The sequence below is a fragment of the Ruegeria sp. HKCCD4884 genome, from assembly GCF_013110855.1.
In the GTDB taxonomy this organism is placed as follows: domain Bacteria; phylum Pseudomonadota; class Alphaproteobacteria; order Rhodobacterales; family Rhodobacteraceae; genus Ruegeria.
Map to the genome: position 1 here is coordinate 1 of NZ_WVRJ01000017.1, position 57671 is coordinate 57671.

A 57671-nucleotide genomic window follows, 5' to 3' on the forward strand; every position below is an offset into this window, starting at 1 on the left:
ATTTTCGAACCGTGAATCACGCACCCAAGCGGAAATCAATGGGTCCTGACCCTAGCCGTTCGGTCTCTGATGACAGTTTAGATATCTGCTGGGCAGAGGTCAGGGCATGAGCGATTTTCTGAGCGTTAGCTTCAATATCTCTTGTCATGTTCGCATTATACCTGCCGACGGCTGGATTGCGATGCAATCGAGGTTTTGAAGGGCCATAGTCGCAAATTCAAAGGGTTGCACTGAAAGTGTCGATACACTTTGAATCAAATGCGCAGTCCAAGACGTTCAAGCGAAAAAAACCACCGTCCGTTTCGGAGCCAAAGTATATTTTGCGCCACAAGTGGTACTTACAATAGAATTGGACCGGCCAGATGAGACTGTTAAAGAGGTTCAATAATGGCAATAGGCGACATCCAAACGTTCTATGACAAAACCGTCCAAGACGAGATCTCACGGCTAGATGAAAGTTGGTTGGAGCATGACGTAACCAAGGTTTGGATAGACCGGTTTATTTTGCCGGCTTCTGATGTTTTGGATATTGGTGGCGGCCCTGGAAGGTACGCTTTTGAGCTTGCTGCCATTGGCCATAGAGTTACGTTGTCTGATCTTTCCAAAGCAAATCTCGAGGCAGCGAGGAAGGAAGAATCCCGGCTTGGAGTTACGCTCACAGAAATCTCCCAAGCAGACGCAAGGGATTTATCCCAACTAAAAGAAAACTCTTTCGATTTTGTTCTATGTTTAGGTCCGATTTACCACCTTATTGAAGACGCAGATCGCGATAGAGCACTTGCAGAGGTGTTCCGGGTTCTGCGACCGAATGGCATTGCTTTTATCGGTTTTCTGTCTCGATACGCTGCCGTTCACTACTTTGCGAAGCGTCAACCGGGGCGGTTGGACGAAAGCATCTCGACACTTAACCAAATACTTGAGTCCGGAATAAACGAACCGAAACACAATGATGGTTTTTTCACCGATGCTCGCTTTGATCATCCTGAGGCAATAGCTGAAGTGGTGACCAGATCAGGTGGCGAAGTCATTAAAGTATTTGGTGCTGAAGGCGGGCTCGCTCAGTCTGAAGGGCGATTGAGACCTGTCTTGGAAGTATCGAAGTCCGACTGGAGAAAGCTGGCGGTAGAGCTCTCTGACCAGCCAGTCGGCATCTATGGAAGCGAACACTTGGTTGTAGTTTGCAAGCCGAACCAGAACCGTGAAAAACCAGAGCGGCGCTATTGATTTAAAGTACCCAAAAAGCTTGAGAGGGTGCGTTAAGAGTTTTCGCGATACTGGTCCAAAACATAAAACTTCGGGGTAGTAACTGCCAATTTCGGCTTGGGTAATATTGGAAAATGATGAGGTATGGCCGAGTGGTTGCATTAGGTCGTTGTCCGTTCCGACTATGAGAGTTGGAACATTGATCGAAGCCACTTCCTCGGCGCCCAAACTGGAGCCATCCCGTGAAAAGCTCAACAGCTCAGTTGTTCTGATAGGATCGTTCTCAGTACAGACCCAACAAAAAACCGACTCCAAAAACTGCGATGGAAAACAGCCACAATGGGAGCAGCGAGTACCGAATGTGCCGCCCCATGCTTGCACCCGCCAATCCAAGTGCGAGCCAAAGGGCGGGCGAAAATGGGCTGATGAAGGTGCCAATGATATTGCCTATGAGCATCGCATAGACAATGCTTTCGGTCGGTACGCCAGTTGGTTCCACAATTTCCAGCATCACCGGCATCAAACCAAAGTAAAATGCATCTGTGCTGAGCACCAACTCAAGCGGAGCGCCGATCAGCCCAACCCAAATATGTAATGTTGGTACAACGCTTTCAGGCAAGATCTCGACCAACTGCTCAGCCATAACCCGGAGCATTCCTGTACCGTCCATAAGGCCCAGGAACGCCCCAGCAGCAAAGATAATCGTAGCCATTGTCAGCGCGGAAGGCGCATGCGCTTTCATCCGGTTTATTTGGCTGTCCACGTCGCGGTAATTGATGAGTAGAAGCAACGAAAGAGAGATCATAAAGAGAAACGCGGGCGGCAGTAGACCCAGCACAAGCGCGACTACTGTCGCCAAAAACAAACCCCCATTTACGAAAATGAGTTGAGGGCGTTCCAATGCCAATTCTTCGTCAGTCACCTTCAAGGCGTATTGTGCCATGCTTCCTGTCGGGTTCTCATCACCTGTTGTCTTGGACATTATGCGTTTCTCGCGAAGTCCCATTAGGACTGCAAAGCCAGCCAACAGAACCAACCCGACAATCTGAATGGGTATCAGGGGGTGCCAAAGCACCGTCAGATCAATGCCCGACACAGCAGAGGCCCTGCCCAACGGCCCGGCCCAGGGAAGCATGTTCGCCAAACCGGCGCCCAAGCATAGCATCATTAGCATCAGGTAACGGTTCATTCCCAGCCCGACGTAAAGTGGTAGCAGGGCCGGAACAGTAAGAAGAAATGTCGTTGCACCAGCGCCATCCAGATGGGCCAGTGCGCCGACCATTGCCGTTGCAACGGTAATCGCCACCGCATTGCCCTTGGTCACCCCAATGATCCAATTGATAATCGGGCGAAAAAGCCCTGTATCTTGCAAGATGCCAAAGAAAAGGATCGCAAAGATGAACATCGTGGCGACCGGTGCCACACGAAGTAGGCCTGAGTTAAAGAACTCCGACAAATCTGTGGGACCGAAACCCGCCAATAATGCTCCTGCGAGGGGGAACAGAATTAGCGCTATTACGGGAGTTACTCGACCTGTAAGGAGCGAAACAACAACGAGCACAATCGTTGCCAATCCAATCAACGCCATATCACTAAGTGCCCCTTACAAGATTCCAAACAAATACCCATTCAATACTCGTGTCTCTTTTGGATCAAGAAGCCCGGGTCCCAGAAGCTTGGAAAAACCCACTCAAATAGCAACTTTCCTGGATTCCTGTTTTCGGGATCAATTTAGTGGCCGTGTTCGCAATAAAACTCACGCCCAGTAAGTTACTTGAAAGCAATGTAGACGGCAAAAGGTGCTGTTGAAGTTTCATCTTTCCACGGAAGTCCATCACCGGTTTCTCCCAGTGGCAAATGGCGAACAATGTGATTGAAACCTGCATGTTCCAACACACGAACATAGTCTTCATGCGTCCAAAAATAATCGGTCAATGAGAATTCAAGGTCAGTAAATTCGGCCTTCACCCGACCACCGGAAATCACCTGATCATTTTCAGGAAACTTGGTGTTCAGGGTGAGCCAGTCACCGGAGTAAAACTCTCTTGTAGTAACAACCATAATAAACACGCCATCTTTGGCCAACGAGTTTCGAATAGCCTGTGCAGCATCGACCATGGCCTCTTTGTTACCAAATTCCATAAATACAAACACTGAAACGACAATCGCGACATCCGTGAGTGGAAGCTTTTGGCTGCCTTCGTCAATCAAGCGGTAGTCACCGCTTGGATCTGCGGAAATGGCCAATGTGAGTTGTGATGCCGAAATATCGAGCCCCGTCACGGTAAGCCCAACTTCTTTCAACAGTCGCGTAGACTTCCCGCTTCCACACCCGAAGTCGATGGCTGTTTCGCCTTTTGAGAAAACTCTAATTAACTCTGGAAGGTCTCGATAGGCGAGCCAATCAGTCCCGCACAGTCCCACTTTCTCGTAGTCTTGTGCAGTGCGAGCATAGCAGTCTTTCGTTTTTTGAGACATCAAAGCCTCCGCCTGATCCACATAAATGGCTAACTCTTCATTTCTCGGATAAATTCCAAACACTATCCCATTCGGCGTGCTGAGGCGACGAACGCAAGCGTGAAACCCTTCGTAGAAACAGTTTTGAGGGTTGGTCATCTGCTTTGACATCTAGACAGGCTTTGAACGCCTCTTCCGCCAAATCCCAGTCTTGTCCGCGATAAGCCGCTAGGCCAGTTTCAAATGCAGCTCGAGCTTCGGCATCTGTCTTCGACAACCCGCCTGCTAAACCAAGCAGCTCAAAAACACGCAATGGTTCTGTCTTGCCTTTAACATTGATGGAGTCGATTTCTCGAACTTCTATTGCTTTTTCAGCCGATGCCTTTGTGTGCTCGCAGATAAGAATTTTTGTACCATATACCTTGTTTGCAGTTTCTAACCGGGCACCCAGATTCACCGTGTCACCCATGACGGTAAAATTCTTTGCGTATTCTGAACCAATTGAACCGACAACCGCCTCGCCGGTTGCTAAGCCAATACGGATATCGACTTCGGGAATTCCCTTGCGAAGGCCAGTGATGTCTTGCAGCTGTCCTCGCAAAACCTCAAGCTGGGCGAGCTGTTGAATTGCGGCTTCGCATGCGAGACGGGCTTGATTTCCTTCCGCTACAAATGGCGGCGACCAGAACGCCATGATCATATCGCCAATGTATTTGTCGATAACCCCGTCACGTTCAGCAATCGGCTTACTCGCTAAAGTGAAATATTCATTCATTAGCCTGACCAAACCGACCGGAGATAGTCGCTCGCCCATTTGCGTGAAGCCGGCGATGTCTGAGAAAAATACTGTTACAACTTTCCTGTCGCCCGTCACCAAAGAAGTTTCGGCTCCGCCTTCATCCAACATCGCTTTGACCACCCGTGGATCTACGTATTGACCAAACATCGACTGCATGCGTTCTTTGCTTCGCAGACCTTCTAGCATGTTGTTAAATGAGCGAGACAGATCAGCAATTTCATCGGTCGAGGTCACTGGAATGTCCTGACTTAAGTCGCCAACCTCTACGGCTTTTGTTCTGTCTCTTAACAAACGCACTGGGCGTACAAGGCTTTTTGTGAGTTGAAACGCAAACAGAAGTCCCAAGACAAGCGCTAATACGGTCAAAATGACACTGAAGCGCAAAACTATGTGCTCGGCTTCGTCTGCCTTCTGCGCTGCGACTGTGCTGAGCTCTAAGATCTCTGAGGCAACACTATCCACCTTTTCATCAAACCGGACCTGTGCATTCGTGAAGGACTCTACCAGCTCCGCAGCGGCTTCAAGCCTGCCTTCCTTGTATGCGCCAAGTGCCCTGAGTACTAAGTCCTGTATTTGATGATGCTCAAATGAAATCTCTTGGATGCGTGTCGTCAATTGCCCAAGTTCAATGGCTTGGTCCCTATCAAGATGATCCAGCGCAGCGTTCGCGATTTCAGTTGCTTCCTCGATATCAAGGTCCGCTGCAACTCCCAGATTGTTGAAAGCTGCAAGGTGTTCTTCAATTACACCCAATTCGGCGTTGTCTTCGATGTCATTTAATATGGATTGCAGAACAATTTCTTGTCGCAGCAAGTTCGCTTGAACATCTAACAGCTTTTTGTCTAAGGGCAGGAAATAATCTGCGACCGCGTCAACCTGGTCGGTTACGGTATGGATTTTCCAAGTCGTCCAGAATGCTGCCGTGGACATCACTAAAATTACTGCTCCGGCAACGGCAAAAATTTTGAAACCAATTGTGACGCGCATTACTTTTGCCTTTGGGAGCGAAACTCTGAATTTTTGAGTTTTCAATTTCGCAGCAGCACTATGCCTCGTTCAAGCCTTTTGGACTTGAAGCCAGAATTAGGAGCATCGCGTCACGCTAGAACAACAACCAACCGAGCATCATGCAAACTTTTAAGTCACTTTGCATGTCAGGCAGAAAGACAAAGCGAGTCGACTCTCGGCTATCTAGTCTTCAGGTAAAAACCTGTCAGACTAGATAGCCCTGTTTGTTCCACGGACCCTTGGCCTTAGAAGTTTTCAAGATGACGGCTAAGAGCTTCCAGCCCTCAAAAAGCGCATAAGTGTGGCTTCAGGGGAGTTTCTGCTAGCCTTGTTGATGCACGCGGTAGTAGTTGATCCGACGATTATCTGTGGGCACTTCGGCGTAAATCATCTCCTGGTCTCTATCTTGGAAATAGACAATGTCCGGAGAGGTAAGTATGGGTTCGGCTCCGGCACAATTTACCACTGTGTCCAGTCGAAGCATCTGGTCGTCCTCAATTACTCCGGTTCCGACTATTTTTGCTGTCCCTGAACAGAGGGAGTGCTGCGGCGTGTTTACAACGATATTATAAGGCCCTACCTGCTGCGGCTCGATCCTCAAAGAAATCGTAGCTCCGGTCAGTGGGTCGACACCCTCGTACTGGCCTGCCCAATTGTCTGCGGCAAGCGCTGGAACGGCGAGAATGCCAAGTGCAGTGGTTGCTGATACAAATGTTCTCGTTTTCATGGAAAAGTATCCTCCGATTAACTTTCTGTTTCACAAAAATTGGAAGACTAAACTTCCCTTTTCGCTGCAAACCGAAGCTGGTTATCTTGAGATTTGAATTCCACGAAGCAAAGGTTAAGCTTCCTTTAGGTTTTCACGAGAACGCCCTGAAGCACGAAATCAGCTGTTCGCGGGCTCTGTGCCAGCGGAAGATCATATACAATTGCAAGGCGGCTTAGTGCTTTGACATCAACGTCATGAGGCATCGGCGACAGCGGATCGACAAAGAAAAACAGAGCGTCCAGTTCGCCTTCACAAATCATGGCTCCCAGCTGTTGGTCGCCTCCCAGAGGGCCGCTTTTTAAAGGTGTGACGTCAAGTGACGGCAATGCATCAATTATTCTGCCGCCCGTAGTTCCGGTGGCGAAAATTTTATGGGATTGAAGCGCTTTCTCATGCAACTGTGCCCAACTCACCAAACTGTCTTTTTTGGCGTCATGAGCTACCAAGGCTAGCTTTAGAGGGACTTCTTTTGATGTTTCGGGCATAGGGTTCTCTCGCTTCTTTGGTCAGGCTTTCCGTGTCAACATCATGGCGACTGAGGCGTAGCGGAATGGGTATAACTCGGGGTTCTCACGGATCAGGTCTTGGGCCTTTGCGTAGATATTGTTTACAAGCGCTGATCTGCCTTCGCTTGCCGGAAGCGCATTGGTTAAAACAGCCTCGGTGAACGCTCTAAAGAAACCGACGAAGTCATGTGCGTAGGCTGCGGCGTCACCACTCTTGTTAAATACATCGCAAAATGGGACGCTCACCTCGTAAGCTTCCGCTTTTTCAATGGAGTAGTAGTCGCTTACTTCAAATGCGGGATTGATTACCGGCTCGGTCAACTCCTCTAAGCTTCGGAAGTAGACCGGCTGGTAGTACCCGGCGTATGTCTGTTGGGAAATCTCCCCGTTCTCAACGAAGTGAAGAACCGCGTCATTCAATGCGTCATAGATCCCATCGCACGTGCGCGCGTCTTCTGTGCAACCAAAAACCTCTACGATCACCTTTCCACCCGGGATCAACTCAGCCGCCCGCACTTTTAGAAATTCAGCAACATCCTGAGCGGCTTGACGTCTGAAAGCGCTTTCCTCTTCCATCGAAACCGAGCCGCGACTACGGATCGAACTGGGACCGTTTGGCAAAATGTAGTCGTTGAGCTCAGCTACAGGCCGGCGTGATAGGAACCCGATTGTGTTGAATGTCGTAGCCAAACTAATGCTGTTTGTGGGGAGCAGTTGGTCATACATCGAGCCACCAACAACAGATGAATACACGTTGTGCTGGTCACCTTTAGACGCCTCGCCGCGTTGCAAAGCCAAAAACAACTCAGAAAAATCATTTGTGGGCAGATCAGAGTAAATCGCTCTTACCTCCGATGGTGATCGGGTGTTTAGAACTTGCGCCACTTCTTGCATGACGGCGATTGAGTTGGACCCTTCGGAACATCCAAAATCGGCGATGCCCGTGGATCCATCGGACAGAGGAATGGAGCGAGCTGCCTCTTCGATCCAAGGTTTGATTGCGGCAATCGCATTCCACTGTGGTGCGGAATGCGAGTTGTAGTACCCGTGTCCCGTCATTCCTGACGTCGTTGAACCTGCAACAGGCGTATGAAATGTGGGATCTTGTTCTTGGTTACTGTTCACTGTGACCTCCGACTGTAGATGTGTTCTGAGACCAGCGCGCCCTAAGTGCGGGCAACTGCCAAATGACGAAGAGCGAGAGAAAAGCAGTTGCGATCAGATAGTAGACCGGAGCAAAGTCATCGCCTGTTCTGTTCACAAGGTAAGTTGCGATGAATGGGGTTGTGCCGCCAAACAGCGCCATACAGCTGTTGTATCCAATGGCAACAGTGCTGCACTTAAGTCCGGGGGGTGAGATGTTGGTCAGCGTAGTGACCGCAAGTGCCCAACCTACGCTGTTGACAAGAGACAGGCCCAGTTGTCCAAGAAAAATGAGTGTGATGGAGCTTTGATGCATCAAAGCCCACAGCGGCCAAGCGAACAGGATCGTTGCGACTGTAGCAGTCAATAAGACCGCGCGAACTCCAAAATGGCCTGCGAGGAGACCAAATAGAGGGGCAGCCAGGGCCATCAGAAGCAAATTGACCGTGGTGATATCGAGAGCACGTGCAGAGGAGACTTGCATATCGTCAGTCAGGTAGGATGCCGCATACACAAAAATCATGAAATAGATGACGGCTGTTGGAATAAGCAGGATCACCATCTTCAAGAGCAATCCAAAGTGTTTCCGGAAGGTTTTAACTACAGGTGACACGCCTGATGGCTCTGTCTGGTCCGTTACAAGCGTCTCCTGCAAGTCACGACGGAGGATGGCACTAAGCGCGGCAATGAGGGCACCAAACAAAAACGGCAGCCGCCACCCCCAATTTGCGACTTGTTCGTCGCTCATGACATTCGACATCAACGCTGGAACGGCTGCTCCCAGGACACAGCCCAACAGCATAGCGCATACAATCAGCGAACCGTTCAAAGCCTGACGCTCTGGTGCCGATTGTTCGATTGTCATTACTCCAGAGGCTGTGAACTCTCCGGCAACCGAGAGACCTTGCACGACCCGAATAGCGACAAGAAGAATGGCCGCTGAAATTCCAATCTGATCATAAGTGGGCAAAAGGGCTATTGCGAGCGATCCCAAACCCATGACTATTACAGAGATGAGCAAGGCGGGTTTGCGCCCCATCCTGTCTCCGATGTGGCCAAAGATGACGCTGCCTATTGGCCGTACAGCGTACCCTACGGCCAAAACTGCGAAGGCAGACAAGAGTGCTGCGAAATGGTCCCCTTCGGGGAAAAAGACGCGTCCGATGACCGGAGCGAGAAAACCGTAGACCGTGAAGTCATACCATTCGAGGACATTCCCGCTGGTCGTAGCAATGACCGATTTTCGAGAGAATCTTTGTGTCATTGGGTTGCCTCTGTTCGCATCTCGAACGCGACGGCGAGACTATGAACGCCGGCGCACAAGCCACGGGTTGGCTGCGCCAACCGCTCTTTACTTCTCCGCATCAGGACGGCGACGCAACGGTTTTCTCCTGCGGCAAGGCTCGCCCAGTTTTAAGTACTCTACTCATCCCTTTGTGGAATCTTTCACTATCGCAAACGACTTGGCCTCAAGGGATCTGGCTAACGAAAATCGGACGACATTATAGGTGATATCACGCTGTTTTTGCAATCGTTGCTCTGTTCAAAGCCTGCGCAAGAAGCTTGATAGAACACTTTGAAAATCCACTCGATACTGGTCTACATCATCAAACTTTGGGGTAATGACTGCTAGTTCCGCATTAGGAATCATTTTTGAAAGCGATGACGCGTAGTCAAGCGGGTGAATGATGTCATTGTCAGTTCCAACCACCAGGGTCGGCACATTTATCGAAGCAACATCGTCGACACTCAAACTTGGTCCGTCCAAGGAAACCCGCGTAAGCAGTTCCGCAGTGATATCGAGCGGTTGTCTGTCGAACAGCTCGAGAAGTGCACTCAAATTGTGAGGAAAATGCTCCGATAACATGCTGTAGAGTTCACTTCTCTGAAATTTGCTCAGTGCTTCTTGGGGATCGTGACGAAGAGACCGCCCGATAAGCAGTAGTGGAAGCAAGTTGGATGGTGATCGAGACATCAGCCAGGCTGGACGACCCACCACCAATGCTCTGACAAGCTCAGGTCGCTGAACGGCCAAACGCAGCGCAACAGCCGAGCCCATGGAAATACCACCGATTACGACAGGCCGAGATGCCTTTGCCTCAATGAGTTTAATCACGTCATCCGTGAATTCCTCGATGGAAAAGTGGTCAGAAGGTCCAGCTTCAGAGTCGCCATGTCCTCTAAATTCCATTGCGACAACACTTGTATCTGTATCTTGCGGAAAAGCCTCAATTGGATATTCAGCGGTGTCGCACAAGCCGTGTTGAAACACCATGGTGTCATCTGTGAACTCGCCGTGCACAGCTAGTTTTACACCATCGCAATCAAATTTCGATCTCACAACCATCTGACATTCCTTAATAAGCTCTCGGTCGATAGCCAAAGCTTAAAACACAATTTGTTCTTTTCGTAGAGCTGTATCGCTCCCTTGAAACAGGATTGCGCTGTTAGTTCAAAAAGCAAACGAACCCACTCTCAGTGGAATTTGTTCACACTTGCTTCAGGCAGATATCTTTCCTGTTGAAATCGCTGCGGCAAAAACAGCGATCCAAGCAAAAAGCCAGATTGCAAAAAGGATTTTCTTGGGCTGATTTTGTATTCGGACAGCAACGGAGGACGCAAGAACTGCGATCATCGGTATCAAGGCGACCCAAGGCACAATGACAAAAAACAGCGGCAAAAAGAGGGGTGCCGAAAGGACGAACATAAGGGCTGTGAATAACGCAAAAAGCAACCCTGAAGTCGAATAGTCTTCCAACTCAACCACAGTGGTGAAAGCGCCAAACAATGCAAGCAAGCCCATCGCAAACGGGAAAGCAAGCAAGGCTGAGGTCAAAACGATTTTCCAAAGGCCCATCGCTCTTTCTCGACTTCCGATTGATGCACTATCCAAAAAACATGCACGTTTTTTAATTTGGAACAAATAAATTTGGCATTTCAATGGACGTTTTAGCAACTCCAAAGGCAGTGTCTCTTTGAGCAGACGTTTGTTAGCGTAGGCGATGTGAGGCGAAGGTGTTGGGTTCCATGAAGCTTACTTTGCGAATAGCTGGACATGCCGCCCTGCTCATTGTTGTCGTCATTGCGCTTTTCTGGACGGCCTTAGCGTTGCCTGTTTTCTCCGGCTTTCGAACGCCGGTTCTGGAAAAGATGCTTTCAGAACAAGTCGGACAGACAGTGCATATTAGAGGGGATGTGAGCGTCGTTCTGGGAGCAACAACTCACGTCCGCGCAACCAAAGTGGAAGTGCCCAGCGAGACCATAGAAAACGTGAATTTGGCAGCTCTAGAAGTTCTGGAGCTTGAACTAAACCTGCCAGCGTTGATTTCAGGTCAGATCAACATCGACAACTTGATCATCGATGGACTGAAAGTTCGACTACTGACCGATTCAGACGGGATGCAAAGCTGGGTTGCGACCAATCGGCCTCAGGTTAGTACGACAGCATTGGGGATAGAGAATGATACGGGTGGTATTCTAGATTTCCTGAGCGACAAGACAGCAGCTTTCACGTCCGTTTCTCTGATCGCGGACAATGAGGCAACTGGTTTTGAATTCGATTTCGAATTGGAAAATCTGCATTTGGATCAACTCGGTGACAATTCCGGTGCAACAGTGACAAGCCATGGAACCGTGAACGGGCAGAGCTTTCAGATCAAAGGTGATTATCCACGAGGCCAGCCATTCACAACAAACGCGAACTTTGGAGCGATGCAGCTTGACTTCAACGGCAGCCCTATCTCGGAAGAGAATGGTGGCGGTTTCAAAGGCAAACTGACGTTGGATACTGGTGAAATCGGGGATCTTCTGGAACTTCTCCGACTGGATCGCGATATTGAAGGTCGGGCAAATCTAGCGGCCGACATAGAAAGCCAGAACCCAAAGCTGAAAGTTTCAGATCTCAGCACGGCCTTAAACCTTTCAAAAGGTCAATTGCTGAAAGTGGATGGCTCTATCGAAAATCTGATCGGCTTTGAAGGTATCGATCTTGCAGTTGACGGACGCCTCTATCCGCAGGGTGATCCACCTGAAACGGCCAGGGATCTAAAGGACTTAAAGCTCACCGACATTTCAACCCACGTTGTTGGCACTGAAAACGCGCTGGAGTTTCAGGATCTGACTCTGACGACCAATGCGTTTGACAATGAATTAAAACAGATAGGTCCGGTTCGTTTTGGCCGCCTGTTTCGCGCTGACAATGGTAATCTGATGCTGGAAAAAATTAGCTTGCAGGCGGGACCACAGGATCGCCCCTACTTTTTGGCCAAAGGGAACGTTAAAGACCTGTTGCGCCTGAAAGAGGTCGACTTTAGCGGTACGATGTCGATACCGTCATCGCTGTTTTTCCAAGGACTTAGCGCAAAATCGCTTGGCAGCGTCGAAGGCAGTTTTTCGGTGGACGATCTACAGGGGTTCCTAAGCCTCAACAAATTCGATGCCCAGACCGTTGATACGGAAATATGGATGCTCAGAACCCAGGCCAAACTAGGGAATGTAAACGAATTTGAAAACCTGTCCTTCGATTTCAATCTGGATGTCAAAGACAGCGCCCGTTTCCTAGCGGCCATTGGACAGAAAACAATCAAAGTCGGACAATTAAAAGTCAGCCTGTCCGCAAACGGAAAACAAGACAACTTCTCAAGCGTACTTGCGCTTAGATCCGGAAAGTCGCAACTGAATGCCAAACTTGAGACATCCACGTCTGGCGCGCGTCCACTGACGCAAGGCATGGTTTCCAGTCAGAGTATCGAACTTCAAGACGTTAGAAACGCATTTGCTTTTGTCTCACGCATTGCAACAAGCTTTCGCCAACCCGGAACCAGTGGCGTAAAGCACAAGGTGCCGAAAGGCAAAGTCAGTGATCTTGTCGAGGTAGAAGATTTTCTGCTCGATCAGGATGTCGATGTGTCCATTGACATCAAAAAAATCGAGGGCCAACAGGGAATAACCAGCCTGTCCAGCCATCTGAAGGCAAATAACGGCCTTGCCCAGCTTGGGCCCGTCGATGTTGCCTATGATGGAGGTCATTTCTCCGCTACGGCAAAAATGAATATGGTGAAGAGCCCGCAGTTGCTTTCACTTAAAGGCACAATAAAGGATTGGAACCTGGCGACCTTGTTCAACGAGTTTAATACCAAATACTCGGCAGTAGGACAGCTTCATGGAAATTTTGATTTTATTGGAAATAGGCGCTCGATAGAGGCCTATACTAACTCGATGAGAGGCTCTGCATCTATCCTGATGACAAATGGTGGAATATCAACCAGTCTTCTCGAACTATCCGGACTTGGCGTTTTTCCTTGGCTAATTTCTGAAGAACTGAGAAAAGGTTACAGCAAGATCACGTGCCTCGCCGCTCCCATTAAAATCGATGCTGGCGACGTTTCATTCAGCTCGTTTGTCGCGGAAACTAAAAAGGTACAGCTTGTTGCCCACGGCGATCTGGATTGGATAAAAAACACGATTTCAATTCAGGCCGAGGCCCGAAAACTCGGTAGGCCCTTGTCGCGGAGCGCATGGCCGTTCGAGGTCGTTGGGACGCTGACGCATCCGAAAATCAAGCTTCTTCACCACAACGTTTTCCAGAAACGCGCGGACGGAGCGACAGAGTTACCCGAAAACCGAAGATCCTGTGTTCCGGATATAGATCAACTGAGGCAATAGGATACGGTTGACGTTTCGACCCCCGCTGTATCCAAGCGATCTTTCGGAATCATGGGTGCCTTGAAAATTGCTCTTTCTGTGTTTGCCTTCAAATAAAGCGTGAGATGAATGAAGACGGCAGCTTTGTCCGCTTTGGGCAGTGAGAACCGCTGCAAATTGAAGTTGAGGTGTCCTTGAAGTGAAATAGACTGGGAGCTAACTGTTGAGGCAACCCGTTGTGAGGTCATCATGGCAGCCCCATTAGTCCAAAACTGGGAACTGACCGCCGCCGTTAAGGACATAGCCGATTGGCTGGTTCAACAGGGCTTGGAGAATGCGCCGGTGGAGCTTTGGCTTGAGGCATTCTGCAACCGACTTGTTTCAGCAGGAATTCCACTTCAAAGAGCAAACATCACTGTTCGCGCTCATCATCCCGAGATTGGAACGGTCGCTTTTCGCTGGCACAGGGATGGCGGCAATGAGCGAGAGAACTTTGTCCGAAGAACGGATGCGCCTGAGGAATACGTACTAAGCCCGATTTACTATCTTTTGGCAAACAACGTTGAAGAGATCAGACAAGATCTGACAGTCGAAGAACCCGCGCTCAACTTTCCGATCTTCGACGAACTTCGCGAGCGCGGTGCAACTGACTACTTCGCTGTTAAACGGTTCTTCCTTATTCAGGACAATACTACGCCAGTCGATCCAATGCAGGCTGAGGAAGGTGCCATAATCTCGTTGACAACCGATGCGAGCGGGGGCTTCACGAGCGAGCAACTTGATGGTTTGCGTCAACTGATATCCCCACTTTGCCTGACGCTAAAATGTGGGGCGAACCGATTGATGGCTGAAGACATTACAGCCGCGTATCTGGGTAAAGACGCCAGTAGGCGAGTTCTTTCCGGGGACATCACCCGAGGTTCATCGGAAACTATTTCAGCGGTGATTTGGTATTTTGACCTGCAAGGATTTACCAGATTGTCAGAGGCGCTTCCGGGGGACTCAATCATAGAATTGCTAAACGACTACTTCGCGGAAGCTGTTGACGTAGTCGAACGCAATGGCGGTAACGTTCTGAAATTCATGGGAGATGGAATGCTTGCCATCTTCGATATCAATCAAGTTCCGGACGCTCGCCGCGTCGCAATTCACGCGGCCGCGGAGTTGCGAAATACCTTTGAGGAACTCAACCAACGACGGCAAGCTGATGGTTTGCCAACGACCGGCTTCACTCTCTCGTTGCACGCAGGCGATGTTCTTTACGGCAATATTGGCGGTAGGTCTCGCTTGGATTTCACAGTGGTCGGCCCAGCGGTAAATACAACTTCGCGCATTTTAGGCATGTGCAGCGCGCTTGATCAGAACATTGTGGTTTCCGATAAGGTGGCGGGCGACTTAGTGGGCTCCATTCCAAGTCTTGTTTCCCTGGGGCAATACAGATTGCGCGGTGTTGCTGAAAGACAGGAGCTGTTCACGATAGATTAAACGCGAATTGAAAGGCGCCGCCTAACCCGTATGGCCGCCGGACAGTCTCCGATCTTTAGCTCGTACTGAGTGCTGGACTATTACGATGATTAGTCAGCCTTCGCCATAAACGCTTCGAAAGCTTCCTTATAGTCTGGATGCCATCGGCTTAGTGGGGGGCGATTTTCGATGACGTCTCCCACGCTCCAGGCAATGCGTTTCTCGTCGATATCACGTGAGACATCGTTGTCTGGGCAGAGGATGTAAAAGTCCCCGCGGTTCACGCTGTCGACAAAGAAGTCGACCGTCTGCTCTGCGGTCCAAGCTGAGGTAGGCTTTTCAGGCAGGGAGATCATACCAGTATAAACAAAGCCAGGCACAAGGAGATGCGCTGTGATCTGATGGCCGGGGCCGTTTCTCAGCTCATGTGATAGCGCCTCGGTGAATGCTTTCAGAGCCGCCTTTGAGACGTTGTAAGCAGGGTTGCCCGGCGGTGTGGTTATGCCTTGCTTGGACCCTGTATTGATTATTGCACCTGGTCTGTTTCGCGCGATCATATTAGGCGCGAATACCTGAGTGCCATGGATTGGACCCCAAAGGTTCACGCCCAGCATTTTATCCCAAGCCGCGGCGTCCCCAATGGTCGATGAATTGCCGCCCACACCAGCGTTGTTCATTAAGATGTCTGCCCCGCCGTAACGGTTTGCTACCATCCGTTCCAACGTTTCTAACTGTGCTCGATCACTGACATCTGTCTCAGACGTCATCACATCGGCCGCACCGGCGGCAGACACCGTGTTTGCCGCAGTAGCCAGTTTCTCGGTGTCTTGATCAACAATAACAATGCGCATGCCCATCTGAGCGAACTTCACTGCTGCGGCGAGGCCAATGCCGGAAGCACCCCCGGTGATCACGGCCACAGAGTCTGAGGTAAATGCGGGGTGTGTCATCGGCTAGGCTCCTCTTTTCCCGTGTTGGATAGACAGGCCCGGAAAACCCCAGACCTGCTATTATTGTTCGGCCACGTTGGTCTTGAGCTTCATCATACCTTCCATACCGTAGGCGGTGAAGAGCGCCTGGGTTGCATTTTCCGCTTGCCGGTTCATCGGAATGATAGGGTCTGCCATGCCGCTCTTGTGCACTTCATTTTGGATTTTTTGATGCCCAAGCATGGTTTGGGTTGAGTTTGCCAACTAGAATGCGCTTTTGATTGAGTTTTGGTGCGTTCACGTAGATCGAGCTACGCTAAGACAATCGACAATTGAGCGTGTATAGTGAACCGTGCAAACTTTTAGGCGAATCGTGCAAAATTATGCGCAATTGCTGTGCAAAATTATGGGCGAAGACACCCAGATTTTTTGAATAAAATCAATGATAGGAATGCAGTGTTATGTGCGTACCTACACCGGTTGAAGAAGATCACGTTATTCTGCATTGCCACCAAATCTGGCCTGATGGTCTCAAGTGCGCAAGGATAGATATTTTTCGCCTGGATGCGACGGGAAGGTCGTCGAGCACTGGGACGTTCTTCAGGAAGTTCCAGCAAACGGCGAGAATGATAATAGCATGTTTTGACTTTACCGCTCTGACGGCGGTGCGTGGAACTTCGATAGGTCTTGTCGGCTGAACCACGAAAGACAAACGGGGTAAGTCTGATCCAAGAAACCCGCCGAAGCGTATCCATCAAGAACCCATTAGGAAGGAGATAGATATGCTCCCGAAGAGTATTGTTGCGGCGACCCTTGGATTATTTTCAGCCACTTCGCTTCAAGCTGGTGTACAAATTCGCTTTATAGAAGGTGCGCCCAAGGACCGTTTTGTTCTGACGAATGTCGGAACGTGCGAAGTAGAAGCCTCAACCCTCAAAATTGACTTGTCGCAATCTGCTGGACGCTTGATTTTCGATGTCACAGAAAAAGGCGCGGGTGTGGAGGTGTTCCAACCTCTTGAATTCGTTGAGGGTGCTGATGCTCTGCGGCAAATTCCTGCGGTCGTGGATGGGCAAGATACAATTGAACTTGAGATTGCCTCCCTCGCAGCCGGGGACAAACTCGCCTTTACCATCGATGTAGATGACACTATCGGGCAACGCGAAATCACCGTAACGGGGTCGGAGATCGAAGGCGCCACGGTGGCTTATACTGATGCGGATAAGACCAGCACGGCGACCTTTTCTTCTGAAGCGCTTGTTAACGTGACGACCAAGGACTGCTGAAAGCTATCCTACAATGTCGAACTGGTTGATCCGCATAGCATTCCTTGCGCTTGTGGTGGGCGGCGGCATCCTGATCGGGACACTGACTGCACCTGGCGAATGGTACGCGCAGCTTTCTAAACCGGCTTTCAATCCACCAAATTGGATTTTTGGACCGGTTTGGACGGTGCTATATGTTTTGATCGCTATGGTTGGTTGGCGTCAGTTTGAAACAGACCGGAGCTCGACCGCCATGAAGCTGTGGTGGGCGCAGATGGGTCTGAACTTTTTGTGGTCCCCAACCTTTTTCGTACTGCAACTGCCATGGTTTGCCTTTGTCGTCATTGTCGCGTTGTTGGCTGTCATCGTCATGTTCATAGCTCAGGTCAGGACTTCAGATCGGGTTTCCGCACTGGCCTTCCTGCCGTATTTTGCATGGGTCGCATTTGCCACGGCACTGAACCTTTCCATTGCGATACTGAATTGAGAAGGATCGATATGCGTGCCAACTTCATTGGGCTTGTTTCAGGTTTTGTTATCATCGGATGCATGATGGCGCAGGCTGATGTAAAACTGACTGAAGACTTCTCCAAGTCTCCAGAGACGCGTTGGGACTACGTTGCCGACACCGTAATGGGAGGAGTTTCTTCAGGGCAGGTGCAGTTTCGTTCGGAAGGTAATGTTGCGTTCGCGCGGCTGACCGGAACTGTGAGTACAGTAAACAACGGCGGCTTCATCCAGTTCCGACGCAAGTTGCCTGATCGGCCCGGTACGGGTGTATCAGGCGTCAGGCTATTGGTCCGGGGGAACGGCGAGCAATACTTCGTCCACCTTAGAACACGTGGCACGGTGCTTCCGTGGCAATACTATCAGGCCGCGTTTGCAACTTCTAACGAATGGACAGAAATCTATTTGCCTCTGTCAGGCTTCAAGGCTTCAGGTGCCATGTTACGCGCTACTCCCGTTGCAGACGCAATCACCTCAGTTGGAGTTGTAGCCTACGGGCGCGATCACGAGGCCAGCGTAGACGTCAGCGAGATTGGATTCTACTGAAGTTCGCCCAAGCGAGGGGCTGCAATTTTCTGTTCAACCAATCAGATCAGGCGGCTCAAAAAATGTAAGCGACAATGCAATTCCAATAGTCTTTGCTCATCGTTTCCATGCGACTAACTTGGGTCCATGGAAGAAGTAACTCGACTAACCGAATGGATGATTACAGAAGGTCGTCGCTCCGGCGATCCCGTAAAGGTGGTGTCACAGTTTTGTTCCTCCTTGGTCGAAGCCGGAGTTCCGCTGTGGCGAGTAAACATTGGTCAACGCTTTGCCAATCCATTGCTTATTGCTTGGGGCGTGGTTTGGACGCCCAACGGCACCGACAGCTACGATGTCACCCATGAAACGACGTTGACGGATGGTTATGTTGGGAGCTCATTTGAGTATATTCTGGCGAATAGAAAGCCGCTTCACAAAAGTCTTCGGCAACTGGACTCAGAAACAGAGCATTCATCCTATTTGGAATTTGCAGAGCAAGGCGGCACCGACTACTACGCTACTTTGCTTTATTACGGAGATGGATCGCTGCATGGTTGTACGTTCATTACACAGGCGCCGGATGGGTTCTCGCCGGAGCATCTAAGGCTGATTGAAGCGGTGTTACCTGCCCTTTCTTCCGCTCTGGAACCTGTGACGATGCGAAAATCGTCTAAAGGTCTACTTCGAACCTATTTAGGAGATGGACCTTCCGAGGCAGTCTGGAGCGGAAACATCAAGCGCGGTGAGCGAACAACTCTAGATGCTGTGGTTATGTTCTCTGATCTGCGAGGCTTTACGGCACTTTCCGAAACCTTTGCGGAAGAAGAAGTCTTCGACACGCTCAGCGACTATTTTGATTTGGTAGTCAAAGCTGTAGAAGACAACGGTGGAGACGTCCTCAAGTTCATGGGTGATGGCATCCTGTCGATCTTCACTATTGAAGCTCAAAAAAACCATGCCGACCGTTGCAGAATGGCGGCTCTTGCAGCGCAGAGTGTGCTGAGTGGTTTGAACGCTCTCAACACTAGACGAGACGAGTTCCAAAAACCGCCCTTGGACATTGGAATTGGGATCAACGTTGGGCAGGTCAGCTACGGTAACATCGGCAGCCCCGGCAGGCTTGATTTTACGGTTTTGGGCGGTGCGGTGAACGTCGCAAGTCGAATTGAAAACTTAACAAAATCAATTGGTCAGAGAGTGTTGGCGACGTTAGCCGTTGCAAGTGCTGCACCGAACATGTTCGTTAGCTGTGGGGATCACGAAATACGTGGCCTTGCTCAGCCTATCGAGCTGTTCTTTCTCACAGAAGGGGCGCAATAATCAGGTATAGTTTTTCAAAACAACATACCTTTCCGGGAGCATCCTGAGTGTTTGCAAGAACCATAGCCTTACTGATCTGCGCTGGGGCTTCTCCGGCCACGGCACTGGAGCTTCGCGAAACTGGGCGCTACGAGCTCAACCAACCCGCGAGCCTAGATTACGATCCAACGTTTTGTGGGTTGTGGATCGCAAATGAGGGCCCCGAAGCAATTCTCGTTACATTGCAAGGGGATGAGTTGCGCCGAATATCCAGCGACCTCTTTCGGATCAAAGCAATTGCTGTTGAAGGGGATCACTTGTTGCTGGGTGATGGTCTCGGCAGTCTTCAACGTGTCACCAAGGATGGATCACGCCTAGGAGCGCCTTTCGAGTTGGAAGGTGGGTTCGCGGATACCGAAGGCATCGCGATCAATGCCCAGGGGCAGATCGTGACCGTAGAAGATGACCCGGAACGGTTGTCGTGGTTCACTTCAGAGGGTGCTTTGACGGCGAGGTTGGATACCATGAAGCTCTCTCCCCCCTTAAGTGAGGCGCAAGGCATCGCGATTGACCCACGCACCGGTCACATGTTGATTGTTGATGATTGGGAAGGGTCAAACAGCTTGTATGAGTTCACGGCAGATGGCCAACTTCTCGCCCAGCAAAGCTTGTTGGAATTCGGAACCGACCCAGAAGGCATCGCCATTAGGCCGGGATCCAACCAACTGTTCGTGGCATTTGATGGTGGCGCGAAGATTGTGACATTTGACTACACGCCCACCTTGCCAGAAGGATCACCGCCGCTGCCGCCGGGCGCGGACTGCATGATGTTCTGAGAGCTTTTCTGTTTGCTTGGGTCGACGCAGGTTTCGGCTAGTCGCGTTCACTGTCCAAAGTTTCGCGAATGAGCGCCAGATTAGGCAAAGACTCATGAAACGGTTTGGGCCCGAGTTCGGACAACATCGGACCAAGAGCTGTCGACATCCGATCCATACAAGTTTTCAGAAACTCTGCGCCATGCGGCGTCGACCGGGCAATTTTCGAACGCTTGTCCTTTGGGTTGGTCTCAAGAGTGATCAAGTTATGATTTTCAAGGCTGGCGAGCATATGCGTCATCGAAGTCTTGGGCACTTGAAACGCGTTTGAGAGTTGCAGGGGGGTTTCACCTTCGGGACGCCGTACCAGATGGCCCAAAATTCCAAATTGAGTCGCCGTCATTCGACCAGGTAAGAACGCTTCAAGCTTGGTCGAGATCAACTGATTGATGATCCCGACCTCGGTGAAGAACCGGTAGACTTCGTTGGTCTCATCTTCAGGCTTCATTCAGAATTCGCGTCTCCAGCGGCCAGCGGGGTGTGGCAATTGGCTCGGGTCCATACCCCAAACGCAGCAACATTTGCACCGTGTGGCCCGGCGACGCAAGAAGCTCATGCGCGAGAGCGTATTCATCGGCCATCTCAGGATACTCTTGAAGGGCCTGACTGACCGGATGTACGCCCAGGCCCATTTCAGTTGTCTTCAAGTAAAAACGCATCAATTGACGACCGGCATCAAGTTGATCGCTTCGCGTGTTTGTGGCTGTTGTGAGGACTGCGTATTGCGGCGTCGCGTCTAGCATGGCGAAGTAGCCTCGCATGTGTGACTGAGTGCCTGGGTGGTCAACGTTCATCAGGGTCTCATTGTCCAAAAGGCCAGTAAGTCGCAGCGTTTCCAGCATGGGATCGCGTAATTCAATCCCGTCCGGGTTGGCGTTGATTTCTGCTTTCCCGATCCGCATCAGGTCGACGGATTCTTTCAAGGTCTGCGGGGTTCGCATTTCGATTTCGAAAGCGCGTTTCGTGAGGTCTCGAATACGGGTCACCAAATCTTCATCGGTAATCAGGGTGGCGTAGTTTTCAAGGACCGACATTTCCGTCTCGGACAGCCGCTGTTCAGTGTACGGTTCCTTGTTTGAATGTCGGTTGAGGATTTGATCTGAGAGTGGATCGGGCGCTCCGCCGGGAACAAACACTGCTTCTGCGATAGGTCCGTCATCTCCATCGGGCAGTAACGTGACCTCGGTATCAAATCCCTGCGCACCTGCTGCCAGTACCATCGTCTCAACAAATGCACCGAGACCAATATAGAGCTGGCGGTGGTAAGGATCGGTTTCCGGAAGCTCGCGATCTGTATCGCGGAGGATGCGCACCTTGTCTTGCCCAACGAACTCAACCAGCCAAGGTTGCAAGTTGTGTGGATTGGGGGCGAGAATTGCGTAGGACAAAGCAGCCTTGCGTGGGTCGTCATACAGTTTTGGCGTCCACGGAGCCAACGCTTCATGCGGCGTGCGTGTAGCGAGGAACGCGACCGCGCCCGTTGCCGCCAGAATTGTGCCTCCGCCTAGAATCTTGAGAAAACGTCTTCGATTTGGCATCTTGAGTCTCCGCTAGTACGATATCGAACTAAATTAATTCGAAATCGTACTATTGCAACCCCAATTGATGCAGTGATTGGTTGAGTGACCATGAAGAAAGAATATTAGAGCCGCCGGACGCAACCGCCGATTACCGCGGTGGACAAGTACTCGGAGCGCCTTTGGTGCCGAAAAGAAGCAGTTATTTTAGTTGATTAACGACTGGATGCGAGAAGATCAGAGGCTGTTGAGTCGGTGCTTCTCGAGTATCCCGCAGAGCATAGCCTGCGCTTGCAGCCTGTGCTCTCGATGACGTTCACGGGCAACACCCGGTCGACCTTCACTAATCGCTTGAAAAACAACCCGGTGATCTTCATTGGATTTGACGGGTAGGGGCCTGATGAACAACGTCGTTGCGCGTGCGCGGCGCACCTGGTCGCTCATCATTGCAACAATCGCTTCGACCCGTTTGTTGCCGCCCAACCGAACGAGTTCCTGATGAAACAACTCGTCGGCCTCGGCCCAGGCTTCAAGGTCTTCGGCTTCGATGGCTTGATCCATCTTTGCAATTGATCCAGCAAGGACCGCCAGTTCATCTTCGGAATAGCCCGCTTCGGCAGCGCGCTGTGCTGCGAGACTCTCGAGTTCCGTCAGTATGTCGTAGATTTCACGCATATCATCTGATGAAACAGGCAGTATTCGCACGCCCTTTCGGGGCCGCATTTCAAGCAAGCCCTTACTTTCCAACATCAGCGCAGCTTCCCGTATCGGGGTGCGGGACATTCCAAGGGTTTCCGCGAGTTCCGATTCCAGATGGTCAGTTCCGGCTGCAAGTTCGCCGGACAGGATCATCTGTCGCAAATCCCTAACAGCGCGTTGCGTATTGGAAAGAGTTTTTGCGTCTTGAACCTTCACGGCGTCCCCAAGTTGATCTTTCGTCCCTCCGCAGCCGAGAGATAGATGCTCTCTTCGATTCGGATCACGTCCAAATAGTCGCGAGCCGTGTTTTCCAGCGGCGTGCCCTTTACAAGGCCTGAAACGACGTGACTTTGCAAGGCGTGTACGCAGTCTCCTCCAAACCCATCATGATCGCTCGGAGGTAAAATCTGCTGTCGCTCCTGTTTTCCAAAAGCGCGGAGGTCAACTGAACCGTCGCCGTTGAGAACCAGTGATCCTTCCGTTCCCTCTATGAGAGCTTCGCCCATGGTCTGACGCAAGTTTTCCGCACTGTGGTCAAGGCATCTGTTGCCATCGAACAGAGCTTTCAAACCGTTGGGGTGGTCAAACAGGATGAAACCTGCATCCTCCCCCGCGATAACGGGGTTAACTTGGCGCAAGTCCGCATAAACTGCGCTGGGCGCATCGAACAAAAAACGGAATGTGTCTACCCAGTGAACTGCTGTTTCATGAACGAGGAAACGCGGCATGTCCTGAAAGTATGGCTGCCGGTCAAGGTAGGCGCGTGGTCCCTGTCCGTCGCCGGGCCGAAGCCGGAAAGTCGCTTGTAGAGGTGATCCAATTCGACCCTCGGTCATCGCCACCTTGATCGCACGATACCAAGGCTGGAAGCGAAAGTTCTCGTGTACGACAATAGTTGCGCCTACCGCTTCAGCCTCGGACACGATCTTCTCTGCTTCATCCAAAGACGTGCAGAAAGGCTTCTGGCAGATCAGCCATTTGATGCCAGAGCGCAGTGCCGTTCGGATGGCGTGGGCCTGCGCCAACGGTGGAAGGATGATGTCCACGAGATCTGGTTTTTCCACCTCCAGCATTTTTGACAGATCATCGTATGCGGCCAGCCTTGTTTCCTTCGCCTTGTTGATATCACGGTTGCAGGATGCAATCGGAACCGCTCCGGGCATTCGGGACCAACTTTCGTAGTGGAACCTACTGAAATATCCCGCACCTACACACGCGACCCTGATGGCTTGTTGAGTATTCATGCCCGCAATGCTTCCAATACCGATGAGGCCGCGTCCTGCGTTCCGGCGGTGCCACCTAGGTCACGCGTTAGGTTCTGTCCGTTCGCGGTCACCTTTTCCACGGCTTCACGCAATCGTTCGCCGTCGTTGGACAGGCCTGGGTGATCATGGGTCAAACCCAACCATTCAAGCATCATTGCTGCGGACAGGATCATCGCAAAGGGGTTGGCAATACCCTGTCCTGCAATGTCTGGAGCGGAACCATGGCAGGGTTGGAATACAGCGTGATTCAACCCGATATCCGCTGACGGAGCCAGTCCAAGACCGCCCATAAGACCTGCACCAAGGTCGGAGAGGATGTCTCCGAACATGTTCTCGGTCACCAAGACATCAAACTCCCAAGGCTTCTGCACCATCCAAAGAGCTGTAGCATCGACATAGGCATGGTCTGCCTGCAAATCTGGATAGTTGGCAGCTTCGGCGTCAAACATTGATCTGAAGAACGCAAAGGCCCTGAATACATTGGCTTTATCGACACATGTAACCCGCCCTGGCCCGCGCCCAGATATTTTCCGGTTTTTCGCCAGGTCAAACGCAAACCGGAACAGTTTTTCGGACACCTCACGAGTGATCAGCAGGGTTTCACGTGCTTCGTGTTCGGAGACTTCGCCAGCGCCTTGGGTGAAGAACAGCCCTTCTGTGCTTTCGCGTATCAATACAAAGTCGATCTCTTTACCGGGAGGCAGTGCCAAGGGGGTCATTTGTCCACTGCTTACCTTTACTGGCCGCACCCCAGCGAAAAGTCCTAGCTGCTTTCGCAGATCAATCTGCGGTGAAATCTCAGTTCCGTCCGGGTAGCGAACATCCGGCAAACCCATTGCAGACAGCAGAATTGCGTCGGCGTTGCGAGCCGTTTCAAGTGATCCCGCTGGAAACGATTCTCCAGTTTCTGCGTAGTGGGAGGCGCCTGCCGGCGCGTCCGAAAACGCCAACTCGTAGCTGGGGTTTTCGCCTGAGAGCTGGCGCAGAATTTCAAGCGTAGGGGCCATAATTTCAGGGCCGATCCCGTCGCCGTGGAAAACTGCCACATCATAATTCTTTTTCATCTTAGCCCGCTTCCTTCCCGTTTCGCATTCATAGCGCGATAGCAGCTTTCACTACAGTCCGTTGACAATGCATTCTTTAATGTATACGCAAATAAATGCAATAATAAACGCGAAGCTGTTTGGGAGGACTTGGAAATGAAACTAAAGCTAGGGCGGTTGGCGGCCGCAGCCGTGATGGCGACCGGGATCGCAGGCGCAGCTGCTGCACAGGATTATCCATATCGCGATATCACAACAGCTGTGGTCTGGGGGGCCGGAGGTGGCACGGATACGATCAACCGAATGATCATGGCCGAGATGGAAAAACACCTTCCGGTCTCGATCAATGTGATCAATCAAACAGGTGGTGTCGCAGGCTCCAACGGGATGGTCTATGTCATGAACCAACCAGACGATGGTTATACATTGGTTGGTCTGTCAGAGTCGAACGTCACCGCTGCTGTGCAAGGTGGTTGGGATAAGAAATTTGATTTTTGGTATCCGTTCATCGTTGGCGGATCACCTGATCTGATCTCGGTTCCGGCGGAGAGTCCTTACAATACTCTAGAAGAACTGGTTGACGCTGCGAAAGCTGCTCCTGGGACTATTCCGGCTGCGGCTTCCGGCGCAGGTTCGATCCACCACTTGAACCTTCTGGCCATCGAAAAAGGATCCGGTGCAGAATTCAAGTTTGTTCCATACAAAGGCTCAGCGCCCGGGCAGGAAGCAGCGATAGCGGGTGAAGTTGCGTTGGTTGTGACTTCTCTAGCTGAACAGGCTCCGTTGATCGAAGGCGGTCAACTTAAACCGCTCGCGATGTTGACGCCCGAAGATGCGCAGATTGCAGGAGTTACGGTGCCATCTGCCTTTGGCATCTATGACGGTCTCGACCAATATTTGCCGCTCAAACAGGCCATCGGTTTTGCAGTTCACAGTTCAGCCGGGGACGACGTAAAGGCCGCGCTTGGTGATGCCTTCGAGCAGGCGATTGCGTCCGATACCGTCGCTGAATGGGCCTCTGCAAACAATTATGATGTCGGTGGTCAACACGGCGAAGAAGCTCAAGAGCTGTTTGCGAACCTCGAAGCTACCTTTGCCTATACCTTGCAAGATCTGGGCGCAGCGACCGTCGACCCGGCGTCGCTGGGTATCGAGAAGCCATAATCCGATCACTTTTGAAAGGGCGCGCCTGATCGCGCCCTTTCCGACAAGAGGCAGGCAATGGACAAACCTGACGATACACTGATCATGCGGGCGCGCGATTTTTGGGCATCGATTGGTCTGATAGCAATTTCCACCTTTTTCCTTTGGAAGACGTCGGACATCCCGCTTTGGGGTGAAAACCGCGCAGGTGTAAGTGGATCTGATTGGTACAACTCGGCTGCAATTGTACCGCTGTCCATCTTCGGTGGATTGCTTGGCTTGTCCTTCGTCTTGCTGGCTATTTCGATCCGTTCAGGTGGAGCCCAAAACGCGCTCAGTGCTTTGGGGATCGGATGGGATAAGTCGGAAGCCTATCGAGCATCAACAATCGGCCTGATGCTTCTTGCATATGTCGTCGGACTGGTCCCCAGAGTGGACTTCATACTGTGTTCTGGGTTGCTGATTACAGCTTTGACTTACGGCTACTACGGTGGTCATGCGCGGCGTGCTTTGGTGGCCTGTGTCGCAGTTGTCGTCGCCGGTTTGTTTGCGTTCGCCGCGTTTCCTGCTCAGGCGGATTGGAATGCACACGGTGATGATTGGTTCACACTGGCCTTGTGGGTCGCGTTAACACTAGTGGTGTTGACCAAAGCGGCTTCCGAACGCGTTTTGCGGTTCGTTCCATTGGTGGCAATACTTGCACCGCTTATCCTCGTTTGTGCGATGGCCTTTGTTTTTCGGCAGAACGTGCCCGCGCGCGGCGGGCTGATCTTCAAGCAAATCGAATACCACTACTACGTGACGCTTCGTCCGCTATGGAAAGATTGACCGGATGGACTTTATTCTTTCGCAACTGGCTGGATTTGGGGCTGCATTCGTGGGCCTGGCAGTGGACCCGCTGACCTATCTGTATTTGATTGCATCCGTGTTCCTGGGCATCACGTTCGGCGCATTGCCCGGCCTTACGGCAACCCTGGCCGTGACGATCCTGACGGGTTTCTTCGGCAACAAAATCCCGCTCGACTATTCTCTCATCGCATTGCTCGGGGCCTATGTCGGCGCGATTTACGGCGGCTCTTACCCGTCTATTTTGCTGAACATTCCGGGCACCGCAGCCAGCGCGGCGACGGCAATGGATGGCTACCCTCTGGCCAAAGCGGGTCGAGGGGGCGAAGCACTGGGACTGACCACGACGGCCAGTTTCATTGGCACAGTTATCGGGACCATTACGCTTTTGATTTTTGTCTGGGCGCTGCTTTTGGTTTCAAAGAACATCGCAAGCCCGGAGAAAGCACTACTGGCCCTGTTCGGCATTCTGCTTTCTGGCACTTTGATGAGCGAAGACCTAGTGATTAAGGGATGGATCGCCGGTCTAATCGGGCTTGCGATGTCCATGGTCGGGCTCGACCCTCTTTTGTCTGAACCGCGCTATACTTTCGGCTGGTCTTACTTGATGAGCGGGTTTCAGGTCGTGCCAGTCTTGATGGGAGCCTTTGCCATTCCCCAAATTATCGACGGTTTGAGGCACGTTGACGCCGGGAAAGTTCTGGCCCTGAAAGGCCGTATTTTTCCGAACCTTAGCTCTATTCGGCGCTACCTGCCCACCATTGGCCGGTCAGGGGTGATTGGGACCGGGGTAGGAGCGCTTCCCGGCGTGGGCGAAGATGTCGCCGGTTGGGTCAGCTACGGTGTCGGTAAGACTGTCTCTGCCGAGGGCAACAAGTTTGGCAAAGGGTCATTGGAAGGCCTGCTGTGCTCCGAGACTGCAAATAACGCCTGTATTGGCGGAGCGCTAATCCCACTTTTGGTGTTGGGTATTCCCGGCTCACCACCTGCGGCCGCTTTGATGGGCGCTTTCAAAATAAACAACGTGATCCCTGGCCCGACGATTGATCCCGAGATCATTCTGCGCGTGGTTGCGATCCTTGTTCTCGCCTCATTGACGATGTTCCTGATGGGCCTGTTCACAGCTCGGGTATTTATCAAGATACTCGCAATCCCGCAGACCATCTTCTTGCCGGTTGTGATGGTTCTGACAACAATCGGGTCCTTCAGCGTCGGTGGTGGTATTAATGATCTTTACCTGATGCTTGGCGTCGGCGCCGTTGCCTATTTCATGAACCTGATGAAGTACCCCATCGCCCCGTTGGTTATCGGGGTTATTCTGGGTAGCCTGTTTGATGAAACCTTCCGCCGGTCGCTGTTCTTGTCTGACGGGGATCTTTCGGTCTTCTTTTCGCGACCCGGTGCGGCCATTCTACTGGTGCTCAACGTTGGTCTGATCCTCAGCCAACTGCCCGTGGCAAAGCGCGCTTTCTCACGCCTAAAAGGAATTTCTGTCTGATGATTGCGGTTACTGTCACCTTCACTCTCAAGCCCGGTACGAGAGACATCTTTTTGCCGCTGATGGTTGAAAACGCTTCAACCTCTTTGTGTGAAGAACCCGGATGCCAGCAGTTCGACGTTTGCCTCGGCGACGATCCTGAGACAGTTTTTCTCTATGAGGTTTATGATGACAGCGCGGCGTTCTCTGCCCATCTAGAAAGCGCGCATTTTCAGTCCTTCGATACGGCAGTGGCTGATATGATCGCCACCAAGGTAGTTCACAAGTATTCCGAGGTCATCCGATGAACGATTGGGAAATCCATGCCGTGAAATACGCGGATCGCAACGCCCGGACGCGAGCTGATAGTTTCATCATCGATGATAATCACAACGCGCCTCATGCGATGGATTATTTCGTTTGGGTGCTAAAACGCGGCAACAAAGTCATTCTGGTCGATACTGGCTACGACTCCGATGAGGCCGCTGCCCGTGGTCGTCCCATTGCGATGGACCCTCGCGAGGCTTTGCTGCCCCTAGGCATTGCGCCGGAAGCGGTGACCGAGGTCATCGTGACCCATCTTCATTATGACCACGCAGGGGGGCTGCATATGTTCCCCAACGCGAAATTGCATATGCAGTCCGCGGAAATGGCCTTCGCTACAGGTCCCTGCATGTGCCATGATCACCTGCGTGCGCCTTTCACGGCTGACCATGTCTGCGAGGTCGTAAAGCGTCTCTATTCGGGCAAAGTCGTCTTCTACGACGGAGAAGCCGAGATTGCAGATGGGGTCACGGTGCACTGCATCGGAGGGCATTCGCGCGGGTTGCAATGCGTGCGCGTAAGAACGGCGGCCGGGTGGATGGTACTCGCCTCTGATGCTTCGCATTATTACGAGAATTTCATGGCGCGCAAAGCCTTTCCTATCGTCGTCGACCTGCAAGACATGATGGATGGTTTCGAGACACTCGAGAGGTTGGCTTCGCATCCTAGGCTTATCGTGCCCGGCCACGATCCGCTTGTGCGTGCGGTATTTCCCGTAGGCGCGGCACCGCATATCCATAGGCTGGATCCAGGGCCGATGCGGGACATTGAACTATGAAAATCGGTGTCATAGCGGACGACTTCACTGGTGCGAGTGATATTGCGAACACCTTGACGAAGGGCGTTGAGCCGGAGGGTGGATTACGAACGGCTCAGTTCCCAAGTATTCCAACGACCCCAGCCGACGATGAGATCGAAGCGGGTGTGATCTCACTCAAGAGCCGCAACGCACCGACTGAGGAAGCGGTAGCGGACAGCTTGCGGGCCCTGCGGTGGCTTAAGGATCAAGGATGCAAGCAGTTCATCTTCAAGTATTGCTCGACCTTTGATTCCACGATGGAGGGAAATATCGGTCCCGTTGCGGAAGCGTTGGCCAAAGAACTGGGCGCGCAAAAAGTGATTTTCTGCCCGACCTTTCCAACCACGGGTCGCACTGTTTATCACGGCCATCTTTTTGTGCTCGGCAAGCCGTTGAACGAGTCCGGGATGGAAAACCACCCACTTACTCCGATGACGGATCCCAACATCAGGCGATGGTTGCAGCATCAGACCGAAGAAGCGGTTGGGCTGGTGTCAATTGACTCCGTGAAGCAAGGATCGGAGGCGATTGCTGCTGCTTTGCAGAACGCCGACGAACGCTTTGTAATCGGCGATGCGATTTCGGACGAAGATTTGCTGGCCTGGGGCGAGGCTCTGAAGGATGCCAAGCTCATTACCGGGGGGTCCGGGATAGCATTGGGTCTACCCAGAAACTTCGTCAGAAAAGCTTCCTCCAAAAGAGGTGGCAGTGCGTTCACTGGTTTCGCAGGACCTGCCGCGATACTTGCAGGATCATGTTCAGGTGCGACACGCGGGCAGATCGATGTTCATGCGGAATTCAATCCAACCTTCGCCATTGATGTTCCGGCTGTCATGTCCGGGGATGTGAACACGCAAACGCTTCTGGATTTCTTTAAAAAGCATTCAGGTGAGACCCCCCTCGCTTACTCATCAGGAAGCCCGGAAGAGGTGCGCGCGATCCAAAGTCAATTCGGTCAGGAAGCTGTGGCGGAAAAGCTGGACAATCTCTTTGCTGAAACTGCCCGGGAACTTGTCCAAACGGGCTATAAGCGCCTTGTCGTTGCCGGAGGGGAGACGTCGGGAGCTGTCGCCAAGGTCGTATCTGAGGCACTGGGGTCTCCTGCCATGTCAATTGGTCCAGAGATCGACCCGGGCGTACCTGTCCTGAGCGTCGGAAAAACTGAACCCATTGCGCTGGCTCTAAAATCTGGAAACTTTGGCGCTCCGGACTTTTTCGCGAAGGCGCTCAGAATGATGGAGGCAGGCAAATGAGTTCGGATGAGTCGGCTTTGCGGCAGCAGATGTCAGAGCTATGCGCCTCGCTGTTTGTGCGTGGATTTTCCGTCGGCACTGCGGGCAATGTCTCGGCACGTCTTGATGACGGGATCCTCATGACACCAACCAACTCCACCTTGGGGAATATCGATCCCGAGCGCATCGCCAAGATTGATTTGGATGGGCACCACGTCTCCGGCGACAAGCCGACCAAGGAAGTCTTTCTGCACCAAGCCTTCTATGAGACGCGGCCAGAAGCGGGCGCCGTGGTTCATCTGCATTCGACTTGGGCCACTGCTCTGTCCTGCCTGGAAGACACCGATCCCAATGACTGTATTCCACCGCTTACACCATACGTGGTCATGCGTGTAGGCACGGTCAAACTTGTTCCATACGTTAACCCGGGTGATCCGAAGTCCGGTGATTTGATCCGCGAACTGGGTGGGAAATTTAGTGCGGTTCTGTTGGCCAATCACGGGCCTGTCGTTTCAGGGAAGGATCTGTTCTCAGCGGTCTGTGCAGCAGAAGAGCTGGAAGAAACAGCCAAGTTACTCTTGGCACTGCGAGGTATGCCAACCCGAATGCTGGATGTAGCTCAAGCCGCAGAACTCAAAGATACTTTCGGAAGGATGTAATTGATCACCCTGGGGGTGTGTGCAAACTTTTGGGAAAATCGTGCAAAATTATGCGCAAACGTTGCACAAAGTTATGGGCGAGCACACTTGAATTTCATAAATGAAATCAATAGCAGAAGCGCAGCGTTATGCGCACCTCATAAGTTTGCGTTGTTCGCCAAAAGTTTTGCGCTGCGCATTTGGCTGCAAAAGCGAGGAATTCAATCAGTTTTGGCGTAATCGTTGCGTTTATGGCGCTTTACGGCGCTCAACCCCGCAAAGAGCCTCCCTGAGGAACCTTGGGTTCGGCCCATTAGCTTGGATTCTCGCGAAGGTCTGCGATGCGTTTGCAGCAGGCTTTGCAAAGTTCGATCTGCGATCCAGAGACGTCTTTTAGTTTCTGCGCTTGCAGCCCAGATAGCGGCCTTTGCAAATTTACAAGAACGGATCAAAGGAAATTGCCTTTCACCAAACAACGAACATGCGGAGGTGAGGGCAATGAACTTTACCAGCAGGTGGCTCACTTCAATATCGTCAAACAAGGCGCCAGGTTGCACGAGAAGGTCTCGTGTTGGAAATAACTCAATGGCTACAACACAGGTGCGTGACTGCCACTTCCAGCTTGCAGCTGCATTTGGCGGGATCTAATCGCCTTATTCGGCCGATTGTCACCAAGTGTCGTCAGAACCTTCCTGGATACAGACTCATCATGGTCTGCACGTCCAGTTCACTCGAAAACGCAGCGGGATCACTCCAGATCACGTCATTAATATAGTCGCGTTCCGCGTGAAGATCGTTGGCTGTAGGCTGCGGCTTACGGGTTTCGGGGCAGGCTCTTTTGGTCCAACCGAACAGTCCACCAAATACGGTCCAGATGCTGGGTGACATTGTATGGGAAGCCATCTCATGGTCCTTTCCGAGTTACTTGCGGTGTCGCAACAACAGTAACTTTTCACCTGTTTTTCTGGTATCCGGCACAAAATTGTGCTGTTCTACAAAAATGAAGAACGGGTTCCGAAATTGGTCGGATATTCGTGTGTTCCTCTCTGTCTTCAGAGAAGGGTCGACGCTTGCGGCCTCTAGAAAGCTAAAGGTCTCCCAACCAACGGTTGCCCGACGCATTGATGTTCTCGAAAGAGAAACAGGCTTAATGCTTTTTGAGCGCGGTACGCACGGGTTCAAACCAACCCCAGAAGCCCTTCGCCTCGTTCCTCTCGCCGAAGCAATCGAGGCTTCAGTCCTTGAATTTGCCGATTGCGCGAAAGTTTTGACGTCGACGCAACCCATCCGTATCACCGCTTATTCGGCAAATTTCTCCGCACGCATGATCAAAATCGTAAACGAGTTTTCCGCCGACAATCAGGATGTCGCATTCGAGTTTTTATCCAGCGTTCGAGCGCTGGACCTGACGGCCGGAGAGGCCGACATTGCTTTGCGCCTTGCAAGAACCGATCCTGATCCCGATCTTATCTGCCGGAAAATCAGCACGGCTCGCTGGTCTTTGTTCGGCGGTAGAAATTACGCGGACAAGTTTGGCTTACCGAGGTCAACGAATGATCTGGCCGGGCATCAGTTTGTTACCTTTCAGCGGGACGATGTACCGAATGTATTCCACGAATGGTTGACCAATCACGTAGAGCTGGACCAGATCGTCATGTCTTTCACTGAACTGGAACTAATGCATGCGGCGATCAGGTCAGGGCAAGGCCTTGGGATCAGCAATGTCAAGCTGGTTGAAACAGACACGTCTTTTATCCGATGTTTCGACGAAATCCCCGAACTTGCGGTGCCGCACCTAATGCTCATTTCGCCAGAAGCTTATCGTCGGCCAGAGGTTAGAGCTTTCGTCAAGTTCTTCGCACCTCGCTATGCGGCAATCTACAAGTAATGGTTAAGGCATAAGGGCTGCGGGTACGCTCTTTTGCATGTACGCCACGACCGCAATTGCGAATAGAAGCCTTATGTAGCAAGCCCAAGGATACACTTGAAGATGACAATAGGAGTTCAAATTGATCGCCGCGCCCAAGTCGCTGCAAACTGCCTTAACTCCGATATGCCATCACGTGGTGCATAACCAGGTTAAGAACTTCAACATCGTTCTGGTTAAATGTCAGGTATCGGAATTTGACCGTTCCCCGGTCTGGCTTCGAACGTGATGGTGTAATCGCCTCAACCGTGACGCGCACGCTGATCGTGTCGCCTGAATACACCGGAGCCAGCCACCGTACCTCGTCCATACCATGTCCACCCAGGTTGGTGCCGGTAAGTACACCAGTGTCGCGGAACAACCTGAAAGTAAGCGCTATTGTCTGAAATCCACTGGCTATGAGACCGCCAAAAATCGACTCTGCGGCAGCCACTTTGTTAACGTGGAAGGGCTGCGGGTCATGAACCAGTGCGAAGTCAATAATCGCTCCCTCGGTCAGCGTAACGCCTCCGGTTTCGAAGGTTTCGCCAACCGACAAATCGTCGATATATTTTCCGCTAGCCATGGCAAAAGTATAGTTTGATGCAGACTCAACCGTCAACGCGGAGCCAGGCTCTGCCGCCACTAATGCCGCATTATCTTTCGGCCATGGCAAAGATCGTAATGTAGAACTAAGTCAGTGGTCGTTGACCTATGCCGCGGCGACAAATAGGTGCGCTTCTTGCGGTACGTGCAATACGCCTTCTTTGTCATATCTAGACAAAGCGTCTGCAACCTCTTCCACGACCTTGTTGGTGACGTCAGCACCTGCATCCCTAAGATCGGTTTCGATTGGCAGCGCCATGATTTGCGCGCGAAGATCAACAAATCTTCGCTCAAGTACCAATGGCTCGTGACGAGCTATCTTGAAGCCTGCATCGACCAACAAGTTCGAAATGAGGTCCCCATCTCGAAACGAAAAAGGCGCTCTGGCTTTGACTGCGGCATCTGTTCCAACATGCCGTTCGAGAGCTTCTGCAAGCGCTCCCTTGAAGGGCGACACTGCGCGCCAACATGTCAAAAATAGCTGACCGTCATTGCGCAAGATCCTATGAACCTCTTGCAAAGCGGCGGATTTGTCGGGGAAGAACTGAAGCCCCTGTTGTATGAAGGCATAGTCAAACGTAGCATTTCCGAAAGGTAACTCGGTTACATCTGCTGCATACCACTCGAGCACATGACGACAATCCGGCTGATTGGACTGCGCGACCTCAATCATGGTTTCGTTCAGATCTACGCCAACAACCCGGCCTTCGCCCGTCAGTTTCCTTGCAATCTCTCGCGTCAAAGCCCCGGTGCCGCATGCGATGTCGATAACACAAGTGCCGCTTCGAAGCTGAACCTTCTGCATTGTTGCTTCAGCCAATGGGCCGAACATCGCAGGCACACTATGGTTGTTGTACTTCTGCGCAGCCTCTTTGGTCAGCCGGAAATTGTCCGTCATCAAAAATATCCTCCTAGCAACGCGTCAATAATTGGACCGCCCAAAGTGACCCAAAATCGTAGTCTCACGAGGTTTCAACCGGAAGGCTCTCATCGGCGCTCCACTCAGCCCATGAACCATCGTACAGGCGGGACTTTTCGAACCCCATTTGGCGCAACGCAAGGAGCCCACAAGAAGCAGCTATGCCACGGCCGCAATAGGCGATGACCTCATCGTCAGTTTGAATTCCCTTGTCCTGATAGTGCTTAAGGAGCTTGGAATGATCCGCCAACTTGAATGAACCACGTTCCTTTAGTTTAGCTGCACGTTCGGCAATGGGTATGTGTGCCAAATCCGGATCGATGTTCGATATCGCCGGTATGTTGACGGCACTGGGAATATGTCCCGAGCGACCTCCCCATGTGTGAACTCCGTCGCCTCGGAAGAGGTTGTTTGGTAGAAAGTCCACAATTCTGACTCCGGGCTTACCCATCGCATCCAAGACATCAGCTTTGCGGGCAATCCAATTGCTCTGCACTGTTGGTTCAAAGTCACCATGCTCAACGGTTAGATCGCCAGTTTCAGTGGGTCGACCTTCGAGTTTCCATTGCTGCAAGCCGCCGTCCAAGACCTGCACGTTTTTATGGCCATAGTGCGAGAGTGCCCACCAAAGACGCGCAGACGCCAATGGAAGCCCGGAATCATCGTAGACCACGACATGACTGTCGTTAGAAACACCCAACTCGCGCATCTTTTTCCCAAAATCCTCTGGCCCGAGCATCATATCGGGAGTGTTCTGAGTGCTGTCTGCAAGCTCTGTCGACATGCCAACATACACTGCGCCAGGAATGTGCTCGGCCTGGAACTCGCTCCTATCGTCATAGGCCACGCCCTTGCCGTTTTCCTCCCTAAACTTCCAGCGAACATCAATGATGCGTAGTTTCGGGTTAGTCAGGTTATCTGCCAACCAAGCCGTATCAATGAGCGGGCGAGTTTGGGTTGTCATACCTACTTTCTCCTCTAACCGGACGCGGGTCGAGCCGTACGGAATAATCCCCAAAATTGCTTTCGGAGTCCAATTTTGGAAAATCGGGATTTGATAAAGCAAATATGATTTAAATGGCATGTTGATGATTTCATGAGACTTCTGAAAGAAACGGATGCTGAAATCATGGCGCCTCGTAACGTCGATTTCCTTTGACTCGTTTATGGGTAGGCATGCTCATATAGCTCACTGACGGACAGGTTTGGTACAGAAAGTGGAAGGTTTGGATGCTTGAAGATCGGTACGGAAGCCCGCTAACGACCACATCACAAACTGCGCGAGACGCCTACGTTGAAGGCATCGACCGATTTCTGGGTGCTTTTGATGATGTTGAAGAAGCTTACCGTTCTGCAATGCAGGCAGATGATAGCTTTGCCATGCCCCATGTCGGGCTTGCGCGCTACCTTGTTACTGTCGGGCGTGCACAAGATGCAAAGCGTGAAATAGCCGTCGCAAAGGAACTGTCGCATGGCGTCAGCCCGCGCGAAGCCGCCCAGATCGACATTATCAGCGATCTCATTGAGGGGCGTGCACCGCAGGCTTACAGGCGCATCCGAGATCACGTCACAGACCATCCGCGAGATATTTTGCTTGCTCAGACATGTACCAGCGTATTTGGCTTAATAGGGTTTTCAGGTCGGGCTGGTCGCGAGGCGGAGCAGCTTGCTTACACAACCATGTTGAAGCCGCCTTATGGCGACGACTGGTGGTTTCTCTGCCAGCATGCATTTGCCCAGATGGAGGCCGGACAGATCGGCCCGGCCGCGGCAAACATTGAGCGCGCACTTGAGTTGAAGCCAGACAGCGCACACAGTGCACATGTCAGGGCCCATCTCTACTATGAGAACGGGGAGACGGACGCTGGCTACGCTTATCTTCGCGAGTTCTGGCAAGACTATCCCTTCACAGCGTATCTGCACTGCCATCTCAGCTGGCACGTCGCTCTGTGGGCGCTTGAGAGCGGCGATGTGGCAGGTATGTGGAAGCTGTTCGATGATTATGTTTCCCCCGACCGACCTCCTGCGCCGCCACTTAACGTTTTGACTGATAGTGTAGCAATTGTTCACCGCGCCTTTTTGGCTGGCGAGCAAATTCCTCAGGAGCGTTGGCAACAACTCAGCGACTATGCTGTTCAGTTCTTTCCTTCACCTGGCTTGGCTTTTGCGGATGTTCACGCTGCTCTTGCGCATGCGATGGCGGGACAAAGAGAGCGTCTGGAAGCAACCATTGACGGCGCAAAGGGACCCGCAGGCCCCACCGTTGCTTCGGTAGCGGGCGCATTCCGTGCGTTGGCGGATGGAAATGCGGACGAAGCGATTGAGAAATTCGTAAGTATCATGTCTGAGCACGAACGCCTTGGTGGTAGCCGTGCGCAACGCGACATTATTGAGTTTTCATTGGCGCATGCGCTGGCAATATCGGGACAATCGAATGAAGCTCGACGTATCCTCAACATGCATCGACCGCATACCTCTCACGACCATGCAGTTGCCACGCTAGAAGGGTAGGGTGCCCGTATTTTTGACGCCCGCAATGAGCGCAAATTACACGTTTTCAGCGCCACTTAAAACGGAAGCTGTCGCACGACGCTGCTAGGCCCCAAAAGTGTTAGTTGGCGGAAAAGTCCAATCTGACTGCTGACATCATGGATATTGCCCATGGGGTACTTAAGAACCGTTTTTTGACTTCATCCAACACCTCAGCCAATGGCGTCGATTCTACAGGAAAAGTGGTCAGGAATCTTGTACGCACCCCTTCCGGTGTTTCAGACCAAACGGGACGATCTCGAACGTCTCGTGTATGGTCAATAGCGACATCCACAATCTGATGTGCTTGCTCACGCGTGTTCTCCCATTTTGGTGGGTCCAAACTCTCAAACAATGACCTTTCCGACATAAATCAATTCCTCCCAAAAGCACTTTTGGCACGAGTTCTCGACAGAGCGTCCAAAGACCATGCTTAGTGAGGGCTGCGTTTGCAATCCAATAGCCTCGTAAGAGGCACGGAGTGAGACTGGAAGCGGAAACGGTCATACATATGATCAGTTGTAGCGGCTGCTTCGCCCGCAACACGGAAATCACCACGCTTGGATGTGAAGCTCCGGTTTGGAAGTAACCCGGACATTGCAGACTTACGAGAATGGCTCAAATGAAATTGCCTTTAACCAAACAACCAACATGTTGGTGGTGTCGTCAGGCAAACCTGCCGTTTGCAGGTTTCCAACAGAATCTCTGTGCGGAACCCGGAATTGCGTTAAGGTTGCGTAAAGACCGTTGGTTCCTCACGTGAGACGAGGATTTCCAAAGCAAGATTGAAAGAGAATTGAATGAAACGCCTGTTTCCATCTCTACCGGAGAACGCGACACTGGGAAGTGTCTATAAAACCTTTCCAGACAAGCTTTCTCCGCTTTGTGCATACGAAAGCCTTGTGATGAGGGGCGAGAGCGACCTCTCAGTTGCTGAACGTGAATTAATAGCAGCTTATGTTTCGGGCTTGAATGCTTGTGCGTATTGCCATGGGGCGCACATCGTTTTCGCCAAAGCCTACGGCATTGAGGTCGAGACAATCGAGGCACTGATGGAAGACCGCGATACGGCACCAATCGATGACCATCTCAAACCGTTACTGGCATACATTGAAAAGCTCACCGTCTCGCCATCACGAATGACAGAAGCCGACGCAAATGCGGTCTACGCGGCAGGCTGGTCAGAGAGCGCGCTGTTCGATGCTATCCAGGTCTGTGGTGTCTTCAATCTCGTGAACCGCTTCATAGAAGGAACAGGTGTTCAAAGCCCCGGCACCGACCCAAGAGAAGCGGACGAGGCCACTTTGTCCCGATACCGCAGTGACAGCTTCTATACCGATTTCGGAAGAGAGAACGGCCTCGACATCCCTTGAATTGATGTTGTTCTTTCGTTCGAACGACGACAAAAAGCTGGTCCGATAAAACGCCAGCTGCGTCCTTCGCTCTCGAGGTTAAATCATTCGTCGGATCAAGTCGGCGCATTCATTTATTGTTGGTGGATCCATGCTCAAGACTCAACGATCCGTCCTGCTTTTCCCAGATAACCCAATTTCTGATAAGGTTTGGGGACTTGTGGTTTTTGTAAGGGGAGCGAGTTGCTTAAATTTGACGCGGAGACAACGAGATTACTTGAAATCGCCTATCAAGGAGCTGAATTGACGCAGCGAAGACAAGCTTCATTTGATGCGCTGTGCCCGGCTCCCGGTGAAACTATTTTGGACATCGGTTGTGGCAACGGGCTGTTAACAGCGGAGTTGGCCCGGGCAGTTGGCTCGGATGGTAATGTCATCGGGATCGACCCAAGCGCCGACATGACAGCAGCCGCAAAAGAACGTTGCAGCGACTACGCAAACGTGGAGTTTCGTGCTGGTGCCGCAAATAGCTTGCCCATTGAGGATGAGAGTGCTGACAAGGCCGTCTCGGTGCAGGTCTTTGAGTACATCGAAGACGTAGACGGTGCACTGGATGACACGCTACGGTGCGTCAAACCCGGCGGACGCGTTGTCATCAGCGATCTGCACTTTGGCAGCTTGATCTGGTTCAGCGACGAGCCCGAAAGAATGCAAAAGATGCTGACTTCCTGGAACCAACACTTTGTGAGTGGTTCCATCCCGGAAAGACTGCCCGCACTGATAAAGGCTCGCGGCGACTATGTGGAAGATGTCGTGCCGTTCACAATGACGGATCACCAGTTGAAGCCTGATGGCCTCGCAATCATGATGATGCACCTCATGAGGCAATACGCTGTTGCAAATGACCATGTTGATCCCGCTGTTGCGCAATCGTGGTTCGACGAGCAACACAGCCTTGCAAAAGTTGGGCGCTTCTTCTTTTCGATGACCCAATTTATCGTCGTGGTGCGCAAAAAGGGTTGATGGTTCTACAATACTACCACTTTGACCTTGGCCGTATACGTAACCCGTATTTTCTCATCGCTTATGCGAGATTGGATCCCCCCATCTTTGACTTGGACAAAAATAGATGACCTCTAAAACCCTTGATACTAAAGTCGTGGGGAAACCACTGTGTTCTATGTTCCAGAAACAACCCAACGCGGCTTGAGCCGAACGGCCCTCGGCGTCTGTGCCTTTTGCGCGATGGTGAATAGAAATCCGGCCTATCGCGATGTCTTTTACGATCCTTTTGCGGAGCGGCTTTTTGCCGAGGGGGCGGTCCATGGTCAGCGCATTCTAGACGGATTGACCGACTGGCCATCCGTGCTCACTTTCGCAGACGAAAAGGGTATAGCTCGACGACTTATAGCCTCCGTTTTGTGGCGCAAGACTTTCATGCAGAGCCGGGCCGAACAAGCTATGGCCGACGGTGCTCAACAAATCGTGGTCCTTGGTTCCGGACTTGACACAATTGGCCTGCGCTTGTTCGGCAGCTATAGCCAAGTCCCTGTGTTTGAAGTTGATCGGCCTGAAACGATAGACGCTAAACGCATGCTGATTTCTCAAAACTTCGGTGTTCCGCCGAATATCCGCTATACCGCAGTTGATTTTGCACGTGAGACGACACTGAAAAAACTTTTGGAACTCGGCTATGACCACAACGCCGGAACCGTATTTATCGCGGAAGTCTCACTGGAGTATGTCCCGCCTGCTGAGGTCGCTGAAGTCTATCAGATGGTGAGATCCAACCGGTCGCGTGCGACCCGGTTTCTGACAAGTTTTGCGTTTACCGCAAGTGTTTCCCAGTCGATGGGCGAAAGCGACGACATCGGAAATGCTGTTGCGGGTGCGGGAGAACCGTTCCTGTTCAATGTGGCCCCCGAAGAGGTATCCGACTTTGCTACTGAGCAGGGCTTTTCTGTGCTCGAACACCTTTATGGTAGCGCGCGCATCGGAGACTACGTGAAAGCGCTGGGGCTCAGCATTGATGCATTGGACTTTCCCATTGAACAGCTCGACGCCTCTTCGTTTTCTCTCTGCCAATTAAAACCACATTGAGTTCTTTGATACAGCACAGTTTGAAGGTTGTTTAGTAAAGTGGCGTTCAGCTTTTTCATTTCCTCACGTATCGCGAACTATGGGCACAGCGGGCATTCGAAACGATGCGAAGAACGGCAACAATGCCCGCATATCGCAGGTCACCACGCTTGGACTAAAAGGTCTACTTTGGGCTTCGGGTGGCCAATTTTGACTACCGCAGAGAACGGCAGCACGGAGCCCCAAGTGGACCTGCGGGCTTCGCCAAAGCTATCGCAATTTAGAGGCGCAAGTGTATGTTGTCAGCGGGCGCTTTAAGAGGCTTACTTCTGTCAGCCCCAGTTCAGATTGGTTTCTTTGCGGCGGCGGTCTCGGGTCCAAAGATGTTTTTTATCTCGACCACCAAGTCGGCGGAAAACCCTCCATTCTTAGTGTGACTATAGATTGCCTCGGCATTGTCGGCTTCATGGGCGTGTCCGTCGTCAGGGATTTTGGGACAGATGGCCGCCTGAGCTAAGAGAGGATCTGGCGCATCTGTTTGGTTTGATTATGCGGCGGATTTGCGGTGGAGCAAGCGCCGGGTTTCGATTGTCTTCCGTTTGATCCTTTCTCGTTGTTTCAAAATGGTGTGGCCGCGCTCGAAGTAGACATCGGCCGGGGTGAGGTTTTGCAGGCTCTCGTGATAGCGCCGGTGGTTATAGTGATCGACGAAAGCATCGATCTGCTGCCTGAGATCACCGGGCAGGTAGTAGTTTTCCAGCAAGATGCGGTTCTTCAAGGTCTGGTGCCAGCGCTCGATCTTTCCCTGAGTTTGCGGATGGTATGGTGCCCCTCGGACATGATCCATTTCCTGATCTTCCAGCCATTCAGCAAGTTCACCAGAGATATAACTGGATCCGTTATCACTGAGCAGCCGTGGCTTGTGGAAGACGGTCGCCTGGGCACAGCCCGAAGCCTGCAAAGCCAGGTCCAGCGTATCGGTGACATCACCGGCCTTCATCGTCGTGCAGAGCTTCCAGGCGATGATGTAGCGGCTGTAATCATCGAGGATGGTCGATAGATAGAACCAGCCCCAGCCGATGACCTTCAGGTAAGTGAAGTCGGTCTGCCAGAGTTGGTTCGGCCGAGTAGTTTTGTCCCGGAACTCGTCGGCCGCCGATAGAACCACATAGGCCGGGCTGGTGATCAGGTCGTAAGACTTGAGGATGCGATAGACCGAAGCCTCTGACACAAAGTACTTTTCTGTGTCGGAGAAGCGAACAGCCAACTCACGCGGGGAAAGCTCACTTTCCTTCAAGGCCAGATCCTTGATCTTCTCGCGCACTGGCGCGGGAATGCGGTTCCAGACCCGTGATGGCTTGGGACTACGATCCTCAAGTGCCTCAGGACCACCCGACAGATACCGGTCGTACCAGCGATAGAAGGTGGACTTCGGGATGCTCAGCTTTTCCAAAGTGCGCTTGGTTGGGAGATGCGAACCTTCGACGAGGCGGATGATCTCCAGTTTTTCGGATGCGGTATACCTCATTCGTCGTCGCCCCCATCCGCGATCATGCTTTTTTTGAGCAGGCGCAGTTCCAGGGCCTGTTCTGCCACAACTTCTTTCAGATCGCGGGCCTCACGGCGCAGGCCTTTGACCTCGGTCGATGTCGCAGCACGTGCCGTGTCGCCTGCCAGACGTTTCTTGCCGGCTTCCAGAAAATCCTTGGACCAGCTGTAGTACAGACTCTGGGCGATGCCCTCTCGACGGCACAGCTCCGCAATGCTGTCCTCGCCCTTCAGACCGTCCAGCACGATCCTGATCTTCTCTTCAGCTGTATATTGCTTGCGCGTCGCGCGGCGGATGTCTTTGACAACTTTATCGCCGTGGCTCTGCTTGGTTCCGGTCATGCGCTACATTTGATCCACTGGATCAAATGCTTAACGCTTTGACCTATCTCATCTGCACTCCTTGGCGTTTACGATGAGCCAGAAACCCTCTCTTATCAAATCGACCTAAACTGTCCCATTGGTGCTGACGTCAGACAAGCCAATAAAGGTCGCTCATGTCATCACTCCGTTTTTGGAGCCGTGAATCACGCCGCGCAGCGAAAATCTATGCATCCTGATCCTAAGAGCATTGGTGTAGTCCGCCTTGGACTTAGAGCGGTTATTCGTTGTTTCTTGGTAATGTCGGCACCTGCCCAACGCAGCCCAGTGCAGTGTTCTTTAGCGTACTCAAATGCTGATCAGAACTTCACGGAACATAACGTTCCGGCTTCGGAGACTGAATACTCTCCAAATACTCAGCAACTTCGATAAGTCTGGAAGGAATACGCGTAACCAAACCATTCCCCGTATCGAATTCGACAGTAGGGCCGTCATTCAACTTAGTGATTATGGGCATGTCATCGCGAGGTTCTTGAACTTTCAAATAACCGTCCAAGATCGACATGACCTCCAACATGGGCCACACGCCCCCCCTGCGTTCGGAAATCTTTGTTAAATCAGCAGGCTGTGTTTTTAATTCATTGGCGTCAGACCCTTTTCCTGTTGCATCGAATCCGTGACATCTGGCGCAATGCTCAACAAAGAGGTCTTTGCCAAGATCCGAAAACTTATCGGCCGTAGATACCGTTGCAACCGAAGAAATGCCAATGCTTGCAACGATCAAAAAGTGCCTCATAAGCCGGAGGTCCTTTGCTAAACGAAAGTTCACTACAACAAAATGGACCGACATCTTCCCCCGGTCAACGTCGGTCCTTTAGCACATAACGTTCGCTACCCGCTTCGAGCCGCAAGCAGCCAGTGATGCTCACCTCAGAGAACGGCAGCACCGAGCCCAGTACCACCGCCTTGGTGATTTTGCGAGCACGGTAGATACGGTGCGCGTCTTTCTACTCCTTGTGATCGCGATTGCGCCCAGCACTAAGGCACATGCAAAAGCCTGAGAAAAGGAGATGGCTTCGCCAAAGGCAAGACATCCCACTGCAAACATCGTGGGTAATTTGATGCTTCCGACGACCGCAGTTTGGGAAGCCCCAATAACAGGTGAGCATATCGTGTACATAAGCTGGGGCACGAAAGCGGTCACCAGACCAATACCAACAATGAAAAGCCAATCGGATTGTTCCCTTGGGAGAAGTTCTTCAACCTCAGCACCAAGGATGAGCGGTGCGAGGCCCAGTACAGACCCGAGAGAAACTGACGCGATACGTGCCAACGGCGTAATCCGTGACAACCTGTGGACCAGGACGCAAATTCCGAAGCCAAACCCAAATGGGGCGGCAAGGGATAGCAGCAGTTTTGGTAGGTGTTCCGCAGCCAATGACGCAGGCGAGCCAGCAATAACGGCTGCCACCACAATCAGACCAGCGGCCAACATGGCGCGTCGCGTGGGTGCATCGCCAAACACAGCCCAAGCAATAACTAAGGTGAACACCGGATAGGTCATGTAGAGCACACCTACTGTCGATGCGGGCAGCGTCTCCAGCGCCGTTACATATCCGATCCAGCCAAGCCCCATTACGGCTCCGGCGGAGAGACCCCAAATGATCTCTCGCCATTCTTTTCGATGCACAATGAGAACAGGAAGCAGAAGAAGAGCCGCAACAATGTATCGGTAGAATGCGACCGCATAGGGTGCAACGCCCTGATCGGTCAGGCTGCGGCTGAAGTAGGGAACCAGCCCGAAACAGATTGAAGCAAAAAGAACACCAATAACCGCAAATGCGTAAGGTATGGGCGTTCGATTTCGCGCAGATGTCGTGGCCATAACCTGGAGCTATCACGCATTTGCATCTTCGTCTTTAGAGATTCTACGAATGACTGCTTTGTCCGCATTGCAATCATTGAGCGGAATTGAGCGAACGTCTGCCTTGAGCCCAAAGCGAACAAACTTTGGTGCTCAGTCTATTGCTCCGATCCAAACTCTTGAAAAACAATCTGTGGATAGGCCAATCTCAGCTGCAAGGATAATCCGAAGCGCCATTTATGGAACCCTGAATGCGGCTAATCAGAATATGTTTGATTTTGGTGGCGATGATGGCAGTGGCCATAGTCGGGTTAAGGTGGACCTTTCCACTTCCCGAAGAAAATTTTTCTGAGCCCACGTTTAAGCAAGATGCCGATTGGGACGGGCCATTAGGTGCAACAATAAAAAATGCACTTGAGCGTAACCCCGGGCTCGACGGTGTAAGGCCTTTGGGCAATGGACGCGCAGCTTTTGCGGCACGGGCGATCCTCGCGAGAGAAGCGAAATCCTCAATCGATGCTCAGTATTACATCTGGCAAGATGACGTTACCGGCCTAATGCTTCTCGAGGAGCTTAGGGCAGCAGCAGAGCGTGGTGTGCGCGTCAGATTGTTGGTCGACGATAACGGCATTTCCGGATTGGATGATTTGCTCGCCGAACTGAACGCTCTGCCACATGCAAATGTACGCATTTTCAATCCGTTCACTTTGAGGAACCCAAAACTTCTGTCCTATGCATTTGACTTTGGGCGGCTGAACCGGCGGATGCACAACAAGTCAATGACTGTTGACGGGGTCGCCACGATAGTTGGGGGACGCAACATTGGTGACATCTATTTCGATTACGGGGCGGGAACGCACTACCTAGATGTAGACGCGATAGCCATCGGCCCGATTGTGGATGAGGTATCGCAATCCTTCGACGCATATTGGAACAGTGCCTCCTCGTACGACGCCGAGCTCTTTTTGGCACCTCATGTGGAGCAAAGTCTGAAAGCAAAGGCAGACGCCGCGCGCCAGACTGCGGTTGGCGCAGGTTATCAAAGGGCAATTCAGGATAATGAACTGGCCGACCGGATAGCGGCACATGATCTGAAGTTCGAGTGGAGCGAAGTCACGCTTTTTGTCGACGACCCGTCAAAAGGGTTGGGCGAAGTCGAAAGAGAAGACCTGATTGTCGAACAACTTATCGAGTTCGCCAAAACCTCTCAAATCTCATTGGACTTGGTCTCTGCGTATTTTATTCCGGGGGAACGAGGGGCGGAGGTTCTGGAAGGGTTGGCAAAGTCCGGAGTGAAGGTCCGCGTTTTAACCAATTCACTGGATGCCACGGATGTAATGCCCGTTCATGCGGCCTATATGCGTTACAGGGAAGACTTGCTCAACAGTGGTGTAGAACTACTTGAGCTTCGAGCTTTGCGGCGTGAGCATCGCGAGCGCAGCCTGCCCGAGATGCTGGCTGGATCGGCGTCCGGGCTACACGCAAAAGTCTTTGGATCGGATGGAGAACGGATCTTTATAGGCTCTTACAACCTCGACCCCAGGTCCGCGCGGCTGAATACAGAAATGGGTCTTATGATCGAAAGCCCAACTATAACTAAGGCGCTTGCGGAGCAATTGAACCGGCCTGAGTTTTCTTATCGCGTCGAACTTAACGACAGCGGCGAGATGATCTGGCTGCAAGTAGAGCAGGATGGGACAGTCACCATTCATACCGCGGATCCAGAAACCAACAATTTACAGCGTGCCCTGACGGCCGTGGTCAGGTGGCTGCCGGTCGAATGGATGCTCTAGTCACCAAACGACCGACAATCCATTGACCTGCGGCCAGAGATGCCAGTGCTTGATCCGACTTACAGAGAAGTCACAATGGCCCTAGCGTAGGCTTCCATGTCGATACTGGCACCTCCGGTTGCGTACCAAACCATGACGGCATCTTTTCCTGGCGAGACATAAATTCCTTGGCCATTCATCCCACTTTTGTAGAAATCGCCATCGGCAAAAACGGCATCCCATTGGTATGCGTTTGCCATTGGTTGTTCACGGAATGCGTCAGAAAGGTGCGGGCCAAGCGTTCCCTTCATGTAGTTTTCAGCGACACCCGCTGTTTGGATCGTGCCGATCATCTTTTCAGATACAATGCGATCTGACGCTGTCTTGTCCCAGCTCGGCGTGTAGAGCAGACCTATCTTTGCCATGTCGATCAAGCGGCTGCTGATCAGACCGTGTATGATGCCGTTTCCTTGAGGTGACAGCGCAAGAGTGGCGTCGCCAGTCATTCCAGCTTTGCTCCAAACCCGCTCCGTGATCGCTTCACCAAGTCGCTGGTTCGTAACGGCTTCGATGACGAGGCCAAGCATTTGTGTATTTGCAGAAGAGTATTCGAAGGCTTCAGCCGGCTCCCGTAGCTTGGGTATAGAAAACAGGGCCTCGTTATGCGTTTGCAGGACGCCTGCTTCGTTCGGAACACCAACCTCAGCCCTGACAAAACGCCCATATGGCGTATCGCCTTTGCGCGAGAGGGGGTTCTCTTCCAGATCCAACCCAGACTGCATATTCAGTACGTCGATGACTTTTATGCTCTCCCAAGCTGTTCCCTTGGTGCCCTCGACATAGTCGCCAACCGTTTTCTTGACGTCGATCTTACCCTCATCTTCCAATTGACCGATCAGCAAGCTTGATAGGATCTTTGCATTGGACATCCAAACGTGGTTGTCCGTCCGGCGCATTCCTGGGTAGGCCTCGTAAGCTATTTCGCCGTTGTGAAGAACCATAACGCCCTGCACTGTGGAATCGTCGGCATTAATCATCTCGTCGAGCGAGACAGCATTGCCGTCAGCGCCCGGGACGCTCGTCGTGCCTATGGCATCGTTAAGGTTTGTCGCAAGCATCGCGACGGCCCCATCGCGGCGAATAACCGAACTCGGCAGGAACTCGGCGAGGTTCATGTATGAAAACGCCCCGGCTTCGGTGATGTCGAGAAACTTCTGCAAATTCCATTCAGAACTCAGGTCGTAGGCTTGCTCGGCTGTGTAACCATTTCGCAGATTACGGATGGAAAAGTCTTCTCGCGGCGTCGCGTATGGGTCGTCTTCAGCATGTGCACGAGATGTTCCAAGGCTTTGCATAATCAAACCTCCAATAAGCGCAAAAACTGGAAAATTGGACTTTGAAAGTAATGAAGTGTTTGGCATGGCAGTATCGCTCCAAATGAGTTGCAACTGAAGTACGGCCGCGGACGGCTTATCAAAATCTGATTTTCAAAGAACTGAACACCGTAGTTTTGCCCGGCAAAGCGTAGTCCGATTTATCGGGAATTCGACAATTAATGCCGTTCTCCGTTGCCTGGTGAAATATACACTTTGTTCGCATTGCAGTCATTCTGTGAATTTGGGCGAACGTCTGCCACGAGACTACAGCGGGCAACGTAAGTCGCCTTCAAGTTTATGTTGCTCAGTCAGTATTGAGTAATTGACGGCCTAGGTTGACACATCACAGACCGGCCTGCTCTGATCGAAGCAATTTATTATGTCCGCAATCCTATTCGGAGGCATCAATGAGTTTCTCTAAGTCTCTAACCATACTCGCTTTCGCACTCATGCCGCTTCACGGCGCTGCGCAGTCTCCCTCTTTGCAAGACGCCTTCGACCGTTTTCCTGAGTTTCCCGGCACAACTGTCTACGTTGGTGGAGAAGTTCTCACAATGAACCCGGACGCCCCGTTGGCCGAGGCAGTGGCTGTCAGAAACGGTCGAATTACTGACGTCGGAACCCTGGAGGAAATCGAGAGCCGCCTACCTGAAGGTAGCTATGCAATTGAGCGCAGTTTTGAAGACAAAGTCATTGTGCCGGGGTTCATTGAACAGCATTTACACCCGCTTCTGGGCGCGCTTGCGATGATGTCGGATGCCATCATTTCCATCGAGGACTGGCAATCGCCGGCCGGATTTGCGCCTCTTGCCAATAGCGAAGAGGAATTTCGCGCACGCCTGTCCGAGGTAATCAACACTTATGATCCCAGCAGCGGGCGGCCGTTGATGGTCTGGGGGTATCATGCGTCATGGCATGGCGACATGAGTCGCGCGATTTTGGACGAACTGGCCCCCGACATTCCGCTAGCTGTATGGCAACGCTCCACCCACGAGATGTACTTCAACTCCGTGGCCCTCGAACAACTGGAAATCACCGAAGAATACATTGCCAGCTGGTCGAGCGAGTTGGCTAGGTCTCAAGCCAACCTTGAACAAGGCCTCTTCCTTGAAGCCGCATTCTGGGAGCATGTGTTCTTTGAGAAGTTTGCTCCGGCCTATGCGTCTATCGACAGGGTCATGGAGGCGCTGGAGTTCACAGAGGACTATTATCATCGCAGCGGGATCACGACCCTTGCAGAGCCTGCTGGCCCTGTGGATCAGAACGCCCAAGCACTCGTAGCAGAAGCGTTCGGGCCAGACGACACACCTTTCAACTTTTACTTTATTCCGGACGGTCGGACGCTTGGCGGTTTGTTTCTGAGCACAGAGGGCCCCGAAAAAGTACTAGCCGAAACCGAAGCCATGCTGGCGTGGAGCGAAGGCCGAACCCAGTTCCTACCTAAGCAGGTCAAGCTGCTGTTGGATGGAGCGATCTTCAGTGAATTAATGATCATGCGCGACGGCTACCTGGACGGGCATGAAGGTCAATGGATTATGACGCCCGATTTCTTCAAGCAGGTTTTCGACCTTTATTGGGACGCAGGCTTTCAGGTCCATGTTCACAATCTGGGAGACGGCGGCCTAGACATTCTTCTGGATGCCCTCGAAGCAGCCATGCAGCGCAATCCGCGATATGACCATCGCACCGTCGTCGTGCACTTTGGCTACGCTCAACCTGATCAGATCGCACGCATTAAACGTCTTGGCGCGATTGTCAGCGGCAATTCCGTTTATACGCCGACCCTCGCAGATCGCTATGCCGCAGGCAGCGTCGGTAGCGAGCGTACAGAGCGCATGGTGCCTTTAGGCGATGCCGTTCGAGCAGGTATCCCCTTCTCGATGCACTCGGACATGCCGATGGCTCCTGCGGAGCCGTTGAAATACATGTGGGCTGCTGTCAATCGGATAGCCACGAGCGGTCGCGTCGTTGGTCCGGACCAGCGCATCAGTGCCGAAGACGCTTTGGAAGGTATCACCATCGGCGCAGCCTATTCCCTGCAATTGGAGGACGAGATCGGTTCCATCGAGCCCGGCAAACTAGCCAACTTCACAATCCTCGAGGAAAATCCGCTAACTGTGGATCCTTTGACGCTGGCCGATATCAAAGTGTGGGGCACTGTGCTTGAAGGCCGTCTACAGCCCGCTCCTCCTGCAGCGGGAGAAGACAATGACGAAGCCGATGCAAGCCAGCGCATCAATAATCCGGAACGTGTACTGATGGCGTCACTACGCCACGCACGCAGTAAGGCCCACTACCACGATCACTCGCAAACGACGCAGTCTACTGTCTATGATCCACTCGGAATTTCGGCCTATGGTTCTCGTTGATTGTCGCTAGAACAAGTCGGATGATTGTCCCAGCTCGATTCGAAAGGCGCAGTGCCTATTCTGACATTTTGCGCAGACGCAGAACCGTCACACCCGCTGCGTTGCTGAGCGCCAGGTTTGTTCCGTTTGTCACGTGGCCCACTGCCGCGGACAAGGCTTTTATCGTATCTTGCTCAAGCTTTTCCCGATCCTCAGGGCACGCCATCTTCGTTCCTGCGAAGTTGCCTGGCATGCTGAACTCACCGTTCGCTGCGTCGAGTATTCCTGTAAACCGGTTACACCCACCGTACAGGCCAAACTGGCCATCTTGATCTATTGTCAAGGAGGGAGGGTTCTCAGCAATGAGCATACGCCCTGCGATCTCGTAAATTTCCCAAGCGGTATCGTAGATCGATTTGTCTGCGTCGTTGCCCCCGGCTCTCCTTGGCATCATCTCTAAAACGAGTTCAGCAGAATCTGGTGCGCCACGGGTGAGTACAGATGTCGCTGTCGTTGAACGAAATATCACGTGATCGTCAGAAATGATCCTGGCAGCCACTGTGTAGATATGGCGCTCATCGATGAGATCTGTGTCGTAGGCAATTTCCACCGTTCTGGGGACACTCGCGAGTTTGAACCTCTGGGAAGACAGTCGAACCGAAGGTGCATCTGCAAGCGAAGTGTCAAGAAGTTCGACTTCCAAAACGGCGTCAGGCGGAAGCGCGATCCGTTCCAGGTAGGTCACAGTGGTCTTCACATGCATTGTCTCGGCGACTCCAGACGACGCGATGGAGTGCAGAACGGCTGCTCCGAGCCCAAAGCGGACGACGAAAAGATGGCCAATCGATAATTGGTATCTATTGCGTTTTCCAAACAGCGGCTACTCAATTGCCGTGCGAAATGTTGCGGTCAGCCGTTTGTTCAAACCGTAATGAGGTTCGGCTGAAGAACCGTAGTGCAACTCTGCCAAAGCAGCGATGTCATTGAAAATGACTACCGAGCCAACTTCTTCATGCGCGTAAACCAATAGTTTTTGACAAAAGGCATCCAAACCAATTGCCGGAAACCCCGCCATTGCTACGCCACCGGGCGCTGGGCCTCCGAACAGCAAGAGAACCGTATCCGGCAGCTCCACCCCTAGTTGGGACGCTTCGGTCGCAAAATCAATCTCCCCAAACCAGACCGTATCGTTCTGCTCCATCACAGTCGCCCTGAGACGTTTCACTGCCTCTGTTACGCTGAGCTGAGATCGCAGTTCGATGATGCCATAGTTAGTATTCAATCCGTTGATCGGCGCTGGTGCTGCATCTAAGTCCTTGAGAAATTCGAGCAACTTGCTCTGAAACGAATTCAACGCCTGGGTGTTATTCAGATCATGCCGAACTTTGATAAACTGAGAGTCTGTGTAGACGATCTGCGGGCGATCATCCTGATCGAATGAAAGAACGCGAAACGGAAGGTCCAGACCTGCTCGTACGTTCTCTTCCAGTACTGGTGTGTTTATCTCAGGTTCAGAGAAAATGAGTACACTAGACGCTGGCATTTCTACGCCTTCGGCTTTGGCCAGACGCGAATGATCTATCGATGCGATTGGAGTAACTCCCGCTTCGTCAACGGCAGTCTCAAGCTCTAAGAGGTTGTCGTCCACGGCGTTCTGGACAGATGAAGATTGTGCAAAAGCGGATGCCGAAACTGATAAAATTGCAATCATCGAGAGAACAAAGAAAAACCTCAGCACTTTACACTTCCTGTTTCATTGTATTTTTGTCAGGCAAACCGCTGCGAGAGCCGCAAAAGCTATCTCGGCCGCTAGGTAAAAGAGAAGTAGCCCGTTCGGAACTCCATCGATCAGAATGCTTAGTATGCGTCCGACGGCCAGTCCCGACATAAACAAAAAAAGAACCCAAAGCGCCGGTCGTTGTAAATCTGGTTTCGCCACGGCCGCTAACCAAAACAAAGCGTTTGCCAGGTAAAGACCCATAATCGCTCGGAAGACATGCGTCTGGTTTGTTCCTTCCACCGGAAATCCTAGCAAAACTGGGATCGAACTGCCGGGCATCAGGCCATATGATAACGCAATTGGCACGAGGCTGACGGCAGCAAGCAGAAGGACTAGTCTAGCACTCATGGAGGACTCCTTCTCGAAGAGGTTTCGCTTTTTTCGAAAATCCTAATCGGTTTTTTGGGCATCCGATGATCCGAGCCGGATGCCCACGCTGCGCTCTGAAAGGCGTATCCGACTGGCCAAGTCGAGTTTTCTGAAGTGCAAGCCGGTGCTGCGCAGCCGATTTCGGCGACGCGGTAGACTGCTCACAATGCGCCTTCGTCGCCCAGGAACTCGATACCAGCTGTCGCGCCATCAGTGTAAGCAATGCAATTCCAAGGAGCACGATCCTCACCAACACCGACAGTGACTTGTGTTCCAGCTTCGCTAAATGCGGATGAGAGAACCACGACTTGTGAATTGTTTGTTGTGCTTGCTACATCTCGCAAACACGCCTGCTGAGCGGGTGTGAGTTCGGCGGACGCACTGGATGTACCCGTGTCGTCACAGGCCGCTAGCAGTGTGAAACAAGTTGCGCCCGCAATCATCACCATCTTGTTGGTCATTTTCTTCTCCCTCTGAGTCTGTTGAAATTAACGAAATTGGATACGCTTGTTTGAGGCTCTCGCGTTTGGGCACCGACAGAACACACAACGTTCCTGTGACGACCTTTCCCAAAACTTGCCAAGGGAGGCTTGGCGGGCAGATCGCTATTACGTTGACTGCCAAGACCTCCAACAACGTGGGATGGCCGAATGAAATCACTGGCAAAAGCTAGAGCAAACTCTGGAAAGAGGGCGAGTACGTTAAGTCTAAGCATCGCGCTCTCCCAAAGACTGATCCGTGTAAAGTGCCTTCCGGCTGCCAGCACTCACTCCAGCGACCGGAAGGGCTCGGCAAAGCGAGCAGCAACGACAACAACGGAGGTAAAATGAAAGTTGCGTCGAATTCGCATGTTTGAATCCAATTTTTAAAAAATCAACATTTTTTCCGCGCGTAAACTTCGCTACCTTTTCATAGGATAGTTTTTTGGCGTTCAAACACAAAAGGAAGGTGGGAAAACCCGGAAGGGCAAGTTTGTTCTTTTAGGTAGCGAGGCGTTCTGAGGCCACACAGAAACTTAGAAAGGGTTGAAAATGGGGTTTGTGGAAGCAGTTAAAACGTGTTTCTCGAAATACTTCCAGTTCTCCGGTCGGGCTATACGCTCAGAATACTGGTGGTTCTTCTTGTTTGTGGTTCTCGTGAGTGCTGCTTTGGCTGTGCTGGATACGATCATATTCGGGACCAACCCCGAAACAGGCCAGGGATCTCGGGTCCTGTCCTCTGTTTTCCAGCTGGCTGTTCTCATACCTATGCTGGCCGCCGGTTGGCGAAGGCTACATGATACAGGACGACCTGGCTGGTATTTGCTGCTGCCGATGGCGCTCAGCATTACAACGCTTTTTGTTATGCTGGGTGGGGTAGCGTTCTTTTCAGTATTGGAGCAAGGGACCGAAAATCCCGATGCATTGCGAGGACCTGCGGCCGTCCTGGGTGTGACCGGTATCGTTGTTGTCTCAATCCTTCAATTGGTTCTGTCCATTCTGATGATCTGGTGGCTGACACGACCTTCCCAAGAAGGCGCAAACGAATACGGCGAACCTGTTTCCTGATCTGGCTGTCCGGGCAATTGGCTGGAACTTCTGCTGAACGACAGTGCGAACCGTAACTCAATGGAGAGAAAAAATGAGCTTCAAAACCATTTCCATTGGAATGCTACTGATGGCAGGAGCGACCACAGCATCAGCGGAGTGGTCGTTCAACTCCGGGCCTAATCCCAATGCGTTTATTCAGACAGGAAACATGACGCTGGAACTTCAGTGTGACCGTATCCGCTTTGCTCCGGCTGGATATGAGGACAGCCAGGACATTGTGGAGAAGCAGGGGCTTTCCATTCGATTTTTGAAGAACGGCACCACCGAAGTAGGGGCATTTCAAGTTAGCGCAGAAAACGCTGCCGTGCAGATCGTCGACAACTATCCCGTCGAGGTCAGTTTCAATAGTCAAGAGGACTATGGTTTTGTACTGGACCAACTTGCGGCCAATGCATCGGTTAATCTGTCGATGATTGATCAAGATGTCAGCTACGGAATCTTTGACTTGAAGGGTTCCGGCACGGCAATTCGGTCCCTTCGTTCTGCCTGCGATTCAGGTGCTAGCCAAGGGGCCTCCTACGAAGCACCCGAAGGCATTGTCTATTGTGGTGGCGGAGCGATAAAGCGCCAAATCGAATATCTAATTCTGGACAATCCAGAGGGGGAGTGGGACGCGCGAGTAACGGTCAACGGCGAGTCGATCAGAGCCATGACGGCCTACAGTTACTTCGGAAACTTTGAGCCGCCCGCCGGATTTGTCGTCGCCCTGCTTGGGGAGGACAGGTCCGAGTTTCTGATTTTTAGCGAAGGCTCGGCAAACTGGCTGGAATATGGGGACTACAGGTATGATCAGTGCAATTGATACCTCCTTCCAACCAGCTTCCCAAATAGCGCGTCAGATGAAATGTTTGCTCGCCGGGGTTATGCTTGCTTCGGGCCTTGTCTGGACCTCATCAGCTGTCGCGGCTGATTTATCGCAACTTCCGCCCGGTTTGCAGGCGAAGGTTGATCTGGCGGCACAGGCCTGCGCGGAGTTCAACGACGGTCAGTTTGACTTAGATTGGGGTGCGGTTGAGAGGGTAGATCTCGACGGAGATCTACAACGCGACTGGGTTCTGAATGAATCTGGTTTCGCGTGTTCCAGCGCCGCATCTCTTTACTGCGGAACTGGCGGTTGCATGTCGCACTTTTGGGTAAGCGAAGAGGTGCACTCCTTGCTCAACCAAGGCTGGACAGTCGTTGATTTTGGGCGTCAACGCGTTGTTGTGGCAGATATTCATGGATCCAATTGCGACGGAATAAACCCGACGCCTTGCGTCACCGCCAGTGTTTGGGATGCGGACGCTAAGACGTGGCGCTCGTCTGCTGGCGATTGGGAATAAGTTGCATTTGAGAATTGCAGATAAGCCATAGGAGCTGGTTTGTTCGATGGGTTCCTTGTGGGACGCAAACTTATGGGCAAATCGTGCAAAGTTATGCGCAAGCTTTCAACATTTTCTTCAATGAAATCAATGTTGGGAATGCTGCGCTAGGAGCGCACCTACATCGAGTTGTAGGTTTGCGCATAAGACTTCGCGCACCCCATAAGTTTGCGTAGTTCGCCCATAGTTTTGCGCTGCGCGATTGTCTGCCTTAGCGATGAATTCAATTAGTATATGGCTTAGTCGTTGCGGTTATGGCGCTTTGCGTTGCTCTGTACCGCAAAGGGCCACCCTAAGGAACCTTGGATTCTCGCGAAGGTCTGCGACGCGCAGATAGCAGACTTTGCAAAGTGCAGCAGACTGCTCAAACCGGGCATTCCTTCCAATAGCAGCTTATGCGGCTATGAGCAGGAAGCGGATTTCACGGTTGCGCCCCGACAACTTGGGTACCGATGAAGCTTCTTCTGCATCGTTTGATTGATTTTGCTTGATCGTTAGGATGGGTAATCCTTCAAAACTAATCCGGAGTCGAAAATGAACAAGAATGTGCTGACAACATTGGCTTTGTGTTGTGCAACCGTTCTTCATGCCGCTGGGATGGAACGGTGGGGTGAATCCGGGGACTGGACAATCCTGATTGATCCCGAAAAGGGAAATGGCTGTCTTGCTTGGAAACCCTTTGAAAATGAAATGACCGTTGAAATCGGCGCGGCACCCAATCAGGCTGGTGGCTTTTTTGCAGCCTTTAATCCAGCCTGGGTTCAAATCGAGGACGGCGCGACCGGCATCGTAAAGTTCGACTTTGGTGATGCAAAATTCGAAGGCGAAGCTGTTGGTGTCTTCAAGAATGGCGTGCCCGGTGGCTACGCCTTTTTCGACAACCCGGCATTTGTAACAGAGTTTGGAAAGCGCCAAAGCGTTACGATTATAGGCGAAAGCGGGGCCGAGGTTGAACTCGACCTCAGCGGGTCTGCAAAAGCCATTGAGGCGGTTCTGACGTGTCAGGCTGAACAGCCGGAACCACTGAAAAACTAGGTAAAGCCTGACTATTGCAGTTGATTGATGTCTGGCACGCAGGGTTGCCTGTCGGCAGGCATAGCATCAGCGCCTTCCGGGGCCTTGTTTCTGGACCCGCCCACATCCAGCTTGAATTTTGGCGACGAAAGCTGGCCAGTCACATCAAAGGGCCAAGCGCTTCGAGATAGGGGTTTGCCAACGCGCCGAGGCTCCGCTCTTATTGCTATCGTATCGTTCAGCCAATCCACTTGCCCCCTTGCAACCAATTGAACCGATCCTGTTTCAATGACGATGGAGTTTGAAGTGACTTGCCCGGACCGGATATCAATTGGGGCGACCACGCAAGTGATGTCGGTGTAACCTTGTCTGAACTCTTCTGAAAAGAGCCAGGGGAAAATACCTAGCCCGGCCAACTCCAGTAGACTGGTACTAATGTAACCTTGTGACATCGACAAAGACGCATTGCCGCGCATCGAGTTGATGAAGGCCTTGCCCGAGGCGGTACTTCCAGAAACGTTGAACTCACCGCTCAAACGCCCATAGGCGTCAATACCTATGCCCAACTCATCAAGGATCTCACCGAATTCCCATCCCGAAGTTGATCCCGACAATGAAAGCCAATCGGGTGAACCAATCAGGTCCATGACCGCCCTCAGGTTGAAGTTTCCGCCGCCATAGGCCATCTGGAGAGGGCCGAAATCCACGGTTCCGTCTTTTGCAGACAATTGGCTTGAAACAGAGGTTACACCTTGTTGGCCTACAATCTCTTTGAATTCGATCTGTACCTCGACGTCAGCTTCTCGCAGCACGCGTTGCACATCCAGAAGATCGGCAGGCTTCCCTTTTTCCTTTGGCAACACCAAGGGCTGGACGTCTGTCTCTTTCGGCAAAACCAAAGGCTGAACTTCGGTTTCAGGTTCTTTTGATGCCTCGCCTACCAAGCTTTTCAGTTGGTCCAGCACGGCAGTCAGGTTCTTCAGGTCGTTGAGATCGAGCCTCTCGCTGTTAATGTTGCCACGGACGACGGGCGAACCTTCGGGAAACCGCGCATCCAAAGCAGCAAGAAGATCAGAAGACCCGGCTTCGAACTTGATTGCGGCATCAAAGTCTTCACCCTGCCTGGAGGTTTCAGCATCGATAGCGAGTGCTCCGATTTCGACAGGTTGCAGCTTGAGCGCGGTCAGAAACTGGGCACCTTCGTCGACATCCAGTTTCACGTCGAAATCGAGACCGGCTAGCCCTTTTAGCTCGTTGACAGATAGCGCAAGATCAAGCGCCCAGAGATCAGTGTCGTAAGTAGCCGCGTTAAACCTGTTGAGTGAAACCGGCCCGCCCGCATTGGATATGTTGAAATCGGCCATGATGCCGCCGAATTGGTCAACATAGTCGTCATCAAGGTTGGGCAAAATCAACTTGGCGGGCCCGTTCAGCACGCCATCGAATGTTACGTCCTGAAGCTGAAGCAGATCGAGGATTTCACCTTCGGCTTTCAGGACAGGCTCTTCAATTGGCCCGGCTTGCAGCGCAATGCCCAGCATGGCGAGCCGTCCGTCTGGCATG

The 57671-nt window shown here is 52.0% G+C and carries 54 protein-coding genes (1 of these 54 running past the window's edge); 26 read left to right on the forward strand and 28 right to left on the reverse strand.

Translation table 11 applies throughout. The features are described 5' to 3' along the window. Positions 1 to 387 precede the first annotated feature (387 nt). A complete protein-coding gene (locus tag GS636_RS20030) occupies positions 388 to 1224 on the forward strand; it encodes a bifunctional 2-polyprenyl-6-hydroxyphenol methylase/3-demethylubiquinol 3-O-methyltransferase UbiG (RefSeq protein WP_171671965.1) in 837 nt (278 codons plus the stop codon). Positions 1225 to 1486: 262 nt separating this feature from the next. Here the strand turns inward: GS636_RS20030 and GS636_RS20035 are convergent, their stop codons facing one another. From GS636_RS20035 to GS636_RS20075, 9 genes are all read right to left on the reverse strand, one after another. Continuing rightward, a complete protein-coding gene (locus tag GS636_RS20035; protein ID WP_171671967.1) occupies positions 1487 to 2791 on the reverse strand; it encodes a CitMHS family transporter in 1305 nt (434 codons plus the stop codon). Between the two features lie 182 nt (positions 2792 to 2973). Beyond that, positions 2974 to 3744, reverse strand: coding sequence for a class I SAM-dependent methyltransferase (locus tag GS636_RS20040; RefSeq protein ID WP_171671969.1), 771 nt, complete (start codon positions 3742 to 3744; stop codon positions 2974 to 2976). Then, entirely contained in the window at positions 3719 to 5446 is a 1728-nt protein-coding gene (locus tag GS636_RS20045) for an adenylate/guanylate cyclase domain-containing protein (RefSeq protein ID WP_171671972.1), read from the reverse strand. Before GS636_RS20045 ends, GS636_RS20040 begins: the two co-directional genes overlap by 26 nt. A gap of 343 nt (positions 5447 to 5789) precedes the next feature. Then, positions 5790 to 6194 (reverse strand): hypothetical protein, encoded by a 405-nt coding sequence (locus GS636_RS20050; RefSeq protein WP_171671974.1) that lies wholly within the window; start codon positions 6192 to 6194, stop codon positions 5790 to 5792. 125 nt (positions 6195 to 6319) lie between these two features. Next, positions 6320 to 6721 (reverse strand): methylglyoxal synthase, encoded by a 402-nt coding sequence (locus tag GS636_RS20055; RefSeq protein WP_171671976.1) that lies wholly within the window; start codon positions 6719 to 6721, stop codon positions 6320 to 6322. Between the two features lie 21 nt (positions 6722 to 6742). Then, the gene (locus tag GS636_RS20060; RefSeq protein ID WP_171671978.1) at positions 6743 to 7867 is read right to left on the reverse strand and encodes a hypothetical protein; all 1125 of its coding nucleotides are present in this window, start codon (positions 7865 to 7867) and stop codon (positions 6743 to 6745) included. Beyond that, positions 7857 to 9149 (reverse strand): MFS transporter, encoded by a 1293-nt coding sequence (locus tag GS636_RS20065; protein ID WP_171671980.1) that lies wholly within the window; start codon positions 9147 to 9149, stop codon positions 7857 to 7859. Before GS636_RS20065 ends, GS636_RS20060 begins: the two co-directional genes overlap by 11 nt. Positions 9150 to 9428: 279 nt before the next feature. After that, positions 9429 to 10232, reverse strand: a complete 804-nt coding sequence (locus tag GS636_RS20070; protein ID WP_171671983.1) for an alpha/beta fold hydrolase — start codon at positions 10230 to 10232, stop codon at positions 9429 to 9431. Between the two features lie 153 nt (positions 10233 to 10385). Continuing rightward, positions 10386 to 10847 carry a hypothetical protein gene (locus tag GS636_RS20075; RefSeq protein ID WP_171671985.1) on the reverse strand — a complete coding sequence of 154 codons (462 nt, stop codon included), beginning with the start codon at positions 10845 to 10847 and terminating at the stop codon, positions 10386 to 10388. Positions 10848 to 10912: 65 nt separating this feature from the next. Between GS636_RS20075 and GS636_RS20080 the strand changes: the two genes are divergently transcribed. Both GS636_RS20080 and GS636_RS20085 read left to right on the forward strand, forming a co-directional pair. Further along, complete coding sequence (locus GS636_RS20080; RefSeq protein ID WP_171671987.1) at positions 10913 to 13549, forward strand: AsmA family protein; 2637 nt, start codon at positions 10913 to 10915, stop codon at positions 13547 to 13549. Between the two features lie 228 nt (positions 13550 to 13777). Further along, entirely contained in the window at positions 13778 to 15013 is a 1236-nt protein-coding gene (locus tag GS636_RS20085) for an adenylate/guanylate cyclase domain-containing protein (RefSeq protein WP_171671989.1), read from the forward strand. A gap of 89 nt (positions 15014 to 15102) precedes the next feature. Here GS636_RS20085 and GS636_RS20090 read toward each other — a convergent pair whose 3' ends face one another. After that, entirely contained in the window at positions 15103 to 15942 is an 840-nt protein-coding gene (locus tag GS636_RS20090; protein WP_171671992.1) for an SDR family oxidoreductase, read from the reverse strand. A 761-nt stretch (positions 15943 to 16703) separates the two neighbouring features. Here GS636_RS20090 and GS636_RS20095 point away from each other — a divergent pair. From GS636_RS20095 to GS636_RS20115, 5 genes are all read left to right on the forward strand, one after another. Further along, on the forward strand, positions 16704 to 17207 hold the full coding sequence (locus GS636_RS20095) for an aggregation factor core (RefSeq protein WP_171671994.1): 504 nt from the start codon (positions 16704 to 16706) through the stop codon (positions 17205 to 17207). A gap of 13 nt (positions 17208 to 17220) precedes the next feature. Then, positions 17221 to 17673: a TspO/MBR family protein gene (locus GS636_RS20100; RefSeq protein ID WP_171671996.1), complete on the forward strand. Its 453-nt coding sequence runs from the start codon at positions 17221 to 17223 to the stop codon at positions 17671 to 17673. An 11-nt stretch (positions 17674 to 17684) separates the two neighbouring features. After that, positions 17685 to 18239, forward strand: coding sequence for a CIA30 family protein (locus GS636_RS20105; protein WP_216602983.1), 555 nt, complete (start codon positions 17685 to 17687; stop codon positions 18237 to 18239). Between the two features lie 126 nt (positions 18240 to 18365). Continuing rightward, positions 18366 to 19538, forward strand: a complete 1173-nt coding sequence (locus GS636_RS20110; protein WP_171671999.1) for an adenylate/guanylate cyclase domain-containing protein — start codon at positions 18366 to 18368, stop codon at positions 19536 to 19538. Between the two features lie 47 nt (positions 19539 to 19585). After that, positions 19586 to 20353 carry a hypothetical protein gene (locus GS636_RS20115; protein ID WP_371808754.1) on the forward strand — a complete coding sequence of 256 codons (768 nt, stop codon included), beginning with the start codon at positions 19586 to 19588 and terminating at the stop codon, positions 20351 to 20353. Between the two features lie 37 nt (positions 20354 to 20390). On the opposite strand, the gene GS636_RS20120 is transcribed toward GS636_RS20115, so the two are convergent. The 5 genes from GS636_RS20120 to GS636_RS20140 form a co-directional block, all read right to left on the reverse strand. Beyond that, positions 20391 to 20840: a MarR family winged helix-turn-helix transcriptional regulator gene (locus GS636_RS20120; protein ID WP_171096400.1), complete on the reverse strand. Its 450-nt coding sequence runs from the start codon at positions 20838 to 20840 to the stop codon at positions 20391 to 20393. After that, the gene (locus GS636_RS20125) at positions 20830 to 21930 is read right to left on the reverse strand and encodes a nitroreductase family protein (protein WP_171672001.1); all 1101 of its coding nucleotides are present in this window, start codon (positions 21928 to 21930) and stop codon (positions 20830 to 20832) included. The genes GS636_RS20120 and GS636_RS20125 overlap by 11 nt, the downstream gene beginning before the upstream one ends. A gap of 216 nt (positions 21931 to 22146) precedes the next feature. Continuing rightward, positions 22147 to 22824 (reverse strand): FCD domain-containing protein, encoded by a 678-nt coding sequence (locus tag GS636_RS22930; protein WP_171672003.1) that lies wholly within the window; start codon positions 22822 to 22824, stop codon positions 22147 to 22149. Next, the gene (locus GS636_RS20135) at positions 22821 to 23852 is read right to left on the reverse strand and encodes a Gfo/Idh/MocA family protein (protein ID WP_171672005.1); all 1032 of its coding nucleotides are present in this window, start codon (positions 23850 to 23852) and stop codon (positions 22821 to 22823) included. Before GS636_RS20135 ends, GS636_RS22930 begins: the two co-directional genes overlap by 4 nt. After that, positions 23849 to 24937, reverse strand: coding sequence for an isocitrate/isopropylmalate dehydrogenase family protein (locus tag GS636_RS20140; RefSeq protein ID WP_171672008.1), 1089 nt, complete (start codon positions 24935 to 24937; stop codon positions 23849 to 23851). The genes GS636_RS20135 and GS636_RS20140 overlap by 4 nt, the downstream gene beginning before the upstream one ends. Positions 24938 to 25072: 135 nt before the next feature. Here GS636_RS20140 and GS636_RS20145 point away from each other — a divergent pair, with 135 nt between their 5' ends. Genes GS636_RS20145 through otnC form a run of 7 tightly spaced genes read left to right on the forward strand, consistent with a single transcriptional unit; the run spans position 25073 to position 31396 of the window. Further along, complete coding sequence (locus tag GS636_RS20145) at positions 25073 to 26080, forward strand: tripartite tricarboxylate transporter substrate binding protein (RefSeq protein WP_171096422.1); 1008 nt, start codon at positions 25073 to 25075, stop codon at positions 26078 to 26080. A 57-nt stretch (positions 26081 to 26137) separates the two neighbouring features. Then, complete coding sequence (locus tag GS636_RS20150) at positions 26138 to 26887, forward strand: hypothetical protein (RefSeq protein ID WP_171672010.1); 750 nt, start codon at positions 26138 to 26140, stop codon at positions 26885 to 26887. Positions 26888 to 26891: 4 nt separating this feature from the next. After that, positions 26892 to 28403 (forward strand): tripartite tricarboxylate transporter permease, encoded by a 1512-nt coding sequence (locus tag GS636_RS20155; protein WP_171672012.1) that lies wholly within the window; start codon positions 26892 to 26894, stop codon positions 28401 to 28403. Continuing rightward, positions 28403 to 28690 carry a putative quinol monooxygenase gene (locus tag GS636_RS20160; protein ID WP_171672014.1) on the forward strand — a complete coding sequence of 96 codons (288 nt, stop codon included), beginning with the start codon at positions 28403 to 28405 and terminating at the stop codon, positions 28688 to 28690. The genes GS636_RS20155 and GS636_RS20160 overlap by 1 nt, the downstream gene beginning before the upstream one ends. Then, the gene (locus GS636_RS20165) at positions 28687 to 29484 is read left to right on the forward strand and encodes an N-acyl homoserine lactonase family protein (protein WP_171672016.1); all 798 of its coding nucleotides are present in this window, start codon (positions 28687 to 28689) and stop codon (positions 29482 to 29484) included. Before GS636_RS20160 ends, GS636_RS20165 begins: the two co-directional genes overlap by 4 nt. Further along, positions 29481 to 30758 (forward strand): 3-oxo-tetronate kinase, encoded by a 1278-nt coding sequence (gene otnK, locus GS636_RS20170; RefSeq protein WP_171672018.1) that lies wholly within the window; start codon positions 29481 to 29483, stop codon positions 30756 to 30758. The genes GS636_RS20165 and otnK overlap by 4 nt, the downstream gene beginning before the upstream one ends. After that, positions 30755 to 31396, forward strand: a complete 642-nt coding sequence (gene otnC, locus GS636_RS20175) for a 3-oxo-tetronate 4-phosphate decarboxylase (RefSeq protein ID WP_171672021.1) — start codon at positions 30755 to 30757, stop codon at positions 31394 to 31396. Before otnK ends, otnC begins: the two co-directional genes overlap by 4 nt. A 660-nt stretch (positions 31397 to 32056) precedes the next feature. Here otnC and GS636_RS20180 read toward each other — a convergent pair. Continuing rightward, positions 32057 to 32278 (reverse strand): hypothetical protein, encoded by a 222-nt coding sequence (locus GS636_RS20180; RefSeq protein ID WP_171672024.1) that lies wholly within the window; start codon positions 32276 to 32278, stop codon positions 32057 to 32059. Between the two features lie 133 nt (positions 32279 to 32411). Here GS636_RS20180 and GS636_RS20185 point away from each other — a divergent pair, with 133 nt between their 5' ends. After that, positions 32412 to 33263, forward strand: coding sequence for a LysR family transcriptional regulator (locus GS636_RS20185; protein WP_171187968.1), 852 nt, complete (start codon positions 32412 to 32414; stop codon positions 33261 to 33263). A 154-nt stretch (positions 33264 to 33417) separates the two neighbouring features. Here GS636_RS20185 and GS636_RS20190 read toward each other — a convergent pair whose 3' ends face one another. From GS636_RS20190 to GS636_RS20200, 3 genes are all read right to left on the reverse strand, one after another. After that, entirely contained in the window at positions 33418 to 33867 is a 450-nt protein-coding gene (locus GS636_RS20190) for a MaoC family dehydratase (protein ID WP_171672026.1), read from the reverse strand. Between the two features lie 126 nt (positions 33868 to 33993). Further along, entirely contained in the window at positions 33994 to 34785 is a 792-nt protein-coding gene (locus GS636_RS20195) for a class I SAM-dependent methyltransferase (protein ID WP_171672029.1), read from the reverse strand. A 64-nt stretch (positions 34786 to 34849) separates the two neighbouring features. Continuing rightward, the gene (locus tag GS636_RS20200; RefSeq protein ID WP_171672031.1) at positions 34850 to 35890 is read right to left on the reverse strand and encodes a sulfurtransferase; all 1041 of its coding nucleotides are present in this window, start codon (positions 35888 to 35890) and stop codon (positions 34850 to 34852) included. 146 nt (positions 35891 to 36036) lie between these two features. On the opposite strand from GS636_RS20200, the gene GS636_RS20205 reads away from it, so the two are divergent. The 4 genes from GS636_RS20205 (at position 36037) to GS636_RS20220 (ending at position 40787) form a co-directional block, all read left to right on the forward strand. Next, positions 36037 to 37317 carry a tetratricopeptide repeat protein gene (locus GS636_RS20205; protein ID WP_171672034.1) on the forward strand — a complete coding sequence of 427 codons (1281 nt, stop codon included), beginning with the start codon at positions 36037 to 36039 and terminating at the stop codon, positions 37315 to 37317. 818 nt (positions 37318 to 38135) lie between these two features. After that, complete coding sequence (locus GS636_RS20210) at positions 38136 to 38708, forward strand: carboxymuconolactone decarboxylase family protein (RefSeq protein WP_171672036.1); 573 nt, start codon at positions 38136 to 38138, stop codon at positions 38706 to 38708. Positions 38709 to 38930: 222 nt separating this feature from the next. Beyond that, on the forward strand, positions 38931 to 39710 hold the full coding sequence (locus GS636_RS20215; protein ID WP_171672039.1) for a methyltransferase domain-containing protein: 780 nt from the start codon (positions 38931 to 38933) through the stop codon (positions 39708 to 39710). Positions 39711 to 39860: 150 nt separating this feature from the next. Continuing rightward, a complete protein-coding gene (locus tag GS636_RS20220; protein WP_171187958.1) occupies positions 39861 to 40787 on the forward strand; it encodes an SAM-dependent methyltransferase in 927 nt (308 codons plus the stop codon). A gap of 526 nt (positions 40788 to 41313) precedes the next feature. Here the strand turns inward: GS636_RS20220 and GS636_RS20225 are convergent. The 3 genes from GS636_RS20225 to GS636_RS20235 form a co-directional block, all read right to left on the reverse strand. Beyond that, a protein-coding gene (locus tag GS636_RS20225) for an IS3 family transposase (protein ID WP_171672041.1) occupies positions 41314 to 42656 on the reverse strand; the annotation gives its coding sequence in 2 pieces (ribosomal slippage) (positions 41314 to 42329 and positions 42329 to 42656; 1344 coding nt in all). A 346-nt stretch (positions 42657 to 43002) separates the two neighbouring features. Next, the gene (locus GS636_RS20230) at positions 43003 to 43419 is read right to left on the reverse strand and encodes a c-type cytochrome (protein ID WP_171187956.1); all 417 of its coding nucleotides are present in this window, start codon (positions 43417 to 43419) and stop codon (positions 43003 to 43005) included. A 141-nt stretch (positions 43420 to 43560) separates the two neighbouring features. After that, positions 43561 to 44520 (reverse strand): DMT family transporter, encoded by a 960-nt coding sequence (locus tag GS636_RS20235; RefSeq protein WP_171672043.1) that lies wholly within the window; start codon positions 44518 to 44520, stop codon positions 43561 to 43563. Between the two features lie 260 nt (positions 44521 to 44780). Here GS636_RS20235 and GS636_RS20240 point away from each other — a divergent pair, with 260 nt between their 5' ends. Continuing rightward, positions 44781 to 46292 carry a phospholipase D family protein gene (locus GS636_RS20240; RefSeq protein ID WP_371808756.1) on the forward strand — a complete coding sequence of 504 codons (1512 nt, stop codon included), beginning with the start codon at positions 44781 to 44783 and terminating at the stop codon, positions 46290 to 46292. A 59-nt stretch (positions 46293 to 46351) separates the two neighbouring features. Here the strand turns inward: GS636_RS20240 and GS636_RS20245 are convergent, their stop codons facing one another. Then, entirely contained in the window at positions 46352 to 47692 is a 1341-nt protein-coding gene (locus tag GS636_RS20245; RefSeq protein WP_171672048.1) for a serine hydrolase, read from the reverse strand. 509 nt (positions 47693 to 48201) lie between these two features. On the opposite strand from GS636_RS20245, the gene GS636_RS20250 reads away from it, so the two are divergent. Further along, positions 48202 to 50016: an amidohydrolase gene (locus GS636_RS20250; protein WP_171672050.1), complete on the forward strand. Its 1815-nt coding sequence runs from the start codon at positions 48202 to 48204 to the stop codon at positions 50014 to 50016. A 55-nt stretch (positions 50017 to 50071) separates the two neighbouring features. Here the strand turns inward: GS636_RS20250 and GS636_RS20255 are convergent, their stop codons facing one another. The 4 genes from GS636_RS20255 to GS636_RS20270 all read right to left on the reverse strand — a co-directional run bounded on the left by GS636_RS20255 (position 50072) and on the right by GS636_RS20270 (position 52605). Further along, a complete protein-coding gene (locus tag GS636_RS20255) occupies positions 50072 to 50758 on the reverse strand; it encodes a YbaY family lipoprotein (protein ID WP_171672052.1) in 687 nt (228 codons plus the stop codon). Between the two features lie 117 nt (positions 50759 to 50875). Then, positions 50876 to 51733 (reverse strand): DUF302 domain-containing protein, encoded by an 858-nt coding sequence (locus GS636_RS20260; RefSeq protein ID WP_171672054.1) that lies wholly within the window; start codon positions 51731 to 51733, stop codon positions 50876 to 50878. A gap of 15 nt (positions 51734 to 51748) precedes the next feature. Continuing rightward, positions 51749 to 52123: a DUF4345 domain-containing protein gene (locus tag GS636_RS20265; protein WP_171672057.1), complete on the reverse strand. Its 375-nt coding sequence runs from the start codon at positions 52121 to 52123 to the stop codon at positions 51749 to 51751. A 182-nt stretch (positions 52124 to 52305) separates the two neighbouring features. Then, a complete protein-coding gene (locus tag GS636_RS20270; RefSeq protein WP_171187940.1) occupies positions 52306 to 52605 on the reverse strand; it encodes a hypothetical protein in 300 nt (99 codons plus the stop codon). 570 nt (positions 52606 to 53175) lie between these two features. Here GS636_RS20270 and GS636_RS20275 point away from each other — a divergent pair. The 4 genes from GS636_RS20275 (at position 53176) to GS636_RS20290 (ending at position 56129) form a co-directional block, all read left to right on the forward strand. Beyond that, positions 53176 to 53691, forward strand: coding sequence for a DUF805 domain-containing protein (locus GS636_RS20275; RefSeq protein ID WP_171672059.1), 516 nt, complete (start codon positions 53176 to 53178; stop codon positions 53689 to 53691). A 73-nt stretch (positions 53692 to 53764) separates the two neighbouring features. After that, complete coding sequence (locus GS636_RS20280) at positions 53765 to 54535, forward strand: hypothetical protein (protein ID WP_171672061.1); 771 nt, start codon at positions 53765 to 53767, stop codon at positions 54533 to 54535. A 37-nt stretch (positions 54536 to 54572) separates the two neighbouring features. Beyond that, a complete protein-coding gene (locus GS636_RS20285; protein WP_253762915.1) occupies positions 54573 to 55055 on the forward strand; it encodes a hypothetical protein in 483 nt (160 codons plus the stop codon). A gap of 573 nt (positions 55056 to 55628) precedes the next feature. Continuing rightward, on the forward strand, positions 55629 to 56129 hold the full coding sequence (locus GS636_RS20290) for a hypothetical protein (protein ID WP_171672065.1): 501 nt from the start codon (positions 55629 to 55631) through the stop codon (positions 56127 to 56129). A gap of 11 nt (positions 56130 to 56140) precedes the next feature. On the opposite strand, the gene GS636_RS20295 is transcribed toward GS636_RS20290, so the two are convergent. Continuing rightward, positions 56141 to 57671, reverse strand: partial view of an AsmA family protein gene (locus GS636_RS20295; RefSeq protein ID WP_253762917.1) — the 3' portion only. Its footprint extends 977 nt past the window's final position; only the last 1531 of its 2508 coding nucleotides appear in the window; its start codon lies off the right edge, out of view; its stop codon occupies positions 56141 to 56143.

Coding starts and splice junctions, on each gene's coding strand:
- GS636_RS20030 (WP_171671965.1), top strand. CDS start 388: ATGGCAATAGGCGACATCCAAACGTTCTATGACAAAACCGTCCAAGAC.
- GS636_RS20035 (WP_171671967.1), bottom strand. CDS start 2,791: ATGGCGTTGATTGGATTGGCAACGATTGTGCTCGTTGTTGTTTCGCTC.
- GS636_RS20045 (WP_171671972.1), bottom strand. CDS start 5,446: ATGCGCGTCACAATTGGTTTCAAAATTTTTGCCGTTGCCGGAGCAGTA.
- GS636_RS20050 (WP_171671974.1), bottom strand. CDS start 6,194: ATGAAAACGAGAACATTTGTATCAGCAACCACTGCACTTGGCATTCTC.
- GS636_RS20055 (WP_171671976.1), bottom strand. CDS start 6,721: ATGCCCGAAACATCAAAAGAAGTCCCTCTAAAGCTAGCCTTGGTAGCT.
- GS636_RS20065 (WP_171671980.1), bottom strand. CDS start 9,149: ATGACACAAAGATTCTCTCGAAAATCGGTCATTGCTACGACCAGCGGG.
- GS636_RS20070 (WP_171671983.1), bottom strand. CDS start 10,232: ATGGTTGTGAGATCGAAATTTGATTGCGATGGTGTAAAACTAGCTGTG.
- GS636_RS20080 (WP_171671987.1), top strand. CDS start 10,913: ATGAAGCTTACTTTGCGAATAGCTGGACATGCCGCCCTGCTCATTGTT.
- GS636_RS20085 (WP_171671989.1), top strand. CDS start 13,778: ATGGCAGCCCCATTAGTCCAAAACTGGGAACTGACCGCCGCCGTTAAG.
- GS636_RS20090 (WP_171671992.1), bottom strand. CDS start 15,942: ATGACACACCCCGCATTTACCTCAGACTCTGTGGCCGTGATCACCGGG.
- GS636_RS20095 (WP_171671994.1), top strand. CDS start 16,704: ATGCTCCCGAAGAGTATTGTTGCGGCGACCCTTGGATTATTTTCAGCC.
- GS636_RS20100 (WP_171671996.1), top strand. CDS start 17,221: ATGTCGAACTGGTTGATCCGCATAGCATTCCTTGCGCTTGTGGTGGGC.
- GS636_RS20105 (WP_216602983.1), top strand. CDS start 17,685: ATGCGTGCCAACTTCATTGGGCTTGTTTCAGGTTTTGTTATCATCGGA.
- GS636_RS20110 (WP_171671999.1), top strand. CDS start 18,366: ATGGAAGAAGTAACTCGACTAACCGAATGGATGATTACAGAAGGTCGT.
- GS636_RS20120 (WP_171096400.1), bottom strand. CDS start 20,840: ATGAAGCCTGAAGATGAGACCAACGAAGTCTACCGGTTCTTCACCGAG.
- GS636_RS20125 (WP_171672001.1), bottom strand. CDS start 21,930: ATGCCAAATCGAAGACGTTTTCTCAAGATTCTAGGCGGAGGCACAATT.
- GS636_RS20135 (WP_171672005.1), bottom strand. CDS start 23,852: ATGAATACTCAACAAGCCATCAGGGTCGCGTGTGTAGGTGCGGGATAT.
- GS636_RS20140 (WP_171672008.1), bottom strand. CDS start 24,937: ATGAAAAAGAATTATGATGTGGCAGTTTTCCACGGCGACGGGATCGGC.
- GS636_RS20145 (WP_171096422.1), top strand. CDS start 25,073: ATGAAACTAAAGCTAGGGCGGTTGGCGGCCGCAGCCGTGATGGCGACC.
- GS636_RS20150 (WP_171672010.1), top strand. CDS start 26,138: ATGGACAAACCTGACGATACACTGATCATGCGGGCGCGCGATTTTTGG.
- GS636_RS20155 (WP_171672012.1), top strand. CDS start 26,892: ATGGACTTTATTCTTTCGCAACTGGCTGGATTTGGGGCTGCATTCGTG.
- GS636_RS20160 (WP_171672014.1), top strand. CDS start 28,403: ATGATTGCGGTTACTGTCACCTTCACTCTCAAGCCCGGTACGAGAGAC.
- GS636_RS20165 (WP_171672016.1), top strand. CDS start 28,687: ATGAACGATTGGGAAATCCATGCCGTGAAATACGCGGATCGCAACGCC.
- otnK (WP_171672018.1), top strand. CDS start 29,481: ATGAAAATCGGTGTCATAGCGGACGACTTCACTGGTGCGAGTGATATT.
- otnC (WP_171672021.1), top strand. CDS start 30,755: ATGAGTTCGGATGAGTCGGCTTTGCGGCAGCAGATGTCAGAGCTATGC.
- GS636_RS20180 (WP_171672024.1), bottom strand. CDS start 32,278: ATGGCTTCCCATACAATGTCACCCAGCATCTGGACCGTATTTGGTGGA.
- GS636_RS20190 (WP_171672026.1), bottom strand. CDS start 33,867: ATGGCTAGCGGAAAATATATCGACGATTTGTCGGTTGGCGAAACCTTC.
- GS636_RS20195 (WP_171672029.1), bottom strand. CDS start 34,785: ATGACGGACAATTTCCGGCTGACCAAAGAGGCTGCGCAGAAGTACAAC.
- GS636_RS20200 (WP_171672031.1), bottom strand. CDS start 35,890: ATGCCATTTAAATCATATTTGCTTTATCAAATCCCGATTTTCCAAAAT.
- GS636_RS20205 (WP_171672034.1), top strand. CDS start 36,037: ATGCTTGAAGATCGGTACGGAAGCCCGCTAACGACCACATCACAAACT.
- GS636_RS20210 (WP_171672036.1), top strand. CDS start 38,136: ATGAAACGCCTGTTTCCATCTCTACCGGAGAACGCGACACTGGGAAGT.
- GS636_RS20235 (WP_171672043.1), bottom strand. CDS start 44,520: ATGGCCACGACATCTGCGCGAAATCGAACGCCCATACCTTACGCATTT.
- GS636_RS20245 (WP_171672048.1), bottom strand. CDS start 47,692: ATGCCAAACACTTCATTACTTTCAAAGTCCAATTTTCCAGTTTTTGCG.
- GS636_RS20250 (WP_171672050.1), top strand. CDS start 48,202: ATGAACCCGGACGCCCCGTTGGCCGAGGCAGTGGCTGTCAGAAACGGT.
- GS636_RS20255 (WP_171672052.1), bottom strand. CDS start 50,758: ATGCATGTGAAGACCACTGTGACCTACCTGGAACGGATCGCGCTTCCG.
- GS636_RS20265 (WP_171672057.1), bottom strand. CDS start 52,123: ATGAGTGCTAGACTAGTCCTTCTGCTTGCTGCCGTCAGCCTCGTGCCA.
- GS636_RS20270 (WP_171187940.1), bottom strand. CDS start 52,605: ATGACCAACAAGATGGTGATGATTGCGGGCGCAACTTGTTTCACACTG.
- GS636_RS20275 (WP_171672059.1), top strand. CDS start 53,176: ATGGGGTTTGTGGAAGCAGTTAAAACGTGTTTCTCGAAATACTTCCAG.
- GS636_RS20280 (WP_171672061.1), top strand. CDS start 53,765: ATGAGCTTCAAAACCATTTCCATTGGAATGCTACTGATGGCAGGAGCG.
- GS636_RS20285 (WP_253762915.1), top strand. CDS start 54,573: ATGAAATGTTTGCTCGCCGGGGTTATGCTTGCTTCGGGCCTTGTCTGG.
- GS636_RS20290 (WP_171672065.1), top strand. CDS start 55,629: ATGAACAAGAATGTGCTGACAACATTGGCTTTGTGTTGTGCAACCGTT.